Below are 56,947 nucleotides of genomic sequence, written 5' to 3'. Positions count from 1 at the left end.
GGAAGAGCTGTTCGAGGTGTGGACCTGGGCACAACTCGGCCACCACCAGAAGCCCTGCGCGCTGCTCAATATCAACGGCTACTACGACCGCCTCGCCGGATTTTTCGATCACATGGTCGACGAAGCCTTCGTCAAGGCGCCGCACCGCGAGATGCTGATCGTCGAGCAGGATATCGATGCCGTGCTGGCGGCGATCGAGGGCTACCAGGCGCCGACCGTAGGCAAGTGGATCGGCAGGCAGGGAACCTGATGCCCGCGCAACCGCGGCTGGGTTGTGGCGCCGCCATCGTGCAGGACGGGCGCCTGCTGCTGGTGCGCCGGCTGCGTGAGCCGGAGGCAGGCTGCTGGGGTTTGCCGGGTGGCAAGGTGGACTGGCTGGAACCGGTCGAGCAGGCCGTGCGCCGCGAGATCGAGGAAGAGCTCGCCATTCGCCTCACGGTGCTGAACCTGCTCTGTGTGGTCGATCAGATTGACCCCGCACGTGGCGAACACTGGTTGGCGCCGGTCTACCTGGCCGATGCTTTCGAGGGTGAAGTGCGCAACGTCGAACCCGAGAAACACGGTGATATCGGCTGGTTCCCAATGGATAACCTGCCCGAGCCGCTGACCGTGGCGACCCGACGCGCCGCGCTAGCCCTCAACGAACGGCGCTTGCAATCGACCGCTGCAATGAATTAACGTCGAGCCATTCAACGGAGCCGCGCATGTCCCCAACCCTGATCCTGAACGCCACTCGCCTCGATGCAGCCTGCATCGTGATCGCGCGTGCCCAGGTGTCTGCGGTCGCGGCGGCTTCCTATTATTTTGGGTATTGGTTTAGCCACAGGCGCGCCTGATACCCCACAGGCGCCCTAGTAACTCAGGGTCGCCACCAGACAGTTTCTCGAAACCCCCGGTCGGCCTCCCGACCGGGGGTTTTGTTTTTTCCGGCACACCGATTTTCCAACGAGGATTTCACCATGACCGCCCATATCAACTGCCTCACCTACCAAACCTATTACCGCTACAGCTGGCGATTTATCGGCGCTCACGCCGCTCAACCACTCAATCGAACATCCCATCGAGCCAGATAGTGCGCCGCGCGCGGTAACATCCGCGCCGGCCGAGGAAATCACCATGTCCGTAGCCGTCAATTCCCGCTCCACCGCCAAAGCCGCCGATCTGCACCTGGTCGCCCAGCCGAGCCGCCGCCACACCTCGCCACTGCCAACCGCCAGCCAGCTGCGCGAAGAACTGCCCCTCTCCGCTACCCTTGCCCGCCAGGTGCAGCAACAGCGCCACTCGATCCGCGCCATTCTCGATGGTCACGACCCGCGCCTGCTGGTGGTGGTCGGCCCCTGCTCCCTGCACGACGACGCCGCCGTACTCGAATACGCCGAGCGCCTGGCCGCCCTCAGCCAGCGAGTGGGTGATCGCTTGCTGCTGGTGATGCGCGCCTACGTCGAAAAGCCGCGTACCACGGTGGGCTGGAAGGGCCTGGTCTACGACCCTGCACTGGACGGCAGCGGCGACATGGCCGAAGGCCTGCGCCGCTCGCGCAAATTGATGCTGCGCATGCTCGAGCTCGGCCTGCCATTGGCCAGCGAGATCCTCCAGCCGCTGGTGGCCGACTACTTCGAAGACCTGCTCGGCTGGGCGGCGATTGGCGCACGCACCAGTGAATCCCAGGTGCACCGCGAGCTGGTCAGCGGTTTGGAGATGCCGGTGGGCTTCAAGAACGGCACCGACGGCAGCCTCGGCATCGCCTGTGACGCCATGCGCTCGGCAGCCCATGCCCACCAGCACTTCGGCGTCGATGGCCATGGCCGCCCGGCACTGGTACACACCCACGGAAACCCGGACACCCACTTGGTGCTACGCGGCGGCCACGCTGGGCCGAACTATGACGCCGCCAGCGTCGCCACGGCCCGCGCCGAGCTGGAGCGCCAGGGCATCGCGCCACGGATCATGGTCGACTGCAGCCACGCCAACAGCGGCAAGAACCCGCTGCGCCAGCCCGAGGTGCTGAGCAGCGTGCTCGACCAGCGCCTGGCTGGCGACGGCGCCCTGCGCGCGGTGATGATCGAAAGCCACCTGTTCGACGGCGCTCAAAGCCTCGGCGGCGAGTTGCGCTACGGCGTCTCGATCACCGACGGCTGCCTCGGCTGGACGGGTACCGAACGCATGCTGGTAGACGCTGCCATCCGCATGCGCCACTTGGTCTGACCGCCCGTAGCCTGGCGTTGAGCGCAGCGATACCCAGGGGCGCACTTCCCCGGGTGTCGCTGCGCTCGACCCAGGCTACAAGAGCCGTAAATGCTCGTTTCGTCGGCGCAGCGATACCCAGGGCGTCCTTACGGGTGTCGCTACCTCTGGTACTGCCAGCCCACCTCGGTCCACTGCAGGCGGTCGGTGATCGCCAAGGCCTCGATGAACGCCGCGTCATGGGAGACCACGATCAGCCCCCCACGATATTCACGCAGCATGGCTTCGACGGCCAGCAACGAGTCGAGGTCGATATGGTTGTCCGGCTCGTCGAGCAGCAGCAATGGCGCTGCCGGTTCGGTACCGACCACCCCGGCAAGCGCCAGCTTCAGGCGTTCACCGCCGCTGAGCCGTGCGCAGGGAAGCAGCGCGCGCTGGGTATCCAACCCCAGGTGCCTCAGGCGCGCACGGGCGACGGCTTCCGGCAACCCGGGATTGCAGTGACGCAGGTGATCCAGTGCTGAATGCGCGGCGTGCAGGCAGGACAGCCGCTGGTCCAGATAAGCCAGCGGCACCTCGACCCGGCATTCGCCCGCCGCCGCAGCGCGTTGGCCCGCGAGCATCGCCAATACGGTCGATTTCCCGCAGCCATTGGGCCCGGTGATCGCCAGCCGCCGCGGGCCGAACAACTCTATATCCGGCAGGCCGGCGCCCGAGAACGACAGGCGAACGCCCTGCAGGCTGAGAATTCGTTTAACGTCGGGCAGGTTGGGCAACGCACCGTGCAGGCTTATCACCTGCTGCTCGTCGACCCGGGCTGCGGCTTCTCGCACCGCGTCATCGAACCCGCTACGCGCCTCGCTGCGCCGATGCTGCAGCCGCCCGGCGCTGGCTTCGCTGCGGTTCTTCTGGCGATCCACCAGGATCTGCGCCTGGTTGCTATCCCGCGCGCTTCGCGCCCCGCTGGCGGCACGGCGCTGCTGGCGTTGCTGCTGCACTTGCAACTCCCGTTCGCCTCGTTTGCGCTCGGTGCGGGCGTGCTCCAGCGCATGCTGGGCGGCCTGCCGTTCACGCAACAGACAGTCTCGATAGACGCTGTAATTGCCGCCATAGGCGCGCAGCCCGCCTGGCGATAATTCGACGATACGCTGCATGCCATCGAGCAGTTCACGGTCATGGCTGATCACCAGCACCCCACCCGGCCACTGCTGCAGGCGCCGATAGAGGCGCTGGCGGCTGGCCTGGTCCAGGTGGTTACTGGGCTCATCGAGAATCAGCAGATCGGCACCGCTGAGAAACACCCCGAGCAGCGCCACACGCGTGCGCTCGCCGCCGCTGAGCAGGGCGGCCGGGGTTTGCGGGTTGAGGTGGCCAAGGCCCTCGTCGTGCAACGCCGCGTGCAGCCGTTCGGCGATATCCCACCGGCCTTCGAGCGTCTCGATATCGTCCTCGCCCATGCGCCCCTCGGTCACCCGACACAGCGCATCGAACGGCGCAGCGAAGCCCAGCAGGTCGACCACCCGAGCGCCTTCCGGCACCTCGATATCCTGGGGCAAATAGGCAACCTGTGCCTGCCGCACGATACGCCCCTCAGTAGGCGGCAACAGGCCAGCGAGCAGGCGGCCGAGCACGCTCTTGCCGGCACCGTTGCGCCCTACCAGGCCGGTATGCCGGGCATCGAAGGTTTCGCTCAGTTCATCGAACAGAGGCTGACCATTGGAGAAATGAAAGGACACGCGCTCGAGCGCGATAACAGGCGAGTTCGTCATGGATGACTCCAGGCAATGCCGTGAAAACGCGAGGCACAAGGCCACGGCGGACGATCACAGGTCGTGCGGACACGACGGCATTACTGGCGCATTGGACGAAACTCCAGAAGGGAATGATCGGCCAGGGTAAACCTGGGCAAGTCACGGGGCAACCCGCGAAGCCAATGGGCTGGGCGCAGCGGTCCCCGGAAGATCGCCCCTGGGTATCGCTTCGCTCAACGCCAGGCTACGGGCGTTTTCAGCTTTCTTCGCTGTCGATAAGCAGATTTTCCAGCGCTTCGCGGTATGCGCCAGGCTCCTGCCACATGCCGCGCTGCTGGGCTTCGAGCAGGCGCTCGATGATGTCCTGCAGGGCGCCGGGGTTGTGCTGCTGGATGAAATCGCGGGTGTCTCGGTCCATCAGGTAGGCGTCGGTGAGCAGCGCGTACTGATGGTCATCGACCAGCTCGCTGGTGGCGTCGAAGGCGAACAGGTAGTCGATGGTCGCAGCCAGTTCGAAGGCACCCTTGTAACCGTGGCGCTTCATGCCTTCGATCCACTTCGGGTTGGCCGCGCGGGCGCGCACCACGCGGCCGAGCTCCTGCTTGAGGGTGCGGATGCGCGGGGTGTCCGGTTGGCTGTTGTCGCCAAAGTAGCTGGCCGCCTTGGCGCCACGCAGGGTTTCCACCGCGGCCAGCATGCCGCCCTGAAACTGGTAGTAATCGTTGGAGTCGAGGATGTCGTGCTCGCGGTTGTCCTGGTTATGCAGCACCGCCTGCAGACGCTCCAGGCGCTCGGCGAACTGGCCCCGCGCGGGTGTGCCTTCGCTGCCTTTGCCATAGGCGTAGCCGCCCCAGTTCAGGTACACCTCGGCGAGATCCGCGCGGCTTTCCCAAAGGCGCTCCTCGATGGCGTTCTGCACGCCTGCACCATAGGCGCCGGGCTTGGAGCCGAAGATTCGCCAGCCGGCCTGACGCCGCGCCTCGCGTTCGTCCAGCCCGCCATCCTGCAGCGCCAGGGCTTCTTGCCAGACGCGGGCGGACAGCGGGTTCATGTCCGGCGACTCGTCCAGGTCGGCGACCGCCTGTACGGCGTCATCGAACAGGCGGATCAGGTTGGCGAAGGCGTCGCGGAAGAACCCGGACACCCGCAGGGTCACGTCGACCCGCGGGCGCCCCAGCTGCTCGAGTGGCAGCACTTCGAAGCGCTCGACCCGCTGGCTGCCCGCCTGCCACACCGGGCGCACACCCATCAGCGCCATGGCCTGGGCGATGTCGTCGCCGCCGGTGCGCATGGTCGCGGTGCCCCACACCGACAAACCGAGCTGGCGCAGGTGATCGCCTTCATCCTGCAAATGGCGTTCGAGCAGTCGATCCGCCGCCTGCACACCGAGGCGCCAGGCCGTGGGGGTGGGCAGGTTGCGCACGTCCACGGAATAGAAATTGCGCCCGGTGGGCAGCACATCGAGTCGCCCGCGGCTCGGCGCTCCACTGGGGCCGGAGGGCACGAAGCGGCCATCGAGGGCATCGAGCAGGCCGTGCATCTCGGCATCGCCACAGGCGTCCAGCAGCGGCGCGATCTGCTGGCGAAGGCTGTGCAGGACGGTCGCGCTGCTGGATCCAACGGATTCGAAATCCGTCCCCGAAATAAACTGCAATCCCAACAGCTCCAGGCGCTCACGTGTGTCACCAAAACTGCGCCAGGGCTCATCGCTCAGGCCCGCCAGAACCTCAGGACGCGGGCCGGCCCACGGTGCAGCCATGTCGCAATCGAGGGGATCGAAGTCGAGCGCCAGGTCATGGGCCAGCGCACGCAGCAGGCTGGCGTTGCCGCCTTGGCCGTCACCGCGAGGAATGCGCAGCAGCGCCAGCAAGGTGTCGCGGCGCAGCGTGCCGGTCGGCGATTCGCCGAACACATGCAGGCCGTCGCGAATCTGCGATTCCTTGAGGTCGCACAGGTAGGCGTCGAGCTGCGGCAGCCAACTGGCGGGGTCGTCGTTGAGCTGCAGGCCCAGTTCACGGTCCAGGCTGGCTTCGCGCACCTTGTGCAGGATCTCGCCGCGCAGCTCACTGGCGCGGCGCAGGTCGAGCTGGCTGGCGTCGTAGTACTCGTCGGCCAGCCGCTCCAGATCGCGCAGCGGGCCGTAGCTCTCGGCGCGGGTCAGCGGAGGCATAAGGTGGTCGATGATCACCGCCTGGGTGCGGCGCTTGGCCTGGGCGCCTTCGCCGGGGTCGTTGACGATGAACGGGTAGATGTTCGGCAGCGCACCGAGGATCAACGTTGGCCAGCAGCTCTCGGACAGGCCGACGCTCTTGCCCGGCAGCCACTCCAGGTTGCCGTGCTTGCCGACATGGATCACCGCCTGGGCCGCGAACACCTGGCGCATCCAGAAATAGAACGCCAGGTAGCCGTGCGGCGGTACCAGGTCGGGGTCGTGGTAAACCGCTGCCGCATCCACCTGATAACCCCGCGCCGGCTGGATGCCGACAAAGGTCAGGCCGAAGCGCAGGCCGGCGATCATCAGCCGGCCGTCGCGGAACATCGGGTCGTTTTCCGGTGCGCCCCAGCGCTCCAGCACCGCCTGACGATTGGCTTCGGGCAGGGCCGCGAAGAACCGCTGGTAGTCATCAACCGCCAGGCTTTGCGCGCAGGGCCGCAGGTCGAGGTTGTCGAGGTCGTTGGTCACGCCACCGAGCAACTGATGGATCAGTGCGGTGCCGCTGTCCGGCAAGGCGTCGACCGGGTAACCCTGCTGTTGCAGGGCCTGAAGAATGTTCAGCGCCGCCGCGGGCGTGTCCAGGCCCACACCATTGCCGATACGGCCGTCGCGGGTCGGGTAGTTGGCCAGCACCAGGGCGACACGTTTTTCGGCTGCCGGCGTGCGCTGCAGGGCACACCAGCGGCGCGCCAGCTCGGCGACGAGATCCATGCCGGGCAGGTGCGCGCGGTAACAGACCACGTCGCTCTGGCTGCGCTCGCTGCGAAAGGCCAGGCCCTTGAAGCTGATCGGCCGGGTGATCAGCCGGCCGTCCAGCTCCGGCAGCGCGATGTGCATGGCCAGGTCCCGGGGGCCAAGGCCCTGGGCGCTGCCTTGCCACTGCTCTTCGCTGTCCAGCGCACAAAGCGCCTGCAGCACCGGCACATCACGGCGGAACGGCCGCGCCTGGGGCGACTCGGGATTGGACTGCGCGAAGCCGGTGGTATTGAGGATCACGCTCGCGCTGGTTTCATCCAGCCAGTCCTCGACCTGCGCCAGACAGGCAGCCTCTTTGAGGCTGGCGACGGCGATGGGCAGCGGATTGAGGCCCTGGGCCTGCAGCCGCTGGCAGAAGGTGTCGACGAATGCGGTGTTCGCGGCCTGCACATGGGTGCGATAGAACAGCAGCGCCGCCACGGGCGCATCAGGCACCCAGTCGGCGCGCCAGTCCTGCAGCGAGGCGTTGCCGGTACGCGGGTGATAAAGGCCGACCCGGGGCAGCGCCTTTGGCTCGGCCCAGCTGTACTCACGGCCCAGGTAGCGAGTGGCGATGCAGTGAAAGAACTGCCGCGCATTGTCCACGCCGCCCTGGCGCAGGTACTGCCAGAGGCGCTCGGCGTCCTCGGCGGACACGTTGCCCAGAGCGGTCAGCTCGGGGTCGGGATTGTCGCAGCCAGGCACCAGGATCAGCGTTTTGCCCTGCCCCGCCAGCTCCACCAGGCGCTCGATGCCGTAGCGCCAGTAGCTCACGCCGCCGTGCACGGAAATCATGATGACCTTGGCGTGCTGCAGCACCTTGTCGACGTAGAAATCCACCGAGGCGTTGTTGCCCAGCTGTGCCGGGCTGGCCAGGCGCAGGCTGGGGTAATCGTCGGGCAGGTGACGGGCGACCTCGGCCAGCAGCGACAGGTGCGAATCGCCCGTGCACAGCACCACCAGCTCGGCGGGCGTCTGGCCGAGGTCGGCGATGCTATCGGCCGGCAGCGACTGGCCGGGCTGGGTGCGAAGCAGGTGCATGAGGGCGGCCTAGAACGTCGCCCGCACGCTGGCTTCTGCCACCGCGCGGGCGGGGGGTGTCATGCCAGCGAGGCTTTCAACTCGGTAGCGATGGCGGTGTGATCGAGCGCCTGGCCGATGACGATCAGGCGGGTAATCCGCGCTTCATCGGCCTGCCAGGCACGGTCGAAATGCTTGTCGAAGCGCAGGCCCACGCCCTGCAACAGCAGGCGCATGGGTTTGTTCGGCACGGCGACGAAGCCCTTGATGCGCAGAATACCGTGGCGAGCCACCACTTCCTTCAGTGCGGCTAACAGGCGCGCCTCATCGGTTTCCGGTAGTTCCACGTGGAACGAGTCGAACTCGTCGTGATCGTGGTCTTCATCTTCGTTGTCATGGTGGGTCTTGCGGCCGTCGATATGCAGCTCGGTCTCGCTGTTCAGCCCCAGCAGCACGTTGAGCGGCAACGAACCTCCATGGGCCTCCACTACCTTCACCGCTGGCGGCAGCTCCTCACCAACTTCCGCACGCACCGCCGCCAGCGCATCGGCATCGAGCAGGTCGGCCTTGTTGAGAATCACCAGGTCGGCGCTGGCCAGTTGGTCGGCGAACAGCTCATGCAGCGGTGATTCATGATCGAGGTTCGGGTCGAGCTTGCGCTGAGCATCGACCTGATCGGGGAAGGCTGCAAAGGTGCCGGCAGCCACGGCCGGGCTGTCGACCACGGTGATCACCGCATCGACGGTGCAGGCGTTGCGGATTTCCGGCCAGTTGAAGGCCTGAACCAGGGGTTTGGGCAGGGCCAGGCCGCTGGTTTCGATGAGGATGTGGTCGAGGTCGCCACGGCGCGCCACCAGTTCGCGCATCACCGGGAAGAATTCTTCCTGCACGGTGCAGCACAGGCAGCCGTTGGCCAGCTCGTAAACACGGCCAATGGCCTCTTCCTCGGTGCAGCCGATGGTGCACTGCTGGAGTATTTGACCATCGATACCCAGCTCGCCGAACTCGTTGACGATCACCGCGATCCGGCGGCCCTCGGCGTTCTCCAGAATGTGGCGCAGCAGGGTGGTCTTGCCGGCACCGAGAAAGCCGGTGACGATGGTGACGGGAAGTTTGGCGAGCGTTTTCATGAGAGCCCCTGGCGTCTGGAGAAACGGCGAACGGGCGATAGGATGGCAGGCACCAGCCAGAGCTGGCGCGAAGGCATCACCGGATCACCCCGCCCGGTTGTCGAAAGCGTTATCGAGGCAGGTCTCCTGGCTCACGACTGGCGCATCACGCGCCCCCTTCGCCTTCCCGCGGCATCGCAGTGGCTTTGTGAAGGGTTCAGTCGTTCACAGTTGCGGGGGCAGCCACGGCGTTACCGTGTTCCCTCTTAGCTCCATACAAGATGGAGAACCTCGGACAGCGCAAGGCTACGCAGAGGCTGCGGTACGGTCAACACGGGCTGACCTGCAACAGGTTGACGCGCGTGCTGCGCCATGGTGTTCTTGCGCGGTTGTTTCAGGTGTCTCACGCCGCCGTGCGTGAGGTGAAACGGGAAGCCGGTTCGAGTCCGGCGCTGCCCCCGCAACGGTAAGCGACAGCCAGGATCGTTTTGGCCACTGTGCGACAGCATGGGAAGGCCGATCCTCATCACTGCATGGTGATCATCGCGAGCCCGGAGACCGGCCTGAATCGTTCGTTTGGCAACCCGCGGTGGGCGGGCACGCGCCGATAGCTGCCTGCTATTGCGGGCCGTCTCGCTGCGTCCCTGTGCACCGTTCACCTCATCCAGAAGGTCACGATCATGCCCAGCAGCGTTCTGTCGTCCGCCACGCCGTCCTCCGTTTCCCTGTCCCAGCGCATCGTGCTGGCCATCGGCAGCTGCCTGCTTGGCAGCGTGTTGATCTTCTTTGCCGGGTTCTCCCACGTCGAAGCCCTGCACAATGCCGCCCATGACACCCGGCATAGCGCCGCGTTCCCGTGCCACTGAGGATGCCAGGATGATCACGCGTGTCGCCCAGACTGCGGGCTTCGCCGGCCTGCTCGCCGCCATCGTGCTGACCTTGTTGCAGAGCCTGTGGGTCACGCCGCTGATCCTGCAGGCGGAGACGTTCGAAGGCGCAGAGCCGGTAGCCGCCATCGAACACCACCACGACGCTGCCAGCGGCGCACATGAACATGGCAGCGCCGGCGGTCATGGCCACGATGGCGAAGCGTGGAGCCCGGAAGACGGCTGGCAGCGCCTGTTATCCACCGCCCTGAGCAACCTGGTGGTCGCTGTCGGCTTCGCCCTGATGCTGGCCGGCCTCTTCACCCTGCGTGCGCCCGAGAAAACCTGGCAGGGCCTGCTGTGGGGCCTGGCCGGTTTCGCGACCTTCGTACTCGCGCCCTCGGCCGGGCTACCGCCGGAACTGCCTGGCACCGCCGCCGCCGAACTGGTGCTGCGCCAGTACTGGTGGATCGGCACCGCGGCTTCGACCGCGGCTGGTCTGGCGCTGTTGGCATTTGGCAGCCACTGGCTGCTGCGCACCCTTGGCGTGCTGATCCTCGCCCTGCCCCACCTGGTCGGCGCGCCTCACCCGGCGGTTCATGAAAGCCTGGCTCCACAGGCGCTGGAGCAGCAGTTCATCCTCGCTTCACTGCTGACCAACGCCGCGTTCTGGGCTGTACTGGGCCTGGTTGCAGCCTGGTTCCACGGGCGCCAGCGACAGCCATGAGCGAAGCCGCGATCCTGGTGGCCGGGCTGGGTTGTCGGCGTGGCTGTTCGCTGGCCGAACTGCTCGCCCTGCTCGGCCACGCGCTGGCCGAGCACGGCCTCGACAGCAGCGAGCTGAGCGCCCTGGCCAGCAGCGCACACAAGGCCGATGAGCCGGGATTGCTGCAATTGGCCGAGCACCTGGGCCTGCCCATCAGCTTCCTGCCCGTCGATGTGCTGACGGGTTACCATGCGCGCCTGAGCCATCGTTCGCCCATCGCCCAGCGCGTCACCGGCAGCCCCAGTGTCGCCGAGGCCAGTGCCCTGGCGCTGGCCGAGCAACTGAGCGGCCAGCCCGCTCGCCTGTGGATAACCAAGCGCAAGAGCGCCGCGGCAACGGTAGCTGTCGCCAGCATCGAGTGCTAGAACCGCCCAGCTACAGGAGCCTCGACCTCGGCGCGAAGGATCGCAGCCGTGCCACGCCGTCGCGTAACGGCCGCCATTCGCCACGGGGTCGCGGCTCCTACAATGGATTGCGGCACACCACCACTCGCGTAGGGTCGACCTCGGCGCGAAAATGGCAGCCGTGCCACGCCGTCGCGTAACGGCCGCCATTCGCCACGGGGTCGCGGCTCCTACAATGGATTGCGGCACACCACCACTCGCGTAGGGTCGACCTCGGCGCGAAAATGGCAGCCGTGCCGCGCCGTCGCGTAACGGCCGCCATTCGCCGCGGGATCGCGGCTCCTACAATGGATTGCGGCACACCACCGCTCGCGTAGGAGCGTCGGCCTCGGCGCGAAAATGGCAGCCGTGCCGCGCCGTCGCGTAACGGCCGCCATTCGCCGCGGGGTCGCGGCTCCTACAATGGATTGCGGCACACCACCACTCGCGTAGGAGCGTCGACCTCGACGCGAAAAAATGGCAGCCTCGCCGCGCCGTCGCGTAACGGCCGCCATTCGCCACGGGGTCGCGGCTCCTACAATGGATTGCGGCACACCACCACTCGCGTAGGAGCGTCGGCCTCGGCGCGAAAATGGCAGCTCGCCGCGCCGTCGCGTAACGGCCGCCATTCGCCGCGGGGTCGCGGCTCCTACAATGGATTGCGGCACACCACCACTCGCGTAGGAGCGTCGACCTCGGCGCGAAAAAATGGCAGCCTCGCCGCAAAACGGCGTCGTTAAAACCATTAGCCGCGAGGGCGCGGCTACAGAAAGGAGATCGCCGAGTTATGCGCAGATTCGCCGAGATGCATCGCTCATATTCATCCCTGTCGCGTACGACCCCAGGAACCCCATGACCGTCTATTTCATCGGCGCCGGCCCCGGCGACCCCGAGCTGATCACCGTGAAGGGCCAGCGCCTGATCCATTCCTGCCCGGTGATCCTCTACGCCGGCTCCCTGGTGCCCGAGGCCGTGCTCGAAGGCCATCGTGCCGAGACGGTGGTCAATACCGCCGAACTGCACCTGAATGAGATCATCACCCTGCTGCGTGCCGCCCATGAGCAGGGTCAGGACGTGGCACGGGTGCACTCCGGCGACCCGTCGCTGTATGGCGCCATCGGTGAGCAGATTCGTCACCTGCGGGCCCTCGGCATCCCCTTCGAAATCATTCCCGGGGTTACCGCGACGGCCGCCTGCGCGGCGCTGCTGGAAAGCGAGCTGACCCTGCCCGATGTCTCGCAGACGGTGATTCTCACCCGCTACGGCAGCAAATCACCGATGCCCGCTGGCGAGCAGTTGCATGACCTGGCGCGTCACGGTGCAACGATGGCCATCCACCTGGGCGTGCCGCACCTGGCCGAGATCGTTGCCGAACTGCTGCCGCACTATGGCGCCGATTGCCCGATCGCGGTGGTGCACCGCGCCAGCTGGCCGGATCAGGACTGGGTGCTCGGCAGCCTGGGCGATATCGAAGCGAAAGTCAGCGCCAGGGGCTTCCGGCGTACCGCGCTGATCCTTGTCGGCCGGGTGCTGAATGCAGAGAATTTCGCCGATTCGGCGCTCTACCGCGAAAGCCATCGCCACCTGTTCAGGGCTCACGCTGCAGACGATACAGGCTCTCGCTGACCTTGCCGCGCTGCTCGGCAATGACGATCTGCGCGCCCAGCTGCGCCAGCCGGGCATTGAGATCACCGGCGTACAGCTGCTTGAGGAAGGTCGAGTAAGCCGCTGTTTCGGCCTGCCCGGCCAACCACCGGTGCAGGGCGGGCAGCCGGAAGCTCCACGCCGCTTCGTTGCAATCGAAGCCGGCGTCACGCAACTGCTTGATCGTTGATCGATCGCCCTTCAGCACCCCTGCACAGGCGCGGTGAAGCGCTTCGCTCCAGTCACTCATCGGCGCGCTCGGCCACCGGCAGTTCGATGCGGAAACAGGCGCCGCCGTCCTGGTTGCTGACGCTCAGCTTGCCGCCCATCTGGTTGACCAGCCCATAGCTGACCGACAGCCCCAGGCCCGTGCCCTTGCCCACCGGCTTGGTGGTGAAGAACGGATCGAAGACCCGATCCAGCAGCAGCGGATCGATGCCGCCGGCATTGTCCTGCACCCGCACCACCACCATGCCCTCGCTGACCTCGCTGTGCACGACCAGGCGCGGCTCCAACTGCGGGTTCTTCTCCAGCGCGCCGAGCGAGGCGTCCTTGGCGTTGACCAGCAGGTTGATGATCACCTGCTCGAGTTGGTCGGCATGCCCACGCACCTGTGGCGACCCGCAGAGCGCGAGGACCAGTTCGATGTTGCCCGCCAGCTCACCCTCGCGAATCAGCGTCAGTGCGCCCTCCACGGCCTCGTCGGGGCTGAACAGGTCACCTTCCACTTCAGACCGGCGACCGAAAATGCGCATGTGGTTGACGATCTTCGCCGCTCGGGTGATCTGCTGTTCGATGCGCCCCAGCTTGCTCTTCAGGTACTCGGGATTCGCCGAGCCGTTCTCCACGCCTTTCAAGGTATTGGTCAGGGCGATGCGCATGACGTTCAGCGGTTGGTTGATTTCGTGGGCAAGGCCGGTGGCCATCTCGCCGAGCACCGCCATCTTGGCGCTCTGATTGAGCATCTGCCGGGCCTTCTGCAGCTCCGTGTCGTCGCGCCCGAAGGCCTGAATTTCCAGCAGCTTGCCGCTCTCGTCAAACACGCCGCGCTCGGCCAGCACCCACCAGATGTGTTCGCGGCCTGGCAAATCCATACGCACCAGCGCCGTGGTGACCGGCTCGGCAGGCGTCAGCTGGCGATGGCGCTCGCGAAACTGGGTGAGCTCCTGGGGCGACAGGTAGCTCGCCAGGCTGGTGCCCGGCAGGTTTTCCTGGCGGATGCCCAGGTACTGGGCCAGCGGCCGGTTGGCGTACACCAGCGTCAGGTCGGGGCGGTACCGGCAGATGATGGCCGGTGAATCCTCCACCAGAATGCGGTAACGCTCTTCACTCTCGCGAACGCGCTCGGCGGCCTGGGCAGCGTCGGTCACGTCGAGGCACAGGCCCACGGCCTCGACCGGGATGCCACGTTCGTCACGCAGCAACTTGGCTTCGTCCTGCAGCCAGTGGTAACGCCCTTCCCGGTCGATCAGGCGATAGCGACAGCTGGCCGCGCCCTGGCTCAGCAGGCTGCGGGTGTGGGCGAAGTAGAGGTCGCGATCATCCGGGTGGATGAAATCGGCCATGCTGCGCTGCACGAAATCTTCCAGCGTCCAGCCCAGCAGCGCGCTACTGCTGTCGCTGCAGAACACCGGCACGAAGGCACCCTCTTCATAGCGATTCACGTAGATCAGCGCCGGGGCGCTGGCAACCAGGCTCTTCAGGCGTGTGGTCGCCGCGTCTGCCTCGACTTCCTTGAGCTTCATGTCGTTGATGTCGAGCACCGCGCCGACAATGCGCCGCTGGCCGTTGGCATTGAGAATGCGCGTGTGGATACGGAACCAGCACTGCGCATGCTCGGCATCACGCAGCCGCACCACCTGCTCGAAGGCCCGGCCACTCAGCTCGGCATCGCCGAGGCGAATACGAAACTCGTCGCGGTCGGCGGGGCTGAGCAGTTCCAGCCAGTCAGCCAGGGTCACGCCGGTGCGGGCATCGAAACCGAAGCGCTGCATCAGGCATGGCGCCAGCAGAAACGCGCCGCTGCGCGGCATGTATTCCCACCAGCCGGTACCCAGCAGGTTCTGCAGAATATCCAGGCGCTCGCCGCCCACCCTGCGCGCCTGCTCATCGAGGCGCTGCAACAGCGGCGCGGCGACATAAGCGAACAGGTCCAGCCAGTCTCGGGTGTTGAGTTCGGGCATGCTCTGGTGCGCGATGTACGGCGAGCACAGCAGCCAGGCGCGAATGCCCTGGTAGTCGGCGTAGGGCACCAGCCACACCGAATCGGCGGCGTGCCATTCGGTGCTGTCCGGGCCGCCACGCAGCCACTGCACGGGCTGGTCCCCGGGATACGGTTGCAATTCGCGGGGCAGATGCTGCCCGTCCTCCCAGAACACCGGGGTCAGCGCGTCGCGGTAATGGCCGACGACCTGCCAGCCGCCGCGCGACTCATCCGGCAGGGCCAGCGCCACACAGGCGAGCCGCAACGCCTGGGCCATCGCCCCCAGCCACTCATGGATATGCCGGGGCAACTCGACGCGCTCCGTGCCGCGCACCATCTGCGCCACGCTGCTGATTTGCGCGAACACCTGCAGGCGTTGCTCGCAGGCCTGCAGGCGAGCCAGGAAGTCGCCGATCTCGAAGGCCTGCAGCGACCAGCCCTGCACTTCGGCCTTCAACCAGCCACGGGTGTGCAGAATGCCGCCGTCACGGGTCACGAAGGAGAGATCGAGCATCTGCTGCACGAATGCCGCCAGGTCCGTCACCAGGTAGCGGCTCTGGCCGTGCAGCAACTGCTCCAGCGGCAGTACCTGAGACACCGCGATCGGCAGGCGATAGGAGAGGCTGCCGGAGACCTCGAAAACCCGCCCGAGGGCGTCGATGGAAAGATTCAGGCACGGGCTGTTGGCAGAAATCGGCGCGGCAGCAACGGGCGCTTCCGGCACCGCCTGCGCATCGGGGTCACGCTTGAACCAATCCTTGAACACTTGCATTGTCCGGCCCACCTACCATGATTAGTGCCGCGCCGGAGCAAAACGTCCGACGTCAGGAACGGGCTGCATCGCCCGCCTCGAAAATGACTGCGTGTGACATCCATGAACTACATCATAGTGCTGTGCTGGCTGGGCGCCTGCGCGCTGCAAGATGCCCAGCAGCGCAAGATCGCCAACCTGCTGACCCTGGGCGGCCTGGCTGCCGCCCTGCTACACCTGCTGTGCTCAGGCAGCAGCCTCACCGGCGCCAGCCCCGCCGCCGCAGCACTAGGTATGGCCGCAGCGGGCCTGCTGTCGCTGCCCGGCTACCTGACACGCAGCATGGGCGCCGCCGACGTGAAAATGCTGGTAGCGCTCGGTGCGGCCAGCGATGCCCTGCATGTACTACTCAGCGTGATCGGTGCGGCGCTGGTGTTGATCGCCTGGGTCATCCTGATACGCGCCTGCCCCGCCCTGCTGGAAGCCGTACCTCGGCGCCTGGTTTTTCTACGATCGGCGCAGGCACGGGATTATCCCTATGCACCTTTTTTATTTGCTGGCTTCGCAATGACCACACTGTGGCTTATCGCCAAATAAAAGCGGCGCGGTAAATAGGGCCTTAATTGTGATCGGGCGCGTTTGTGTCAAAGTATTTCCCTTCTTTTAATACACCGCCTCACGTTGTACAACTTTGACTACAACTTATGCCATGACTATGCTGAATTTTCAGCGGACGCTCACCAGAGAAGGGTGCATGAGTATTTCCAAGGGACTGCGGATATTGGTGGTAGATGATGAACCGGAAGTTGTCGAGGAACTCGCGGAGTTTCTCGAACACCTGGGTTACGGCGTGACCGCCTGCCACACTACCGACGACGCGTTGCGGGCCTTCCAGCAGGACGAGACGATCGCCATCGTGCTCAGCGACATGCACATGCCGGGGCTGACCGGCGTGCAGCTGGTTGGCGAGCTGGCCAGGCTGTCGCGCCCCGAGCGGCTTTATGAAACCGCCATATTCACCGGCAGCACCGACAAACAGGATGCCATCCTGGCCTTGCGCGCCGGGGTACGCGACTACCTCCAGAAACCGGTGAACCTCGACGAGCTGCATGCCGGCGTCAAGCGCCTGCAGGAGCGCGTCGAGCATCAGATGAAGGAGCAGCAGATCCGCCAGCGCATCCAGGATCTCGCCGCGTCACTGCACGACATGCACGGTGAGCAGGTACCTGCAGCACCCGTGCGCAGTGTCGCTGCCATGACCGTGGACGGTATTCCCGAACCCTTCGACAAACTGTCGCGGCGCCAATTGGCCGTTGCACAACTTATCGCCAAGGGAATGACCAATTATCAGATTTCCTGCGAACTGGGTATTACCGAAAACACCGTCAAACTTTACGTGTCCCAGATATTGAGACTGACGCGCGTGCACAACCGTACACAATTGGCATTGTCGTACCCTTCGCACGCCTGAAGTTCAATACTTCTTGCATACGCGGTAGTTAACAGCGCGGCATCTGCCGTTATATAGGACGTGTATATAACGGCCGACAAACAGCATGACGACGTTTACCGGCCAGTTTGACTCATTGGCTCAATTCTCCGCCGATCTCCTGATCGTAATATTCGGGAATCGGGTGAGTGTGACTGTCCAGCCAGCGCTTCAGCGCCAGCTCCCGCTCGGCAGGTGTCGATGACTGGGAATGGGGCGACGCCAGTTGCCCTTCACGCTGCACCCGCAACCAATAAGCGGTCTGGGTCTCGGCCTGGTGGCCAATCAGGCCGCGCTCGCCCGGCTCCGCTGCCAGAGCCGCCCAGGGTAGACACGCCACCAGCAGGCAGCTGGCAATCCTTATGTTCATGGTGCTCTCCTCGGCCAGGTTTGCCGTGACGCCTTGGCAGGCGCGTTATCAATTGGTGCTGAGCGGCTCGACGCGCACGAAACCGCCATCGTCCGGGACGATCAGACGCCCAGGGCGCATCTCGATCAGATTGTGGCGCGGGCTTGCTGCATTGGTCGCGACCATCGGCGCAGCTGGCGCCGGGGCCACCGAAGCAGCGGCGGGTGCTGGCGGCTGGGTGGCGACCGGCGCAACAGCCGCCACCTGGCGCGGCTGCGAAGGTGCCGGTGCAGCAGCTACCACCGGCGCGGCGCCGCTGACGGCCGGAGCCGTGGGCGCCGTGGCACTGATCACCCGGGCAGCGGCTGGAGCCGAGGCCACCGGAGCAGCGGCGGGTGCTGGCGGCTGGGTGGCGACCGGCGCAACAGCCGCCACCTGGCGTGGCTGCGAAGGTGCCGGTGCAGCAGCTGCCACCGGCGCGGCGCCGCTGACGGCCGCAACCGTCGGCGCCGTGGTACTGATCACCCGGGCAGCGGCTGGAGCCGAGGCCACCGAAGCAGCGGCGGGTACCGGGGCGGGCAGGGCCGAAGGTGCTGGTAGCCTGGCTGCAGCGCTGGCCACCGACAACGGCACCACCGGCGCCGGGCGGAAATTCGAGAGCTGCGGGGCCGGTACGCCCGGCACCTTTGGCGCCTGGGACACGGTTGGCGAAACGGCAGGTCGCAAGGCTCGGGCCGGCGCGGCCGCGAGCGCCGCGACCCTGGTTTCGGCAGTCGGCATGGACGCTACCCGCGCCTCGACCGGCCGGATCGGTGCGCGCTGCGCCGCCGGCGCCGCCGGCGCGGCTGGCGCGGCTGGCGCTGGCCGGGGCGCCACAGCAGGCGCACCCTGCCCCGCCGACCCGGTCTCGCCGCCCAGTTGCCCGCGCAACGCGTTGGCGCGCTCTTGTGCGGTGCGCAACTGGCTGGCGGAGAAGCCCATGCGCTCGGCCAGCGCGTCGGCCTGCGGCACACGGCCCTGGTAGATGAGCAGGGTCAGCAGGTTCAGCGCCGGTTGCCGCTCGGCCTCGTTCAACTCCAGCGCCGTCAGCAGCTCGAAACGAGCCTCGTCCATGCGGCCCAGGTTCATGTACACCACCCCCAGGTCATTGCGGATGGTGTCGCTGGTCGGATCGAGGCTGGCAGCCAGGCGCAAGTGACTCAGCGCTTCATCATTCCGGCCCTGGGCACTGGCCAGTTGGCCGAGGCCATGTTCGCCCTGGGCCTTCAGGCAGCTATCTACCAGGCTGGCGTATAGCTCCCCGGCTTCCGGGCGATTGAGTGAACGCAGGATGCGCGCCTTGCTCAAGCGTGCCTGGGGCAGGTCCGCGGGCAGCCGTTCGAGATTGGCCAGCGCCGCGTGCAAACGCCCTTCGTCAGCGGTTTTCTGCGCCAGGTTGAGGCTCAGCTCCTGCTCCTGGGACAAGGGTGCACAAGCCTGCGGATTGGTTTCGGCCCTGCCCACCAACGAAGAGGGAGCCTGGCTGCTCGCGCAGCCGCTCAACAGGCTCACCATCCCTACCAGGGTCACTACGCGCTTCATTTCATCTCCCCAAGGGCCCCGACGATCGCGATAAATCCGGGCCCTGCCAATACGATCAACAATGCCGGAAACAGGAACACCATCATGATGACGGACATCTTGCCGGACAATTTGGACACTCTTTCTTCGAGAGCCGTGTGGTGCCGATCATCGATCAGCTCTTTGAGCCGCAGCAGGGAGGCCATGGCCCCGCCGCCCTGGACGATAAGCTGTTCAAGGATGACCACGCAATCAGTCACCTCGTACACCTCCAGCAGCGCGGCCATGTCACGTAACTCACGGCCCAGTTCCAGGCCGGCATCGACACGCGCCAGGGCTTGGCGCAGCTCGCTGCTGAGGTTCGGCAGGATACGCTCCGACTCCTTGCTGAGCACGCGCAGGGCCTGTTCGACGGTCATGCCGACATCGAAGAGGATGCGCAGCAGCGGGATGAACGTCGTGACCTCCTCGGCCAGCCGCTCCTGGCGCTCCTTCGCCGCCCAGGCCAGCCAGCGCTTGGGCAGCAGATAACCGATGCCCAGCGCAAACACCGGCGCCAGCCACACCGGCTGCGGCGGCTTGCTCAGCAGCAGCTGCACGATCACCACCAACAGCAGCAGAGCCAGCGGCGTGCCCAGCTGAATCGCCGAGAACAGGGCCTGCTGGCTGCGCTTGCGCCAGCCCAGGCGATTGAGCAATTGCTGGGTTTCGGCATCCATACTCAGGGTTCGCTGGCCCAGCGAGCTGCCGCCGATACCACGCAACAGCCCGCCGCCGGAGACTCGCGGCGCCGTGCCCATGCGCTGGCTGAACTGGCGCCGGGCGCGCAGATCGGCGTAGGCCAGGTACAGGAACAACAGCGCCAGCAGCAATTGCAGCAGCGCGCTGAGCAGCAGCAAGCCGCCCATCACAGGCTCCTCAGCATGCGCCACAGCGAAACGCTGCCCAGCGCCTGCAACACGAACGCCAGCAGCAGGACGATGCGCCCGGTGGATTCCTGCCACATGCCGAGCATGAACTGCGGGTTGCTGACGAAGATGTAGCAGGCCAGGGCCAGCGGCAGCCCACCCATGACATAGGCGCTGATGCGCGTTTCGCCGGTCATTGCGCGCAGTTTTCGGCCACTCTGCTCGCGCTCGCGAATCAACCGGATGAGGTTGTTCAGCAACTCGGTGCTGTTGCCGCCGTAACGCTGGTTGACCCGCACGCCGAGGGCCAGCACCTGGAATTCGTCACGCTCGTAAAGGTCGGCGAAATCCTGCAGCGCGTCGCCCAGGCCCATGCCACGCTGCACGTTGCGGCGAGTCCTGGCCATTGCCCCGCGTAGCGGCTCGGGCGCATTTTCCATCCCCAGCATCAGTGCATCGCCCAGCGCGCGACCGGATTTCAGGCTGCGAATCACGTGATCGAGAAAGATCGGCAACCGCTCGATCATCCGCTGCACCCGGCGCCGGTAGCGCAGGGCGATGAACAGGTGGCCCAGCAACAGCGGCAGCAGCAACATGATCAGCAGGCCGAACCAGTGGCCGACAATCAGGCCCAGCAGAGCGCCGAGCAGCCAGATGCCCAGCCACAGGCCGAGCCCCTGGCGCGGCTTGCTGAAGCCGGCGCGCAGGAACACCTTGTCCACATAACCCATGGAGAGCGCCTGCTGGGGTTGCGGCTGGTCCATCAGCAGGCGCTGGATGACCTGCTCCGACGCCGCCTGCGCCCGGCCACGGCGCAGCATCAGCAGGCCCAGGCCGAGCAGGACCAGGCAGATCACTCCCAGCAGCAACGCAACGCTCATCCCTGCACTCCTTGGCACGTGGCCCTCTTCAATCCCGACGCATCTTGTGCCCGGCCGGGTTCGGCGCATCGCGGCAAAAGGTGCCGGTGCCGTTGCGGTCGAGGCGAAACAGGGTATTGGTCACGTACTGGTCCTCGCGCAGGCCCAGTACCTCGACGACCTCGCTGACGCAGCGCCGACCGTCAGGCATGCGCGTCAACTGCACCACCACGTCGAGCGCCGCGCAGATCATCTGCCGCAGCGTGCGCTCGGCAACCCGGGCACCGGAGAACCCCACCAGGGTCTCCAGGCGCAGCAGGGCATCCTGCGCATTGTTGGCATGCACGGTGCTCATCGAGCCGTCGTGGCCAGTGTTCATGGCGGTCAGCACGTCGAGCACCTCGGCGCCACGAATCTCGCCCAGTACGATGCGGTCCGGGCGCATGCGCAGGGCATTGCGCACCAGCTCGCGGGCACCGACTTCGCCATAGCCCTCGGCGTTCGGCGGGCGGGTTTCCAGGCGCACCACGTGATCGTGGTTGAGCCCCAGCTCGGCGGTATCCTCAATGGTGACGATACGCTCACGCGGGTCGATCATCTGGCTGAGCATGTTCAGCAGCGTGGTTTTACCGGTACCGGTACCGCCGCTGACCATGATGTTGCAGCGCCGCCTGACCATCAGCTCCAGGCAGCTCAGCATGGCCTGGTCCAGGGAGTTGCTGGCCAGCAGGTCGGCGCTGCGCAGCATGTCCTTGCGGAACTTGCGCACCGAGATGCACGGACCGTCCAGGGCCACCGGGGGGATGATCGCGTTGATACGGCTGCCATCGGGCATGCGCGCGTCGACCATCGGCGAAGACTCGTCGAGCCGCCGGCCCACGGGCGCCAGGATGCGCTGGATGACACGCAATACATGCTGGTCGTCGATGAAACGCAGGTCGCTGAGTTGCAGCACACCGCCGCGCTCGATGAACACACGGTGCGGGCCATTGACCAGAATCTCGGTCACGCCTTCATCCTTGAGCAGCATTTCCAGCGGGCCGAAACCGGTTAGCTCGTCCACCAGCTCCTCGGCCAGGCGATCCACTTCGTAGCGCGAGATGGCGATCTGTCGGCGGCTGACGTACTCGCTGACCTGCTCGGCGACGAACATCGCCAGCGAGCCGCGGGTGCCCTCCAGAAGGTTTTCGCCCTTCTCCTCCAGCGCGTCGATCAGGTAGCGGTGCAGCACCGGCTTGAGGTCATGAACCGCAACCCGGCCACCATCGCCGCCGAACACTCCGATGCTCATGGTGTAATCCTCAATATGCGCTGCCACCAACGCCGTGAACCGCCCTGCTTGTGCTCCACCACCCCGTTGGCAAGCGCCAACAGGCCCTGGGTGAGGCCGTCGCGGGGCGCGAACTTGTAAAGCGTAACGCCCTCGTTCTTGGCCCTGAGACGCGTAACCGGGCTCAACGGCAGGCCGGCCTCGAGCGGCAACGCGAAGGTCTTGCCGAGTTCCTCCAGGCCGGGTGCCACCCCTGCCTGATAGCGGTCGACCAGTAGCCGCGCATGGTCGAGCTTGATGCCCTTGCCGCGCCAGGTTGCCAGCAACGAGAGGTTGCGCCGGCAGTTAGGCACGCTCTGGTCGATGCACCAGAACAGCCGCTGGGCGTGGGTGGAAAAAGAGCGCAGGCCATCGCTGTCCGGCTGGCCGCAAAGGTTCACCACCACGTGCTGGAAATGCTGGCGCAGGCTGCCGAGCAGCAGAAACAGCTCGCCAAGGCTGAAGCGTTCGAGGGCGTCGTCATCCGGCCCATGAGGCAGCAAGCGCAACCCATCGGGGTGCCGGGAAAACGCACTCTCGATCAGGTTCGAATCGAGGCGGCGGATATTTCTCAGTGCGTCGCCGACGCAGAACGATGACTCCAGCCCGAACAGTTCGAGGCTCTCACCCCTTGGCACGCCAAGGTCGACGAACAGGCATCGCTGGCCCCGCGCCTGGATCTGCAGGGCAAGGTGCACCGCCAGCAGCGCCGCATCCGGGTCCGGCTGCAGGCCATAGAGCAGGGTCAGCTCACCCTGCTCGCGGGACGGTGGCAGTTGCGGCAGGCGCTGCGTCAGGCGGCGAACCAGGCCCAGCACTTCACTGCTGCGCGAGCCGTAGGCGATGAAATCCCGCGCTCCGGCGCGCATGGCGTTGAGCACCAACTGGTTGTCCAGGCCATCGCCCAGGGCGACCACCACGACCATCGGCCTTACATCGAGAAGCGCCTCGATCAGTGCGCATTGCGTGGTCTGCCCCTCACGGCTGAGGCCGATGAACACCAGGCAGCTGCCGGTCATGTCCATCAGACCGAGTACGTCATCGAGGGTCTCGCCGACGTTGAGCACCTGGCCCTGGCCGGCCAGGGCCGCCTGCAGCCATTCGAGGTCCTGTTTGCGGCGGGTCTGCGCGAGAAATATCTGCTCCATGCCCACTCCTAGCGCGACAGCCCGTCAGCCCGGTGGTAGTCACCGTTCTCGAGAAACAGCTGACGGAACACGCCCGGGTCGTAGTCGCGAAACTCCTCGCCCGGCAACTCGGGAAGCTGCGCATTGGCGGCCATTGGTTGCACCAGGCGCGGGGTGACGACCATCAGCAACTCGCGCTCCTCCCTGTCGATTCGCGATGAGCGGAAAAATGCCCCGAGCACCGGGATATCGCCGAGAAACGGCAACTTGTCCACAGACGAGGAACTGTTGGTGGAGATCAGCCCGCTGATCACGAAGCTTTCGCCGTCGGCCAGCGATACGCTGGTATCGGTACGCCGCACATTGAGGGCCGGGACTTGAGTACCGGCAATGGTTATACCGGCGGTAAAATCCAATTCGCTGACCTCCGGGGCCACCTTCAGGCTGATGCGGTTGCGCCCGACCACGGTTGGCGTCAGCGTCAGGCGTACGCCGAATTCCTTGTATTCGATGGAGATCGAATCACTGCCGCTGCTCGGCACCGGGATGGGAAACTCACCACCGGCCAAAAAGCTCGCGCTCTGCCCGTTCAATGCCACCAGGCTGGGCCGCGCCAGGGTGTAGGCGAAACCGCTGTTTTCCAGGGCATCGAGACCGAGCAGAAACTTGCTGCTGCCCCCGCCCCAAAGAATGTTGAAGCCGTCTCGGGAGAGCGGGAACGCAGCGCCCGAGCCCACGCCGCTCACGCCGCCCACCGGTACCGCGGCCGGACCGGTACCGGGCGCGCCGATCAGGAAGTTGTTGGAGGTCGTGCCAAACAGCCGTACCCCTACTTCACGCAACTTGCTGCGCCGCACTTCGACGAAGCGAATGTCGGTCTGCACCTGGCTGGGGACGACGTCCTCGTCGTAAGGCACCACCGGTTCGGCAACCGCGGCGGTGGCGGCGCCCTGGACCGAGACCATGCTCTGCCTGGGCTCACGGTCGCAGCGCGTCCATACCATCAGGCTGGTCGCGCCGCTCTTCTTGCCCAACAGCAGAAAGCTGTCGTTGCTGTTCAGGCTTACGTCGGCCACCTCAGGGTCGCCGATGGCCAGGCGTGTGATCGGCACCGGGAAACGCAGCTCGCGTTGCACGCCCTGGGTCACTTCCAGCACCGCCGGTACCGGTTCGAGGCCCGCGCACGAGGCGAACGCCAGGTGCGGCAGGCTGGCTGCCGCCACCACCAGGCATATCGCCAAACGCGATAGACGAGGACTACGGTTGGCATCGTTCATTGAGTGCATCCTTGCCGGTCAGGGAGTTTGCCGAGTGGCATCGTTACCGCGGTACACCTGGATGCTCGGCGGCGCTGCGGGCGCAGGCGAGGTCAGCGATGCCGGCCTCGGTGCAGCGCCACGCTGGGCAAGCTGCTCGAACTGAAACAGCTGGCGCTGCGCCTCGACGATATCGGCCTTCAGCTCGTCGCCAGCGTAGTAGCCGGCCAGCAGCTGCTCATCAGCGCTGCGCACCGCCAGACGCAGGCTGCCTATCTGGGTGGCCAGCATGAAGCGCGTCAGCAGCGGTTCGGGAATGGCCAGTACGGCGGTCGTCGGCGGGCGCCGCCGACGGTTGTCGTCGCCATCCAACGGCGGCTGTGCGGCCTCGCCCTGATTGGTCGCCCCCAGGTGTTCGCCGACACTCAGCAGGCGCAACGCCGGGATCAGCACCTGCGCGGTCTGGTCGCTGTTGCGCTGGTCCTGAGGCAGGTACAACAGCACGTCCACATAATCGCCGGGGCGCAGGTGCCCGCCGCCGCCAATCACCTCGTCCACCGCTACCGCGATGGCGCGCTCCTGGGGCCGGATCATGCGCGCCAGGGGGCCGCCCATGTCGAATGCCGCCTCGTTCAGCACGGTGCCGGCCGGGGTCTGCCGCCACAGCGTGCGGCCGAGCAGGTCATCGGGGCGGGAGAAACTGCCTGGCGGGGCGAGGCGCAGCCGCTCCACGGTGAGGTCATCACGGGTGATGGGGGCCAGCGGTTGCACGTCCCGCGCGAGCACCACGACGCTGGTACGCTGCTGCTCGTCGACCTGGGCCTGCACGTGAGCACCGACCTGCTCTGCGGGGGTTCCCGGGGCCGCTGCGGGCAGTGCTGGCGTTGCGGCGTCACGACTCAGGGTCAGGCCCCAGTAGCCCGTGATCACGGCACCGGCCAGCAGCACGCTGGCCAGCACCAATGTCATTCGACTATTCATGACAGCACGCTCCCTGTAGCCACAACACCGCACCTCTGCATAGATTGGACAGTCATGCAGATAACGATAGGCATAAAATTGATCCGCGTTGAATATCGGCCACCCGGCTGTGCACTTTAATAATTAAATGCCTTAAACTTTAAGGCACAGCCACTACTCGATAGTGTGTCTGCCATTCGTCGGCATTTCTTCGCCACTGCGCGTCAATTTCCATATCACTGTAGCCCAACCGACAACTTAAGCATTGAATTCATTAACGCTTATAGTTGTGACTAATACTTTATATATAATACCAAGGTGCGTTTGCTAACGGCCGCGCCGCATTTCTACACTTCTCCCTGCAAGCCCCATCTACAGGCGCCCTGCCTGTACGGCTACAGAGGAAGTACCCATCATGTCCGCACTCACCCTCCTTCGCAAAAAAGTTCGCGCATTCTTCTCCAGGGAAGATGGTGCGTCGGCGATTGAATATTCGATCATCGCCGGATTGATATCGGTGGTTTTCATTGCTGCCGCCTCGACTGTCGGCAAAGATGTAAACACCGTGTTCACCACCATCAGTACCGAATTGGTCAAAGCAAAGGCGCCAGCTACCACCCCCCCAGCGGGCGGCTAAACAACGCCTCAACTTGATAGGTGCAGAGCGGAAGTAACTATCACACCAGACTGGGTTTATCTATGCGCCAACATATCTTGCTGGTCGACGATGAAACCGATGCCCTCGAAGAACTGGGCGAGTTGCTCGAGGGTGAAGGTTTCCGCTGCCATTGCGCCAATAGCGTAGGCGCGGCGATGGCATGCCTGGCCACCTGGCCGGCCATCGCGCTGGTGATCACCGACCTGCGCATGCCTGAGGAAAGCGGGCTGCGCCTGATTCAGAACCTTCGGGCCAATCCGCAACACGCAACCCTGCCGATCATCGTGATGTCCGGCCATGCCGACATGAACGACGTGATTGGCCTGCTGCCCCTGCAGGTGGCGGATTTCCTGCCCAAACCCATCTATCAGGAACGCCTGATCGAGGTGCTCAACCAGCGCTTCCCGGTTGCCCAGGCCACGCCTTCGCAAGCCACTCTCTAGCGTTTGGCGCCCGCGCGGCGGTGCCCCTTGATGTACCGTTCGACCTTTGCGCTCAATCCACGGGCCTGCCTGGCTCGCCTGCGCTATTGCCCTGCGCCGGTGCCAGCCCCAGCGTCCGGTAGATCTCGACCCACCTCAGCGCCACCTCGGTAAACGCCCGTTGCTGCTCGAGTTGCGTATCGAACTGGGTGCGCTCGGCATCCAGCACTTCGATCAGCGATACCGTGCCGGCCTCGTACTGCCGTTGCGCCAGCGCCGTGGCATTGCCGGCCGAGCGGCTGGCGGTGTCCAGCAGGCGTTGACGATCGAGCCCCTGGACATAGGCGCTGATTGCACTTCGGGTTTCCCGCAGGGCCTGGATCAGGCTTGCCTGATAGGCAAGCCAGGCCTGCTCGCGCAGCGCATCACCGGCTTCGATGTTGGCGCGAATCCGCCCGAAGTCGAACAGCGGTTGCAGTGCCTGTCCGCTTAACGTCCAGGCCGGCACGCCAGCGCCTTGCTCGAAGCCTACCAGCGCGCCCAGGGTCAGCTGTGGATAACGCAGCGCCCTGGCCGCGTCCAGGCTGCTGTCGGCTGCCAGCAACCGCAACTCTGCGGCACGCACGTCAGCCCGCGCGCGCAGGCTGCTGGCAGGCAGCTCCAGCAGCGGCAGCAGGCGGTCGTCACGAGGCGCCAGCGGAGCTGCCTGCTCGGCCAGTACCGCGTCGATGCGTGGCTGCTCGGCGTTGAGCAGGTAGGCCAGCGTATAACGCGCCGCTTGCGCACGCTGGCGCGCTTCGGGAATGGCGGCCCGCGTGATCGCGAGCTGGGTATCGAAACGCTCTACATCGAAGCCACTGGCGGTGCCCTGTTCGAAACGGACCCGCGTGATGCGGGCGATCTGCGCCTGGCTGTCAGCGGCCCGGCCGGCGATCTCCATCTCACGCTGGGCCAGGCGGTATTGCAGGTAGGTGCCGGCCACGTCGGCGATCAGGCTGACGCGCAGCGCCTGGTAGTCGGCGCCCGCCGCCTGCAGGTTGGCCTCGGCGGCACGCTGCAGGGCACCCAGGCGCCCGAACAGGTCGGCCTCCCAGCTCAGGTCGAGACCGTAGAAGTAATCCTCGTCGTGGCCATCGCTGGCGCTGCGGCCCTGCTGGTGGCTGCCGGTGATGTTCAGCGTCGGATAACGGTTACCGGCCGCCTGGCGGCGCAGCGCCCGCTGCTCGCGAATGCGCTCGGTGGCGGCCGCCAGATCCAGGTTATCGCGCAGGGCCAACACCACCAGTTGGTCCAGGGCGGGATCCTCCAGGCTCTGCCACCAGGCCTGCGGCAGCACCGCTACCGCCTCCGCCGGCAGCGGCACGGGCGGTAACGGTGCACGGCTGCCGCAGGCCCACAGCGACACACAGGCGAGCACCAGCAGCAGTCGCTTCATGGCGCAGCCTCCCGGCGCCCGGCCATCGGCTTGCGGCGTCCGGCCAGGTGGCGGTCCATCATCAGGTACACCACCGGGGTGGTCAGCAGCGTCAGCACCTGGCTGAACAACAGGCCGCCCACCACCGCCACGCCCAGCGGCTCGCGCAGTTCGGCGCCGGTGCCGAAGGCGAGCATCAGCGGCACCGCGCCAAACATCGCCGCCAGGGTGGTCATGAGGATCGGCCGGAAGCGGGCCATGCACGCCTGGTGGATGGCGTCGCGAGGCGTCATGCCCTGGCGCTGGGCCTGCAGCGCGAAATCGACCAGCAGGATGCCGTTCTTCTTGACGATGCCGATCAGCAGAATCAGCCCGATCAGCGCCATGATGGAAAAATCCAGGCCCCACAGCCAGAGCAGCAGCAAGGCGCCGATCCCCGCCGAAGGGATGGTCGACAGGATGGTCAGCGGGTGCACCAGGCTCTCGTAGAGCACGCCAAGAATGATGTACACCGCCACCAGTGCCGCGAGAATCAACCAGGGTTGCGATGCCAGGGTTTCCTGAAAGGCCTGTGCCGCGCCGCTGAAGCGCCCGCTGATGCTGGCCGGCATGCCGATGTCCTGCTCGACCTGGCGCAGTACCGCCACGGCATCGCCGAGGGCCACGCCGGGAGCCAGGTTGAAGGACAGGTTGGCGGACGGCAGCATGCCGCTGTGGTTGATGCTCACCGGTGCCGGTTTGGCCGGCAGTACCTGCACGAAGGTGCTCAGCGGCACCAACTGCCCGCTGGCTGGCGAGCGCAGCTGGAACAGCTCCAGGCTCTGTACCTGCTGGCGCTGGCTGCTGCTCAGCTCCAACACCACCTGGTACTGGTTCGCCGCGGTCTGGATCTCGTTGATGCGCCGCTGGCCGAAGGCGTCATACAGCGCCTCGTCGACATCGGCCGCCGAGAAGCCGTAACGCGAGGCCGCTGCACGGTCGATCTGCACCGGGGTTACCGAGGCGTCGAACTGCAGGTCGTTGTTGACGTCACGAAACAGCGGGTGGCCCTGCAGCCGTTCGGTGAGGCGCGGCGTCCAGGTCGCCAGTTCCTCCAGCGAGCGGCTGCGCAGCACGTACTGGTACTGGGCGCGAGACGCCCGCGAGCCGAGGTTGATGTCCTGGCCCGCGCGCAGGGTCACGCGCAGGTCGGGGATCGCCGCGAACTGCGGGCGCAGGCGGTCGATGATCTGTTCTACCGTCGCCTCGCGGGCATCCGGGTCGCTCAGCACCACCGCCAGGCCACCCACGCTGTAGCTGCCGTCGTTGCCGATATCGGCATTGAAGGCAACGACATCCGGGTCGTTACGCAGAATGTCCACCACCTGGCGGCTCTTGGTGCGCATCGCCTGGTAGGAAATGTCCGCCGAGGCCTGCACCGTGCCATTCATGAAGCCGGTGTCCTGCAGCGGAAAGAAGCCCTTGGGCATCAGCGCGAAACCGCCCACGCTGATGGCGATACAGGTGAAGAACACGGCCAGGATGCTGCGCGGATGATCCAGCGACCACAGCAGCGCGCGCTCGTAACCGCCGAGCACCCGGCGCATGGTCGGGCCCGGGCCACCATGGTTGGCCAGCGGGCGCATGCACAGCGCTGCCAGGGCAGGTGCCAGGGTCAGGCAGACCACCACGGAAATCAGAATCGCCGAGGTGGCTGCCACTGCGAACTCGCGGAACAGGCGGCCGACATAACCGCTCATGAAGAACAGCGGAATGAACACCGCCACCAGCGACAGGCTGATGGACACCACGGTGAAGCCGATCTCGCGCACGCCGTCGAGCGCGGCCTGAACCCGACCGACACCGCGCTCCAGGTGCCGGTGGATGTTCTCGACGACGACGATGGCGTCATCGACGATGAACCCCACCGCCACGATGATCGCCACCAGCGTCAGGTTGTTCAGCGACAGCCCGAACGCCAGCATGGCCGCGCAGGCGCCGATCACCGAGGTGGCCAGCACCGCGAACACCACCAGGGTCGCCGACCACTGACGCAGGAACAGCGCCATGATGCCGATCACCAGCGCCACGGCGATCAGCAGGGTGAGCTCGGCCTCGTGCAGCGAGGCGCGGATGGTGCGCGTGCGGTCATTGAGCACCTTGACCTCGAGGTCGGCCGGCAGACCGGCGGTCAGTTCCGGCAGGGCCGCGGTCACCGCATCGGCGGTGGCGACGATGTTGGCGCCCGGCTGGCGGCGGATCACCACCGCCACCCCCGGCTTGCCGTCCGGCGTGGCCTGCGTATAGGCGTTCTCGGCACCGGGCACCACGCTTGCCACGTCGCCCAGACGCACCGCGGCGCCGTTGCGGTAGGCGACGATCAGCTCGGCGTAGTCGCCGGCCTCGAACAGTTGGCCGTTGCTGTCCAGGGTCGACAGGCGATGCTCGCCCACCAGCGCGCCGGTGGGCCGATTGCCGCTGGCGCGCTGCACTGCGGCGCGTATGTCGGCCAGGGTGACGCCGGCCGCGACCAGCCGCTCGGGGCGTGCCTGGATGCGGATCGCCGGGCGTTGCAGGCCGTTGAGGCGGATCATCCCGACGCCTTCGATCTGGCTCAGCTGACGGGCGATGGCCGACTCGGCGAGGTCGCTGACCTCATAGGGCGAGAGCGTGTCGGAGGTGACCGAGAGGATCAGGATCGGCGTGTCCGCCGGGTTGATCTTGCGCCACACCGGCAGCTCCGGGAGCTGGCTGGGCAGCCGCGACGAGGCCGCATTGATGGCTGCCTGGACTTCCTGGGCGGCGGCGTCGATGTCCTTGTCGAGGGTGAACTGCAGGATCAGCTCGACACGCCCCAGGGAGCTGGTCGAGGTCATGTCGTCGACACCGGGAATGGCACTGAGCTGCACTTCCAGCGGCGTGGCCACCGACGAGGCCATGGTCTGCGCACTCGCACCTGGCATTTGCGCGGAAATCTCGATGGTCGGCGCGTCCACTTCCGGCAACGGCGCCAGCGGCAGCCGCGCAAAGGCGATGACGCCGCCGAGAATCAGCGCCAGGGCCAGCAGAATCATGCCGATCGGGTGCCCGATGCACAGCGCGTAAAACCCGCGCGGCTGCATCAGCGCGGGTCCTCGGCCACGACCGGTACCGGCTCGCTGCGGCGCACGCTGACGCCCGGGCGCAACCGCGACTGACCATCGGTGACCACCTGATCCCCGGCGGCCAGGCCTTCGACCACGGCCCATTGCGGGTCTTCGTGCAGCACCCTGACCGCCACCGGCTGCGCCTCGCCGTTCTCGACCCGCCATACGAAGGTGCCTTCGCTGCGTTGGCGGATCGCCTCCAGCGGCACGGCCAGGGCCCCGATGAGCAGGTCGGTCTGGAGGGTGACCACCACCGACTGATCGGGCCACAGCTGTTCATCGGCGTTGCCGAAGCGCGCCTTGAAGCGCAGGGTGCCGGTATCCAGCGCCACGCGGTTGTCGATCAGCGCCAGCTGCCCGCTACCGAGCAGCGTGCCACCCTCCTCGCGAAAGGCCTGCACCGGGGGTTTATCAGCGGCGGCAAGCAGGCGCTGCAATTCCGGCAGGCGGCGCTGCGGCAGGGTCGCTTCGATATCGATGGGATTGGTCTGCACCACCGAGAACAGGCTGGCGGTGTCATTGGCGCGCAGCAGGCTGCCAACGTCGACATTGCGGATGCCCAGCCGGCCATCGATGGGCGACAGGATGCGGGTGTGGGACAGCTGCACCTGGGCCGCCACTACCGCGGCGTCGCGAGTCGCCAGGGTCGCCTGCAGGCGCGCCACCAGGGCCTTCTGCTGATCCAGGGTCTGCGCCGGCGAGGCCCGTTCGCGCACCAGGTTCTGGTAACGCTGCAGATCGAGGCGGGCAATCTCCAGCTCGGCGCGGGTCACTCCGCGTTCGGCTTCCGCCTGCTGCAGCGCGGCGCGCAGGCTACGGTCATCGAGGCGCGCCAGCAGTTGCCCCTTGCGCACCTGCTGGCCTTCGCCAACGGGCAGTTCGACCAGCGTGGCATCGACCTGGGCGCGGATCTCCACGCTGTTCAACGCCCGTACCCGGCCCAGGGTGCGCAGCAACACGGGAATGTCGGCGGGCACTACCTCATGGATGACCACCGGCACCGCGGTGGGCGCGGCGGTAACCGGCGCGTCGGGCGCGCGCAGCCAGAACACCAGCGCGCCCAGCAACAGCAGGGGAATAACGACCAGCAGGGTACGAGAGAGGGACATGCCGTTTCTTCATGAAAAGTGCGGCGCGGCCGCGAACCGCACCCGAAGCGACAGCAAGTGCCGCGAATGCAGGCTGTTGTAACGGATTTCCGTGTTGAATTCGTCCCTGATTTGCCGAATTTACACAACTATCCGTAACAGATCGCGTCCCTGCGCACGGTGGCGCGCATGCCGACGGTTGCGCCCCGTTAAAAACTGCGCCCCAGGTTCAGGTAAAGCGCCTTCTCGTTCTGGTCATTGAGCCCGTAGCTGAAGTTCAGCGGGCCCAACGGCGTTTCGTAACCCAGGAACACACTGCCCGCGTTGATGTAGCCGCTGTCGAACTGGTTGTCGTTGTTCCACACCCGGCCTCGCTCCAGCGAGGCGCCGAGGTACAACGGAAAATCCAGCGGCAGGAACGAGCGCGGCGTCATGCGCCGGTAATAGACCATCCGCGCCAGGCTGATGTTCTGCCCGGCCAGGGCGTCCTGGCGAAAGCCCGACAGTTGCCGCGCCCCACCGAGCTGGAAGCTGGAGGTGACCACCTCGGCGTCGTCCAGGGTGCGCCCGTAGCGACCGCCCACCACCAGGCTGTGCGGCCCGTGGCTGAAGGCCTTGTCGAGCTTCAGCTCCCACTGGCGGTAGCGGTCGTCGGCGCCCAGGCTGGCATCGTACTGGCGCAGGTGCAGGCCGATTTCCTCGCCCTCGTGGGGAAAGTCGACGTTGTCGAGGGTGTCGAACGAGTACTGCATCTCGTAGTAGCCCTCGGTAAAGCTGAACTCCGGCTGGTCACGCTCGCCAATGCGCACCTCGGCGTCGCCCACCGCCTGGCCAATGCCGAAGCGCAGCTCGCCATTGTTGGCGATCTGCCGGCCCACATTCAGCCCGTAGCCGTAGCGCTGTACGCGATACTCGGCGACCGGATCATTATCGAGCACGGCATCGACGTTCCAGGCTTCGGCAGACAGGTTGGGCGCCACGAACCAGCGCGAGCCGACGTCCAGCGGCTGGTAGAACTCGGTGTAGAGCTCCTGGCGGTCGCCGAGCTGAACACGGGTCAGCCACTCGGCGCCGAGTCGGTTGATGCCGTTCTTGCGAAAGCTCGCGCCCAGGTTGAAGACGCTGTCGCCGTGGAAGTCATCGGACAGGTTCAGCCCCAGGCGCAGGTAGTCGGTACCGGTGCGCTTCTCGCGCGCATCGATCACCAGGGTGTTTTCATCGTTGTGGCTGACCACCCGATACTGCACGCGCTCGAAGTAATCGAGGCCGTACAGGGTGCCCATGTCGCGCTGCAGGCGGGTCATGTCCAGCGGCTCGCCGATCGGCTGGCGGATGTAGTTGCGGATCACCTCGTCGCCGACCTTGGAGTCGTTGTCCACCTGGATGGCATGGATCACCGGCGTGCGCTGCTCGGCGCTGCGCGCCAGGGTCAGCGCCGGGTTGCCGCCACTGCGCCGGACCAGTTCGCTCAACCGTGGCTGCAGCGCCCTGGCAGCCTGGTAGCCCGCCTCGATCATTTCCTCGCCGCGGCCAAAATCGGTGACCGCGAACCGTGCCATATCCGGCTGCACCAGCACATCGGAGGCGCGCAGCGTCGCCAGTTGTTCCTCGGAATTGCGCCGGGTCATCATGGTGATCGACTGGTTGAGCACATCGACCACGGTAAGCAGCTCCTTGCGCGGTTTCAGCGGGGTGCCGATGTCGACCACGATGACCCGGTCGACGCCCATGTCGCGCGCCACGTCCACGGGGATATTGTCGACCATGCCGCCATCGACCAGCAGCCTGCCGTCCAGCTCGACCGGGGCGAATACCGCGGGGATCGACATGCTGGCGCGGATCACCTGCGGCAGGTGACCGCTGCGAAACACCACCTTCTGGTCGTTGGCGATGTCGGTGGCCACGGCGCGAAAGGGAATCGGCAGGCGGTCGAAGTCGCGTACGTCGCTACTGCGCACCAGCAGCCGCTCGAGCAGCAGCGCCAGGTTCTGGCCCTGGATCACGCCCAGCGGCAGGCCCAGGCTGCCGTCGTCGCGGAAACTCAGGCGCTGCTTGATGAGAAAGTCGCGGTCGTCCTGCTTGCGGCGAAACGGCATGTCGGTGCGCGGCGGATCATCGGAGAGCACCTGCCGCCAGTCCATGGTCAGCGCCACTTCCTCAAGCTCGGCGATGCTGTAGCCCGATGCGTACAGGCCGCCGATCACCGCGCCCATGCTGGTGCCGGCGATGGCGTCGATCTGCACGCCCTGCTCTTCCAGCGCCTTGAGCACGCCGATATGCGCCAGCCCCCGCGCGGCGCCACCGGACAGCACCAGGCCGATCTTCGGCTGCGCAGCCTGCGCGGCGGCGAATAGCGGAAAAAGCAGGAGCAGCAGAACGAGCAGACGACGACGCATGGCACATCCCTGGCGGTGGGCAAAGGCGCCATTATAGGAGCCTCGTCGCCTGGGATGCGCGGTGCACGGGTGTTGCCTGCAGATTACTCAGTGCAAGCGGTGGCGCTCGCCGGAGAACGGGTCATGAAAGCTGGAAATTTCCGACTGCAAACGACGGTTCTCGCCGTAGGCCTCGATGGCGCGGCGGTAGCGCATGCGTTGCTCGTCGAGCAGTTTGCGCCGGGCTTTGACCACACTCTGTTCGTGATGCGCTTCATCCACATGGCGAGCCATGGCAGGTCTCCAGGTTGAATAACGGGAGACCAGATTCAGCCAGCAGCGTGACAGTTTGAGGGCAACGCGGTGACGCTGAGGTGAACTCAGACGCCTTCTTCGTGGGTCTTGATCGACTTGGCCGATAACCGCAGGCTGCGCAGGCTGCGCTTGACGCTCTTGAGGTGGTTGACCAGGCTCGGGCCGCGCGCCATGGCCACGCCCATGGCCAGCACGTCGATCACCACGAGGTGGGCGATGCGCGACGCCAACGGCGTGTAGATCTCGGTGTCTTCCTGCACATCGATGGCCAGGTTCACCGTGGCCAGGTCGGCCAGTGGGGTCTGCCCCGGGCACAGGGCGATCAGCGAAGCACCCGCCTCGCGCACCACGTTGGCGGTGGTCAGCAGGTCCTTGGAGCGCCCGGACTGGGAAATGCACACCGCCACATCCGAGGGCTTGAGGGTAATCGCCGACATCGCCTGCATGTGCGGGTCGGAGTAAGCCGCGGCGTTGAGCAGCAGGCGGAAGAATTTGTGCTGGGCATCGGCGGCCACCGCGCCGGAGGCGCCAAAACCGTAGAACTCGATGCGTTGCGCCTGGGAACAGAGGCCAATGGCCTTTTCCAGCGCGACAGGGTCGAGCTTCTCGCGCACCTCGATCAGGGTGTGCAGGGTGGTGTCGAAGATCTTCATGCTGAAGTCGGCGACCGAATCGTCTTCATGAATGGCGAACTGGCCGAAGCTGGCCCCGGCGGCCAGGCTCTGCGCCAGCTTGAGCTTGAGGTCCTGGAAGCCGCTGCACCCGATGGCGCGGCAGAAACGCACGATGGTCGGTTCGCTGATGCCCACCGAGTGTGCCAGCTCGGCCATCGAACTGTGCATCACCGCCGCTGGATCGAGTAGCACATGATCGGCCACCTTGAGTTCCGACTTGCGCAGGAGGTGGCGTGACTGGGCAATGTGCTGCAACAAATTCACGGGCAGAGACTCGACTGATAAGTAATGAAAAAGCCGGCTGGACTTTGGCGGTGTCGCGACTCGGTTATAGTCCGAGTGCACCGGGCTGTAGCGTTCTTGTAGTTATACTACAAGCCTGCCGCCCCCGCACGGACAAACAGAGTCGGAGTTCCCATGCTGAGCAATTCCTGTGACATGCTGGTTTTCGGCGGCACTGGCGACCTCGCCCTGCGCAAGCTGCTGCCGGCGCTGTACTACCTGCATCGCGATGGCCGCCTGCACGGCGACACGCGCATTCTTGCCCTCGCCCGTAGCAACCACAGCCGCGCGGCCTACCAGGCGCTGGCCGAGCGGCACTGCCGCGTCCAGGTGGCACGCGCCGACTTCGACGACGACACCTGGCGCAGCTTCGCCGAGCGCCTCGACTACGTCGTCATGGACGCCTCGCAGAGTGCCGATTTCGGACGCCTGGCCAGGTACCTGGGCACCGACTCGCAGCGGGTCCGGGTGTACTACCTCGCCACCGCGCCCGATCTGTTCGAAGACATCGCCTCGCACCTCAAGGTCGCCGGCCTGGCCGGTGCCCGCGCGCGTATCGTGCTGGAAAAACCCATCGGCCACTCGCTGGAATCGGCGCAGGCGATCAATGCCGGCATTGGCGCGGTATTCGACGAATCCCAGGTGTTTCGCATCGACCATTACCTGGGCAAGGAAACCGTGCAGAACCTGATGGCGCTGCGCTTCGCCAACGCCCTGTTCGAACCGGTGTGGCGGGCCGGGCACATCGACCACGTGCAGATCAGCGTGTGCGAAACCCTCGGCGTAGAAAACCGCGGCGCCTACTACGATCAGGCCGGCGCCATGCGCGACATGATCCAGAACCACCTGCTGCAGCTGCTCTGCCTGGTGGCCATGGAAGCGCCGGTGCGCTTCGACGCCGAGTCGGTGCGCAACGAAAAGGTGAAGATCCTCGAAGCGCTCAAACCGATCAGCGGGTTCGACGTGCGTGACAAGACCGTGCGCGGCCAGTACGCCGCCGGCAAGATCGGTGGTCAGGAAGTACCGGCCTACTACTTCGAAAAGAACGTGGATAACGACAGCGACACCGAAACCTTCGTCGCCGTGCAGGCCGAGATCAACAACTGGCGCTGGGCCGGCGTGCCCTTCTACCTGCGCACCGGCAAGCGCCTGGCACGCAAGACGTCGGAAATCCTCATCCAGTTCAAACCGGTGCCGCACCAGCTGTTCGGCAACGGTGAAGCCAACCAGTTGCTCATCCGCCTGCAGCCGGAGGAACGCATCAGCCTGCAACTGATGGCCAAGAACCCTGGCAAGGGCATGCACCTCGAGCCGGTCGAGCTGGACCTGAACCTCGCCGATGCTTTCAACAAACAGCGCCGTTGGGATGCCTACGAACGCTTGCTGCTGGACGTCATCGAAGGCGATTCGACGCTGTTCATGCGTCGCGATGAAGTGGAAGCGGCCTGGCAGTGGATCGACCCGATCATCAAGGGCTGGCATCAGCATTACCAGCGCCCGCGACCCTATCCCGCCGGCAGCAACGGGCCGGAGCAACTTCAGCATTTGCTGGAGCGCCATGGCCGCCAGTGGATCGAGTAGCTGATCGGCGTGCACCGAGACGCGCTTTCTCTCGGCGCCGGGCGCACCTTGTACTGCGCCTGGCGCTGCCTGCGCTGACCTGAAACCCGGCCGCAGCCCTGGCAGCGGCCACGCGCCGCCGGCCACCGCCCGCGAACACCATGGGTGTTAGTCACAAAGTGCTATGGCGCAACCTCCACCGCCTTGCTATTACCTAGCTACTGGCCAGCCCTGCAGGCGCGTGGCGGCGTAGCGTTCTGCGCCAGCAGCTCGGGCACTACGGGCCGCCGTGCGCGGCCCAGGCGATTGCAACCTTACGAGGATCAGGGAAGTGCCTCACTCTTCAACAGTCTGCTCGCCTTACACGCAGCGCGGTGCGGTGGCCGTCGAGTTCTCCATCGCCTTCATCATTTTCTTCCTGATCTTCTATGGGCTGGTGGGTTACAGCATTCCCTTCCTGCTCGGCGCCACCTACCAGGAGCTGGCGGCCGAAGCCCTGCGTGACGCGATCCATTCACCCGACACGCGCTCACCCACGCCGCAACAGCTCGCGGTGCATCAACAGCGCGTGCTGCAGACGATGCGCAACTCCTGGTTACCGCAGGCCTGGACGCAGCCCTGTACCGGGTATGACGGCTTTCTGAAAACCGGTGCGGTGTGGAGCGTGTGCGTGCGCCATGCCAGCCCCGAGAGCATCATTGCGCCGTTCTCGATCTTCGGCTGGAAGGTTCCGCAGTTGCCCAGCGAGATCCGCGGTGAAGCGAAGATTCGCCTGCACAACGCGGCGGCAGGGGCTTGATGCATGGGCCGCCCTCGCTCGAACCGGCAGCGCCAGCGTGGCGCCTTCAGCATCATCAGCGCCGCGACGCTGGTCATGGCGATCCTGTTTCTCGCCCTGGTAGTCGATAGCGGCCGCCTGTACCTGGAGCAGCGCAAGCTGCAGAAGCTCGCCGATACCGCCGCCCTGGAATCCATCTCCCGGCTCGCGTCTGGCAACTGCGCTCTCGATACCGCCGCGGCCCACCTTTACGCCCAGGAAAACGCCGCGTCCTACGGTTTTGTCGATACCGCGCTGCAGTCGCTTGCCTCGTCCTGCGTGAGCATCTCGATCGCCGACGGCTTGCGCGTGCCGACCGCCGATGCCGCCAATGGCAGAGCCGTCAGGGTGGTCACCAACAATGAGGTGCCCGCCAGCATCATCGTGCGCACCGGGGGGCTGTTCGGCCTTCCCGGCAAGTCAACCGTGAACCTGCAAGCGGTGGCAGTGGCCGAGAAGGACAGTGACCCGCTGACCGTTTTCAGCGTTGGCGCGCAGCTGCTCGACCTCAACGGCAATGGCTTGCTGCCTAAGCTGCTAACAGCCGCCGGGGTGAATGTAGAGGACCTGACGCTACTCGACTCGCAAGGCCTGGCCAATGCCCAGGTCACGCCGGCTGGCTTGTTGCAGGCGCTTGGCGTGAACCTGGGAATCAACCAGTTGAAGGCGCTGACGCCTGACGGGCTGGCCGAGCTGGTGGACGCCCGAATCGGCGCGGTCGGCATTCAACGCCTGGTCGACATATCGGCGAATCTGGTCACTCATAACGATCTGCTGGCCGCAGACATCAGGGCGCTCGGCGACACCCTGGCCACCTCGCAATTGAGCGGCGCGACGCTCAACCTGCTGGCGACCGATGAACGCCCAGGTCTGTTGAAACTGGTCACCGGCGCGAATCAGCCCCTTGGGTCGGCCCTGGATGCCAGGCTCCCGCTCGGCGAGGTGTTATCCACAGGCCTCATGGCCGCCGTGCAGGGCCGCGGCCTACAAGTGGCTCAGTTGAACATTCTCGGCCTGGTGAAGGTGCAACTGGGTGTCGTCGAACCCCCAGCCATCGGCATCGGCCCGGTGGGCACAACGGCATTCAATGCGCAGACCCGCATGCAGATCGATATCGACAGCACGAGCGCTCCCCTGGCCAACACGCTGCTCAGCACGCTAGGCACCTCGATCAAGCTGCCCATCATTCTCGACCTGGTGAGCGCCAAGGGCGAGCTGACTGATATCAACTGCTCGCTGGCCGAGCCGCAGGCGACCATAGAGGTCGAGTCCACGGTCGGCAACATCTGCATTGGCAGCATGCCCAGCAGCACCCTATGGTCAACGCGCACCAGTTGCACCGAGGCAACCCTGCAAGACGCCAAAATCGTCACCTTGCTGAACCTCGACCTGATCCGCGGTAAAGTCGCGGTGCCACTGGTGGGCACTGGCGTAAACCCGGTCCGCGACGAGGTAACGCTGGCTGAGGACGACTCGCAGATCACCCAGATCAACCAACTGAAAATCGGCGACTCGATCACCAAGCTGCTTTCGCAAGTGACCACCCTGATAGGAAGCGGCGTGCCGAAGGGAACGGACGGCGCTCCGGGTTTCACACCGGACCAGGCCGCGAGAATTGCGGACAGGTACCTCGCTACCTACGTCAACAAGGACGCCATTCGAACGGCCTTGAAGGCGGATGGTCTTGCCTGGCCGCGGCCCGTGGCCCTGCTGGTGGACACGACGATGCCAGATGAATGGCACAGCAAATTGTTGCTTGTCAGCTGCACCACCAACAAGACGGCCTGTCGCAACGAGTTAATAACCTCGCTGCAGACGAAACCACAGAGCGGCTTGCTGAGCAGCGTGCTGACCGGCCTGGCCACGTCGCTTGGCCTGAGCACCAACTCACAGCCCCTGCTGCTCAGCGTGCTCAATCCGGTGCTCGAACTCATCAAGCCGGTATTCAACTCCGTAGGCAGTGCAATCAGCAGCCTGCTTAGCAGCCTCGGCCTGGATCTGGGCAAGAGTGAAATCAAAGTCCACACCATCAGCTGCGGCCTGCCGCGGCTGGTGCAGTGAGAATCCCATGCGCACGTTTTCGAGCAAGCGGCAGCAGGGCGCGGCGGCCATCGAATTCGCCATGCTGTTCGGGGTGTTCTTCGTGGTGGTGTACGCCATCATCGCCTACAGCATTCCCATGCTGCTGATGCTGACTTTCAAACAGGTCACGGCCGATGCCGCCCGCGCCACCCTGCAGGTGGATCCGGCCGACGCCGCCTATACACAGTTGCTGAGCCGCGAAATCACCAGGGTGGTGGAGCGCAGCTGGCTCCCGCAAAGCTGGCGCAGTGGCAATTGCCCGGCACCGCCGCAGGACGAGGCAGGTTTCAGCTGGGCAAGTCTGCCCGGCCATGACGGCCAGCCCTCCTATGGCCATATCGCCCTCGATGCACGAAACCCCAGTGCGCCCCGCTATGTGCTGCACGTGTGCGTGCAGCGCCTGTACAACCGCGAGGGCGCCAGCGATCAGCGGGCCATCGTGCCCACGCTGCGGCTACTGGGTATCAGCATTCCAAGCCTGCCGGCGGAAGGCGACAATGTGGTGATACGCGGCACCACGACAGTGACACTCTGAGCGGCGCCGCAGCGCCTTTCAGGCGCCGATCACACCGCCGTCGTCACGGCTGATGACCATCACCGAGGAACGCGGATAAACGCCTGGGCGATGATCCGGGAAACTCGAACCACCCTCCTCGCCCGGATGCTGAATGCCGACGAACATCGTCCTGTAGTCCGGCGAGAACGCCAGCCCGGTGACCTCGCAGCCCACCGGGCCGACCATGAACCGGCGGATCTCGCCGCTTTGCGGGTCGGCACAGAGCATCTGGTTGTTGCCCATGCCGGCGTAGTCACCCTTGTTGCTGTACTTGCCGTCGGTCTGGATCCACAGCCGCCCACCGCCGTCGAAGCCGACCCCGTCCGGGCTGTTGAACATGTTGTCGGCATTGATCGCGTGGCTGCCCGCCTGGGGCGTGCCGGCATGCACCACCGGGTTGCCGGCGACCACGAACAGGTCCCATTCGAAATCCATCGCGGCGGCATCGTCACCGTGCTCGCGCCAGCGCAAAATCTGCCCGTACAGGTTGTTGGCCCGCGGGTTCGGACCGCCGACCGGCTGACCTTCCTCGCCGCGCTTGCTGTTGTTGGTGAGGGTGCAATAGACCTGACCGTCCTTGGGGCTGACGGTGATCCACTCGGGGCGATCCATGCGCGTGGCGCCCACCTGCGTACCCGCCTGGCGGGCACGGATCACCACATCGCCCTGGCTGGCGAAACCCTGTTCTGCGGTCAGGCCATTCTTGCCGGCGGTCAGCTCGATCCAGCGGCCGCTACCCTTGGGATGATTGATGTTGCCGTCACCCTCGTCGAACCGCGCCACATAGAGCGTGCCATGGTCGAGCAGATGACGATTGGCCTTGGCATCACCGCGCTCGAGGCGGTCGCGGGTGACGAACTTGTAGATGAACTCGCCGCGCTCGTCGTCGCCCATGTACACCACCACGCGACCATCACGGGTGGTGGTCAGTGCCGCGTTCTCATGCTTGAAACGGCCCAGGGCGGTGCGCTTGATCGGCTTGGCGGTCGGGTCGAACGGGTCGATCTCGACGATCCAGCCATGGCGGTTCAGCTCGTTGGGATTCTTGGCGATATCGAAGCGCGGATCGAAACGGTGCCATTCATTCTCGGCACTGGCGTGCAGCACGCTGAAGCGCTTCTGGTCGGCCGTGAACGAAAGCGCTGCATCACTGCTGCCAAAGCAGTCGCTGAAGTTCTCTTCACAGGTCAGGTAGGTGCCCCAGGGGGTCTGGCCGCTGGAGCAGTTCTGGAAGGTGCCGAGCACTTCGATGCCAGCCGGGTCGGCGGTCGTCTTGAGCAGATCGTGGCCGCGTGCCGGGCCGCTGACCTCGATCGGCAGGTTGCCATGCACGCGGCGGTTGTAGGGCGAGCCCTGCACGAATGCCCAGCCAGCGCTGCCACGACGTACCTCGATAACGGTCACGCCCTCGGCATTCTGCGCCTTGCGTACGTCCTCGGCGGATTTCGGCAGGCCACCGTGGGCGAGCAGGTAGCGGTAATTCACGTATTCGTTGTTGATGGCCATCAACGCGCGCTGCGGGTCGCCCGGCCATGGGAAGAAGCTCATGCCGTCGGTGTTGTCGCCGAATTGCTGCAACTGCTCGGCGGCGGTGTTGCTGCCATCGCCCTTGAAGGCGGGGCCCCCGTCGTGCAGCGGCTGGCCCCAACTGATCAGGGTGCTGAACGAATAGCCGGGCGGCAGGGTGAGGGTGTCGGCGGTGGAAGCCGCAATGTTGTCGAAGCCGAGCAGCGGGCTGCCGACCGTTGCGCTGATCGAATCGGCGAGCACGCTGCGGCCCAACAGGCCACCGCCGAGAAACAAGGCCGCACCAGTCAGCGCACCGGCACCGATGAAGCGACGGCGGGAGAGGGTCAGGCGTTCGAGGTCGGTCAATTGATCATCATGCATCACGGCGCTCCGGCGTTCTTCTGATGCGCAGGAACGCTATGTCAATAACATGACCGTTGGATGACAGTTGGTTGCAGCGCGTGTCAGCCCGCAGGGAAGTTATCGACAGGCCGAGCGATGTTCACAAATACGGTGATCTAACCTGTGGATAACCTGGTAACTCTCTGCTACAAGCCATACAGCACAGGCGCTTCGTGAACATGTACAAAATCTGATCAGTACTCATACGTTATTCACAGGGTCTCTGGATAAATCTCGTGGGTACCTGTGCATAAGTATGAAAAGCCCTTATATTCAAATGCCTGCGCGGTATTGGATCTTTTTTGAACAGCCTGCATCGTCACTCAAGCAGCCATATCCAGGATCAAAACCGCCGTGTGCTGATCAACTCGTTCAGCACCTGAGAAGTCACACGAAACACCACCGACGTATGATCCTCGCCCGGCTCGATCTGGAAATCGCTACGCAGCCCGTACTGCGACAGATCTTGCAGGCGCTGCTGCAGGGCGCGGGCATCCTGAACCCCCTGAGGAGCCTCACGATCACCTATCAACAGCGTCAGGCTGCTGTGGGTAAGATTCAGCCGACCTTCTCGGGCATGTTTGAAGAATGCCCGTTCATGTTCCAGCAGGTAGCGATCACGCCACCACAGACTCGGGCTGATCGCCACCACGTGCTGGAACAAGTCAGGCCGAGTGAACAGCGCATAGATGCCGAACATCCCGCCGAAGGAATGACCGACCAGGCTGCGCTGATCCTGATCGACCTCGAAGCGCTCTGTGACCTTGGGCATCAGCCGTTCCTCGATGAAGGCGAGAAACAGATCCTGACCACCCTGAGGCGGCGTGTTGCGCTCGGCAGGTTGTGGCGGCGATAGGTCGAACGCCCGGCGCTCGAAGTCCAGCGGCGTATCGCTCGGATAACCGATGGCCACCAGAATAGAACCGCGCAGCCGTTTCTGGGCACGCTTTGCAGCATGGAAGGCTGGAAAATAGGCATTGCCGTCGAGCAGGTAGATCACCCGGTAGCCGCCGGTGTGCGGCGCATTGCCCTCCGGCGGGCTGATCATGACGCGGTACTCACGCCCTTCGGCGCTTTTCATCGTCCATTGCTCGGTGCCGTCCAGCACCACCGGTGCAGCCTGGGCGACCGCCAGGCTGCCCAGCAGCAGCGCGCCCAGCAGCGCACGCCAACGGCCTACGGCGATCACCAGGCGTAGCTCAGGCTGGTGACCATGCTGCGCGCTTCGCCGCGGTAGCAGAAGCCGTCCTGACAATTGACGTACTGTTTGTCGGTCAGGTTGCGCGCATTGAGGGCCAGGCGCACACCGTCGAGGCCGCCGCTGAAATCGTAGTGCACACCCGCATCGACGAGGGTGTAGGCCTCGTTCTTGACCCTATTCAGGTCGTCACCGTAGACACGGCCGGTATAACGGGCGCCAGCGCCGAAGCCCAGGCCGAAGGGCAGCTTGTAGTCCAGCCACAGGGAAGCCAGGTGGCGCGGTACGTCTTTCGGATCTTTACCTTCGTTACCGTCGTTGCTCTTGGTCACCTCGGGGTCGTTGTAGCTGTAGCTGGCGGTCAGGTGCAGACGGTCGCTGAGGTCAGTGACGGCCTCCAGTTCCAGGCCGCGAGAAACCTGCTCGCCAGTCTGCACGCTGTTGAGCGGGTCGAGCAGATCACGGGTCACGACGTTCTGCTGCGTCAAGTGGTAGAGCGAGGCGGTAAGCAGGGTACTGGTGCCCGGCGGCTGGTACTTGAGGCCCACCTCGTACTGTTTGCCTTCAGTCGGCTTTAGCGGGCCGCTGGCATTGCTTGCGCCTTGCGGCTGGAAGGACTCGGCGTAGCTGGCATAAGGCGCCACGCCATTATCGAACAGATACAGAGCCCCAAGCTGGAAAGTCGTGGCAGCATCGGTACGCGTGCTGTTGATGCCCGAGAGATTGTCGCTAGCGCGCATAGTCGCTCGGTCACGGCGTACGCCGGCCGACAGGCGCCAGTGATCGACCTCCAGTTGGTCCTGCAGGTAAAGGCCGGTGCGCTGGCTGATGTTGTCCTGATCGGTGAGTGCATTTTCAGGTCTGCTGACGGGCTGGTGGTAATCAGGCGCATTCATATCGATGGAAGGCCCGGGGCCGCTGGCATACAGCACCGAACTGTCGAACCAGCCGTAATCCACCCCGCTCAGCAGGGTGTGCTGCACGGGCCCGGTGGCGAAGCGGCTGACCAGGCGGGTATCGGTGGTCACCGACTGCATGTCTTCGTATACCCCTACCGCGCCACGTTCCATTACACCGTTGGTGATCGTACCGGTGGGCTGCAGGTACTGATTGGTGGTAGCCAGTTCGCCGTAACGCAAGTTCTGCTGCAGGCTGAAGGTGTCGTTGAAGGCATGTTCGAATTCATAGCCAAGCGTCCATTGCCGTTGCTGGAGCTTGTCGAAGTACTCGTCGCCCTGCCAGAAGTCGGTCAGGCGACCACCGTCCAGGTAGAGCATCGGCGACGCTGCGGTTTCGCGCTCCTGATACTGGGCCAGGAGGGTAAGGTTGGTATCCGGATCGATTTGCCAGCTCAGCGATGGCGCCAACAGGCGCACGTCGTTGTTCAACTGTTCGATGTAGGTTTGCGCATCCCGATAGATGCCGACGGTTCGAAACAGCAGGTCGCCTTCTTCGTCCAGTTGGCCGCCCACGTCGAATTGCGCCTGCTGGTGATCGTGATTACCGGCCTGCACCTCCACTTCGTTCTTGGCCAGCAGGCTTGGGCGCTTGCTCACCCGATTGACCATGCCGCCCGGGCTGATCTGCCCGTAGAGCACCGAAGCCGGGCCCTTGAGCACCTCGATGCGCTCCAGGGCATAAGCCTCGGTGCCATAGATGGACAGCCAGCTGTTGTAGGGCTGGCGCAGGCCGTCGAGGAAGTCTGCGGTCATGGTGGTATCGAAGCCGCGCACGCTGATGGTGTCGAAACGTGGATCCAGGCCCGAAGCGCCAGTGCGAACACCGGCGGTGTAAGCGACCGCATCTTCGATCGCGTTGACCTTGCGATCGGCCATTTGCTCGGCCGTTACCACGCTGATGCTCTGGGCGGTTTCCAGGATCGGCCGGTCGCTCTTGGTCGCACTGCTGGCATTGCTGGCGAAGTAACCACCCGCCGGTTCGAAGGCCCCCGGCGTTGCCGACGCTTCGATGCTAGTGGCATCGAGTTGCAGGCTGGCCTCGGCCTTGCCCGGCAGCACCACATAACCGGCTGGTGTTTTCCGGGCGATCAGGCCGCTGCCGCCGAGCAGCTTGGCCAGGCCATCCTCGAGCGAGCCGCCACCGGTCAGGCCGGGGCTGCTCAATCCGCGGACCAGATCAGGGGAGTACGACAGCGTAATACCCGCGCGTTCGGCAAATGCACTCAACGCCTGCTCCAGCGGCCCGGCCGAGATGCTCGGCGCACCAGCGGTAACGACCGCCGAATCCGCCTGCACCGCCAGGCTCGTGGTACCGCCCAGCAAGGCCAACGTCAGGCAGATGGCACCTGACAATGTACGGGGCTGAGGCTGAAACGGCAGGAGGCTGGCAGAACGCATGACGGTATCCAATGAGAGAGTGGTTTCCTCTAACCGGACGAGTCGAAAAAGTCCGACAGGTTATTTCACATGGCGCTCGCTGCATCGGCGCCTATAAGGCAAAAGCAGACGTAGGGTGGATGACGCTCTTTTCATCCACCATTGCGATCGGTGGACGGGTCGGGCCGCGTAAGTGAGGCGTCGTCCACTCTACGACTGTGGGAACGGGCCGTGCCCGTGAATAATCACGGGCATGGCCCGTTCCGACAATGAATCACCGAAAGGCCGCTCTCGCCTTCAAGCAGCCATCGATTTCGTGCAGGCTTACGCCACCGGCATCACCCGTACCCACCAGCGCGTACGCTCGACGATCCTCACCGGCAGCAAGTGGGTGATGTTGCGCAACATCACCTCCGGCTCGTCCAGGCGGAAAACACCGGAAAGAGGCAGGTCGGCAACGGCGGCATCACAGCCCAGCCAACCCTGCCGGTAGCGCCCCGCTTCGGCGAGGAAATCGCCCAGGCGAATATCGCTGACCACCAGCAGGCCACGTGCCCAGGCGAAGGGGTCGATAGCTCCTTTGCCGAGGGCGGTGGTGCCGGTCGCGGACACTCCAACCCCGTCGCCGCCCTCCATTCGCCTTTGGCCGCTCGCGGTGGACACCAGCACCTCGCCGCGCTGTACGCGAATTTCGCTGTGATCGTCATGCTCGCGCAGCAGTACGTCGGCATCGCGCCCCTGACACGTAGCGAAACGGCAACGTGCCTGCCAGTCAGCGCCCTCGATCAGTGCTTCGCCACCGCGCAGGATCAACGTATGCCCCGCTACGTCCAGGGCACTGCCGGTGTTGAGCACCACCTCGACAGACGCACCCAGGCTGACGCGGCGGCGTTCCCCCGTCGCAGTGGCGAAGTCGGCCCGCCACGTGGGCGAGGTCTGCGTCAGCAACACCGTCGCGCCCCCCGCCACCAGGCCGGAACCGAGCAGCTTCAGGGTGCGCCGCCGGCCCAGGTCGGCTTCGGCGCGCTTGAGCAGCGGAATGGTCTGCGCGGCATCCGGCAACTGGCTGGCCTGGAACATCCCGCCCATCTGCTGCAGGCGCTGCCAGGCCAACTGATGACGTGCGTCGCGGCGCAGCCAGTCCTGCAGTTGGCGATCCACTTCGGCATTTCCGGCATTGGCGCGCAGGCGCATCTGCCATTCGATGGCCGCGCAGACGATGGCCTTGGGTACTCGCTCGGCTGCACTCACGATCCACCCTCGAAGCACAGTCGGTAGCAGTGCAGCATGGCGCTCGCCACATGGCGCTCCACCGTACGACTGGAGACGCCCAGTTGCTGGGCCACGTGCGCGTGGCTCAAGCCAGCCAGTTGATAGAGCAGAAACGCTTCGCGTACCGCAGGCTTGAGGCCGTCGAGCAATTGCGCGATACGCTCCAGGCACTGCAGCGCTTCGTGGCGCACTTCGGGCGAAGGGTGAAGGGCTTCGGGCACCTGCGCCAATGCCTCGAGGTAGGCACGCTCCAGCGCATCGCGGCGCCAGTGATCAATCACCAGGCCGCGAGCGATGCGCGCCAGAAGTGCCCGTGGCGCGCGGTCCGTGACCGGCTTGCCGCGCACCAGCAGGCGCACGAAGGTGTCCTGAGCCAGATCCGCCGCCTGCTGGGAACAGCCAAGCGAACGTCGCAACCAGCCCTGCAGCCAGCCGCTGTGCGCGCCATACAGCACGTCGAGGGGAACGACAGCATCCGTTTCGGGGAGCGACATGGCACGCCTCAGCCGACAAGCGTGAAAAACGCCACGCATGAGCACGGCAACCGCGCGCACCATAATCGCGAATCGTTCCCATTACAATATTCATCCGACAGGCGCTGCGGTAAATCATCCTCAATTACTATATGATTCATATACGTTTCATATAAGGAACTCGACAATGGGCATCGTCAACATCGATGACGAACTGCATGACCAGATCCGCCGAGCGAGCAATGTGGCGTGTCGCTCGATCAATGCGCAGGCTGGTTTCTGGATACGCATCGGCATGCTTTGCGAAATGAACCCGACCCTCAGTTTCCAGCAGGTAATGGCCGCCGAGTTGCAGGCGGCCGGAGTCGTCGTACCGTCCAAACTGGCGAATGCATCGTGATCAAGACTGCTCGTGAAATCGAGTTGATGGCCGAATCCGGTCGTTTGCTGGCAGCCGTCTTCAGCCATCTGGACAGCCTCGACCTGCTCGGCATGTCGACGATGCAGGTCAACGACCTTGTGGATAACTTCATCGTCCATGACCTCAAGGCACGCCCGGCCAGCAAGGGGCAGTACGGCTATGCCTACGCCCTCAATTCGTCGCGCAATCAGGTGGTGTGCCATGGCGTACCCAGCGCTGGGGACATTTTGCAAAATGGCGATCTGGTCAACTTCGACATCACCCTGGAGAAGAATGGCTACATCGCCGACTCCAGCAAAACCTACCTGATCGGCGACGTTTCTCCACAGGCCCGGCAGCTGGCCGCTGTCACCTACCAAGCGCTGTGGAAAGGCATCAGAGCCGTGCGCCCTGGGGGTCGCCTTGGCGACATCGGCTACGCCATCGAGCAGCACGCCCGCGCCCATGGCTACTCGGTGGTGCGCGAATACTGCGGCCACGGCATCGGCAAGGAAATGCACGAGGCACCGGAAGTGCTGCATTGGGGTAAGGCGAAAACCGGCCTGACGCTGCGCGAAGGGATGACCTTTACCATCGAACCGATGATTAACCAAGGCCAGCCTGGGGTGCGTACCGAACGCGATGGCTGGACCGTCGTAACCCGTGATGGCCAGCTGTCGGCGCAGTTCGAACACACCGTAGCGGTCACCGGGGACGGCGTAAGGGTGCTCACGCTACGGCCAGACGAGTTGCCGCCCCCCTGATGCGCGGCGAGCACGGCCTGCTGGTGTTATCCATCCGTTTCGAGCGTGATCATCGCCCAGGGCAGCATCAACTGGGTCAGCGGTCCGATACCCAGGGCGAATAACAGGGTGCCTACGCCCAGGACAGCCGAACCGGCGAGCAGGAGTCCGATCAGTAGCACGCTCAGCTCTATGGCGGTGCGCATGGAGCGCAGCGAATAGCCGGTCACCCGGTGCAAGCCGGTCATCAGCCCGTCCCGCGGGCCACGCCCGAGCTGGGCACCGATGTACAGGGCGGAACCCAGCCCGCACAACAGCACCCCGCCAAGGGTGAACAGCAGGCGCCAGACGAAAGCATCCGGCGCAACCAATACCTGCAAGCTGAGGTCAGCCACAGCGCCAATGATCAATGCGTTGGCAATGGTGCCGATACCGGGCATTTCCCGCAGCGGAATCCACAGCAGCAGCACCAGAAATGAAACGCCGACCACGATCCAGCCAAAACTGACAGGCAGCAGTTTGGCCAGGCCCACATGCAGCGAGTCCCATGGCGACAGGCCGAGATTGCCGCGAATCATCAGCGCCGTGGAAACGCCGAAGAAGGCCAGGCCGACCACCAGTTGCACGAGGCGGTGCATCAGCTTGCCTGCGCGCAACTGCTCAATCGGCCCGAGTTGAGCGAGCGTAGCCCGTTTACCCATTACTCGACCGTTACGCTTTTAGCCAGGTTACGCGGCTGGTCGACGTCGGTGCCGCGCAGCACGGCCACGTGGTACGACAGCAGCTGCAGCGGCAGGGTGTAGAGGATCGGTGCCAGGGCGTCGTGGATGTGCGGCATGTTCACCACGTGAGTGCCCTCGCCGTTACTCATCGCCGCCTGCTCGTCAGCGAATACCAGCAGCTCCCCGCCACGGGCACGCACCACCTGCAGGTTGGACTTGAGCTTGTCGAGCAGCTCGTTGTTCGGCGCAATGGTGACCACCGGCATGTCGGCGTCCACCAGGGCCAACGGGCCGTGCTTCAGCTCACCGGCGGGGTAGGCTTCAGCGTGGATATAGGAGATTTCCTTGAGCTTGAGCGCGCCTTCCATCGCCACCGGGTACTGAGCGCCACGGCCCAGGAACAGGGTGTGGTGCTTCTCGGCGAACAGCTCGGAGACCTTCTCGACGATCTTGTCCATGGCCAGCGCTTCGTCCAGGCGAGCTGGCAGACGACGCAGCTCCTCGACCAACTCGGCCGCGACGCCATCCTCCAGGGTGCCTTTGACCTGGCCAAGAGCCAGGGTCAGGAGCATCAGGCCGACCAGTTGAGTGGTGAAGGCCTTGGTGGACGCCACACCGATCTCGGGGCCGGCGTGGGTCAGCAGGGTCAGGTCGGATTCGCGCACCAAGGAGCTGATGCCGACGTTGCAGATCGCCAGGCTGGCCAGGTAGCCGCCGTCGGCTTTGGCATTGCGCAGCGCGGCCAGGGTATCGGCCGTTTCGCCGGACTGGGAGATGCTGACGAACAGGGTATCCGGCTGCACCGCCACGCGGCGATAGCGGAACTCGCTGGCCACTTCGACCTGGCAGGGAATGCCCGCCAGACCTTCGAGCCAGTAACGGGCGACCATGCCGGCGTGGTAGCTGGTGCCGCAGGCGACGATCTGCACGTTGCGCACCTTGGCGAACAGATCGGCAGCCTGAGGGCCGAACGCCTGCACCAGCACATGATCGCTACCCAGACGGCCTTCCAGGGTGCGCTGCACGACGGTGGGCTGTTCGTGGATTTCCTTGAGCATGAAATGGCGGAACGCGCCCTTGTCGGCAGCATCGGCGCCTTCGTGGTATTGCACCACTTCACGCTGCACCTCGTTGCCGCTGGCATCCCAGATCTGCACGCTGTCGCGCCCGATCTCGGCGATGTCGCCTTCTTCCAGGTACATGAAGCGATCGGTGACCTGGCGCAGGGCCAGCTGGTCGGAAGCAAGGAAGTTCTCGCCCAGGCCGAGCCCCACCACCAGCGGACTGCCACTGCGGGCGGCGAGCAGGCGATCAGGATTGGCAGCGCTGATCACCGCCAGGCCATAGGCGCCCTGCAACTGCTTGGCCACCGCCTTTAGCGCGTCAGCGAGGTCGCTTTGGGTTTTCAGGGTGTGATCGAGCAGGTGCACGATGACTTCGGTGTCGGTATCGGAGCTGAAGTGGTAACCCAGCCCCTGCAGACGCTCGCGCAACGGGCCGTGGTTTTCGATGATGCCGTTGTGCACGACAGCCAATTGGTCAGCGGAGAAATGCGGGTGGGCGTTGTTTTCGGTCGGCACGCCGTGGGTGGCCCAGCGGGTGTGCGCGATGCCCAACCGGCCTGGAAGGGGCTCGCTGTTCAGCGCGCTTTCCAGCTCACTGACCTTGCCGACGCGACGGCGCCGCTGCAACGTGCCCAGGTCGTCGACCAGCGCTACGCCGGCACTGTCGTAGCCGCGGTACTCGAGGCGCTTGAGGCCCTCTACCAGCACAGCGGTGATATTACGTTCGGCAATGGCGCCTACGATGCCACACATAGCGTTTTCCTCAGGTAGCGTCAGCAACCGCGCAGATCAACTGAATCCCGCGGGCCAAGAGTTGTTCACGCGCCTCGTCAGCGAGGCGCTCGTCGGTAATCAGGGTATGCACGCTGCTCCAGGGCAGCTCCAGGTTGGGGATGCGCCGTCCGATCTTGTCGCTCTCGACCATGACGATCACCTCACGGGCCACTTCGGCCATCACCCGCGACAGGCCCAGCAATTCATTGAAGGTGGTTGTGCCGCGCTGCAGGTCGATGCCGTCGGCGCCGATGAACAGCTGGTCGAAATCATAGGAGCGCAGCACCTGCTCGGCGACCTGGCCCTGGAAGGAATCGGAATGCGGGTCCCAGGTGCCGCCGGTCATCAGCAGCACCGGCTCGTGCTCGATGTCGCGCAGGGCGTTGGCCACGTTCAACGAGTTGGTCATCACCACCAGCCCAGGCTTGTGGCCCAGCTCGGGAATCATTGCGGCGGTGGTGGTGCCGCTGTCGATGATGATTCGCGCGTGCTCGCGAATCCGCGCGACACCGGCGCGGGCGATGGCCTGCTTGTAGCGGGAGATCGGCTGCACGCTGTCGACGATCAGCTCCTGCGGCAGCGGCACCGCGCCGCCATAACGGCGCAGCAACAAGCCGTTGGTCTCCAGCGCGGCCAGGTCTTTGCGAATGGTCACCTCCGACGTGGCGAAACGCCTGGCCAACGCATCCACACTCACCTCGCCCTGCTCGGCGAGCAGGGCAAGAATGGTGTGGCGGCGTTGCGGTGTGTTGCGTTTCGACATACCTAAGTTTCGATTCGAAAGATAATGGCGCGAATCAAAACCTAATGAAGCGTTTGCGTCAAGCTGCAATACGGCCAAAACTTATCCACAACGTGCTGTGATGTGCTCGACAGCTGTGAATACTGGCTTATTTCTGCTTCTTGGTCGGGCGCTGCCAACCTTCGATATTGCGCTGACGACCGCGGGCGACGGCGAGATTCTGGGCTGGCACATCGCTGGTGATAACCGAGCCGGCGGCCGTGGTGACACCGTCCGCCAGGGTAACCGGGGCCACCAATGCACTGTTGGAACCTACGAAGACGTCTTCTCCCATCACCGTACGGTGCTTGTTGGCACCGTCGTAGTTACAGGTGATGGTGCCGGCACCGATATTGGTGCGCGCGCCAATTTCGGCATCGCCCAGGTAGCTCAGGTGGCCGGCCTTGGCACCCTCACCCAGCACGGCATTCTTCAACTCCACGAAGTTACCCACATGAGCCTTGGTGCCCAGCACGCTGCCGGGGCGCAGACGGGCGAACGGACCGCAATCGGCCCCCTCACCCATTTCGGCGCCTTCCAGGTGGCTGTTGGCCTTGACGATCGTACCCTTGCGCAGGGTGCTGTCCTTGATCACGCAGTTGGGGCCGATCTGCACGTCATCTTCGATGACCACGCGGCCTTCGAGGATCACATTGACGTCGATGGTCACGTCGCGGCCCACGCTGACCTCACCCCTCACATCGAAGCGCGCCGGGTCGATCAGGGTCACGCCCTGCGCCATCAAGCGGCGCGCGGCACGGTACTGATAGTGGCGCTCGAGCTGCGCCAGCTGGATGCGGTCATTGGCGCCCAGCACTTCCATCTCGTCAGCCGCGCGTTCGGTGGCCACCACCAGGCCGTCGGCCACCGCCATGGCGATCACGTCGGTAAGGTAGTACTCACCCTGGGCATTGCTGTTGGACAGCCGCCCCAGCCAGTCGGCCAGGCGCTTGCCCGGTACGGCGAGAATGCCGGTATTGCCTTCACGGATCTGCCGCTGGGCGTCGCTGGCGTCCTTGTGCTCGACGATGGCCTGGACCACGCCCTGCTGGTCACGAACGATGCGCCCATAGCCGGTCGGGTCGGCCAGCTCGACGGTGAGCAGGCCCAGCTGGCCTACGTTGACCAGGGCCAGCAGGCGCTGCAGGGTCGCGGCCTCGATCAGCGGCACGTCGCCATAGAGGATCAGCACGGTATCGGCGCTGAGCTGCGGCAGCGCCTGAGCCACCGCGTGGCCGGTGCCGAGCTGCTCGGCCTGGATGACGAAATTCAGGTCGTCGGCCGCCAGTCGCTCGCGTACCTTTTCGGCGCCATGGCCGATCACTACCTGAACGCTCTGTGGCTGCAGCGTGCGGGCGGTGTCGATGACGTGACCGAGCATGGATTTCCCGGCTACCGGGTGCAGTACCTTTGGCAGCGCGGAGCGCATGCGGGTGCCTTGGCCGGCGGCGAGGATGACGATATCGAGGGACATGGCGGGCGATTCCTTGGCAATCCCGACGCACGAGTCGTACGGGAAATAAAACGGCAGAAAAGCAAAAGGGTAGCCAAGGCTACCCTTTTACCAAGCAACGATGAAGCCCAGTGGTATCAGCTACCGCCGAACTTCTTGCGCATTTGCTGGACGGTGCGCAGCTGAGCTGCAGCCTCGGCCAGACGAGCAGCGGCAGAACCGTAGTCGAACTCGGAACCTTGCTCGCTCAGTGCTTTCTCGGCAGCCTTGACGGCTTCCTGAGCAGAGGCTTCGTCGAGGTCGGCAGCACGTTGCACGGTATCGGCAAGTACCTTGACCATGCTCGGCTGCACTTCGAGGAAGCCACCAGAGATGTAGAACACCTCGGTGTCGCCACCCTGCTTGACCAGACGAATCGGGCCCGGCTTGAGGTCGGTGATCAGCGGCGCGTGGCCTGGGGAAATCCCCAGATCGCCCAGGTTGCCGTGGGCGATCACCATTTCGACCAGACCGGAGAAGATCTCGCCTTCTGCGCTGACGATGTCGCAATGGACTGTCATAGCCATATCTAGCCTCACGTAAGCGCCCGTTGCCGGGCGCACGGGTGATTACAGTTTCTTCGCTTTCTCGATGGCTTCTTCGATGCCGCCGACCATGTAGAACGCCTGCTCCGGCAGGTGATCGTACTCACCTTTGAGGATGCCGCTGAAACCAGCGATGGTGTCCTTCAGGGAAACGTACTTGCCTGGCGAACCGGTGAAGACTTCGGCCACGAAGAACGGCTGGGACAGGAAGCGCTGGATCTTACGAGCACGGGATACCAGCTGCTTGTCTTCTTCCGACAGTTCGTCCATGCCGAGGATCGCGATGATGTCCTTCAGCTCTTTGTAGCGCTGCAGCACGTACTGAACGCCGCGAGCGGTGTCGTAGTGCTCCTGGCCGATCACGTTCGGGTCCAGCTGGCGCGAGGTCGAGTCCAGTGGATCGACCGCCGGGTAGATACCCAGGGAGGCGATGTCACGGGACAGTACGACGGTGGCGTCCAAGTGGGCGAAGGTGGTCGCCGGGCTCGGGTCGGTCAGGTCGTCCGCAGGTACGTAGACGGCCTGGATCGAGGTGATCGAACCGGTCTTGGTCGAAGTGATACGCTCTTGCAGAACGCCCATTTCTTCGGCCAGGGTCGGCTGATAACCCACGGCGGACGGCATACGGCCGAGCAGTGCGGATACTTCGGTACCGGCCAGGGTGTAGCGGTAGATGTTGTCCACGAAGAACAGAACATCACGGCCTTCGTCACGGAACTTCTCGGCCATCGTCAGGCCGGTCAGTGCTACGCGCAGACGGTTGCCTGGTGGCTCGTTCATCTGACCGTAGACCAGCGCTACCTTGTCGAGAACGTTGGAATCCTTCATCTCGTGGTAGAAGTCGTTACCCTCACGAGTACGCTCACCCACACCGGCGAACACGGAATAACCGCTGTGCTCGATGGCGATGTTACGGATCAGTTCCATCATGTTTACGGTCTTGCCTACACCGGCACCACCGAACAGACCGACTTTACCGCCCTTGGCGAACGGGCAGACCAGGTCGATGACCTTGATGCCGGTTTCCAGCAGCTCGTTGGAGCCAGCCTGTTCGGCATAGGTCGGCGCAGGACGGTGAATGCCCCAACGCTCTTCTTCGCCAATCGGGCCCGCTTCGTCGATCGGGTTGCCCAGTACGTCCATGATGCGGCCCAGGGTTTTCACCCCGACCGGTACCTGGATGCCTGCGCCAGTGCTGTCGACGTCCAGACCACGTTTCAGGCCTTCGGTCGAACCCATCGCAATGGTACGTACCACGCCGTCGCCCAGCTGCTGCTGGACTTCCAGAGTGGTTTCGGCGCCGACTACTTTCAGCGCTTCATAAACACTCGGCACCTTGTCACGCGGGAATTCCACGTCGATGACGGCGCCGATGATTTGAACGATACGTCCGCTACTCATCTTTGATTCCTCTGACTTGTTCAACCGTTCTAGACGGTTGAACCGTTAAACCGCGGCAGCGCCGCCGACGATTTCCGAAATTTCCTGGGTGATCGCTGCCTGACGAGCCTTGTTGTAAACCAACTGCAGGTCTTTGATGATGTCGCCAGCGTTGTCGGTGGCATTCTTCATCGCGATCATCCGCGCGGCCTGTTCGGCTGCGTTGTTCTCGACCACTGCCTGGTACACCTGCGACTCCACGTAGCGCACCATCAGCCCGTCAAGCAGCTGCTTGGCGTCGGGTTCGTACAGGTAATCCCAGTGGTGCTTCAGCTCCTGATCCGAGTCGGCAACCAGTGGAATCAACTGCTCCACGGTCGGCTTCTGGGTCATGGTGTTGATGAACTTGTTGGAAACCACGGACAATCGGTCGATGCGCCCTTCCAGGTAAGCATCGAGCATCACCTTGACGCTACCGATCAGATCATTGATCGACGGTTCTTCGCCGAGGTGGCTGATCGCAGCGACGACGTTGCCACCAAAGTTGCGGAAGAATGCCGCGCCCTTGCTGCCAACCACGCAGAGATCGATCTCCACGCCGCGCTCGCGGTTTGCCGACATGTCCTTGACCAAAGCCTTGAACAGGTTGGTATTCAAGCCACCGCACAGACCACGGTCCGAACTCACCACCACATAACCGACGCGCTTGACTTCGCGTTCGATCATGAAGGGATGATGGTATTCCGGGTTGGCGTTGGCCAAATGACCAATTACCTGGCGGATACGCTCCGCGTAGGGACGGCTAGCTGACATGCGCTGTTGTGCCTTGCGCATCTTGCTGACCGCCACCTTTTCCATGGCGCTGGTGATCTTCTGCGTGCTTTTGATGCTCGCAATCTTGCTGCGAATCTCTTTTGCGCCTGCCATTTCACACCTATCGGGTTAGCAGGCGGGCGCCGATGGGCGCCCGCTGCGGCTTACCAGGTTTGGGTGGCTTTGAACTTCTCGATACCGGCTTTCAGCTGGCCATCGATGTCGTCATT

General features: G+C 64.8%; 50 protein-coding genes and 2 riboswitches (2 of these 52 cut by a window edge). Of the genes, 18 read left to right on the top strand and 32 right to left on the bottom strand.

The genetic code is table 11. The features are described 5' to 3' along the window. The 4 genes from ACZ0AV_RS14550 to ACZ0AV_RS14535 form a co-directional block, all read left to right on the top strand. Nucleotides 1-250 carry the end of an LOG family protein gene (locus tag ACZ0AV_RS14550; RefSeq protein ID WP_499151688.1) on the top strand. 329 nt of this gene lie to the left of the window's left edge, so only the last 250 of its 579 coding nucleotides appear in the window; the start codon falls outside the window, past its left edge; the stop codon is at nt 248-250. Continuing rightward, nucleotides 250-678: an NUDIX domain-containing protein gene (locus ACZ0AV_RS14545; protein WP_499151687.1), complete on the top strand. Its 429-nt coding sequence runs from the start codon at nt 250-252 to the stop codon at nt 676-678. Before ACZ0AV_RS14550 ends, ACZ0AV_RS14545 begins: the two co-directional genes overlap by 1 nt. 26 nt (nt 679-704) lie before the next feature. Further along, nucleotides 705-836, top strand: a complete 132-nt coding sequence (locus ACZ0AV_RS14540; RefSeq protein WP_256605040.1) for a hypothetical protein — start codon at nt 705-707, stop codon at nt 834-836. A 280-nt stretch (nt 837-1,116) separates the two neighbouring features. Then, nucleotides 1,117-2,205, top strand: coding sequence for a 3-deoxy-7-phosphoheptulonate synthase (locus ACZ0AV_RS14535; RefSeq protein ID WP_499151686.1), 1,089 nt, complete (start codon nt 1,117-1,119; stop codon nt 2,203-2,205). A gap of 140 nt (nt 2,206-2,345) precedes the next feature. On the opposite strand, the gene ACZ0AV_RS14530 is transcribed toward ACZ0AV_RS14535, so the two are convergent. From ACZ0AV_RS14530 to cobW, 3 genes are all read right to left on the bottom strand, one after another. Then, nucleotides 2,346-3,953 carry an ABC-F family ATP-binding cassette domain-containing protein gene (locus ACZ0AV_RS14530; protein ID WP_499151685.1) on the bottom strand — a complete coding sequence of 536 codons (1,608 nt, stop codon included), beginning with the start codon at nt 3,951-3,953 and terminating at the stop codon, nt 2,346-2,348. Nucleotides 3,954-4,191: 238 nt separating this feature from the next. Continuing rightward, nucleotides 4,192-7,926 carry a cobaltochelatase subunit CobN gene (cobN, locus tag ACZ0AV_RS14525; RefSeq protein ID WP_499151684.1) on the bottom strand — a complete coding sequence of 1,245 codons (3,735 nt, stop codon included), beginning with the start codon at nt 7,924-7,926 and terminating at the stop codon, nt 4,192-4,194. A 59-nt stretch (nt 7,927-7,985) separates the two neighbouring features. Beyond that, nucleotides 7,986-9,035, bottom strand: a complete 1,050-nt coding sequence (gene cobW, locus ACZ0AV_RS14520) for a cobalamin biosynthesis protein CobW (RefSeq protein ID WP_499151683.1) — start codon at nt 9,033-9,035, stop codon at nt 7,986-7,988. Nucleotides 9,036-9,134: 99 nt separating this feature from the next. Beyond that, nucleotides 9,135-9,323, bottom strand: a riboswitch (cobalamin riboswitch). Between the two features lie 70 nt (nt 9,324-9,393). After that, nucleotides 9,394-9,595, top strand: a riboswitch (cobalamin riboswitch). Between the two features lie 99 nt (nt 9,596-9,694). On the opposite strand from cobW, the gene ACZ0AV_RS14515 reads away from it, so the two are divergent. The 4 genes from ACZ0AV_RS14515 (at nt 9,695) to cobM (ending at nt 12,655) form a co-directional block, all read left to right on the top strand. Next, a complete protein-coding gene (locus tag ACZ0AV_RS14515; RefSeq protein WP_499151682.1) occupies nt 9,695-9,880 on the top strand; it encodes a CbtB domain-containing protein in 186 nt (61 codons plus the stop codon). Between the two features lie 10 nt (nt 9,881-9,890). Continuing rightward, nucleotides 9,891-10,607 (top strand): CbtA family protein, encoded by a 717-nt coding sequence (locus tag ACZ0AV_RS14510; protein WP_499151681.1) that lies wholly within the window; start codon nt 9,891-9,893, stop codon nt 10,605-10,607. Next, nucleotides 10,604-11,011 (top strand): cobalamin biosynthesis protein, encoded by a 408-nt coding sequence (locus tag ACZ0AV_RS14505; RefSeq protein WP_499151680.1) that lies wholly within the window; start codon nt 10,604-10,606, stop codon nt 11,009-11,011. The genes ACZ0AV_RS14510 and ACZ0AV_RS14505 overlap by 4 nt, the downstream gene beginning before the upstream one ends. Before the next feature lie 870 nt (nt 11,012-11,881). Further along, a complete protein-coding gene (gene cobM / locus ACZ0AV_RS14500) occupies nt 11,882-12,655 on the top strand; it encodes a precorrin-4 C(11)-methyltransferase (RefSeq protein ID WP_499151679.1) in 774 nt (257 codons plus the stop codon). On the opposite strand, the gene ACZ0AV_RS14495 is transcribed toward cobM, so the two are convergent. Both ACZ0AV_RS14495 and ACZ0AV_RS14490 read right to left on the bottom strand, forming a co-directional pair. After that, nucleotides 12,618-12,923: a hypothetical protein gene (locus ACZ0AV_RS14495; RefSeq protein ID WP_499151678.1), complete on the bottom strand. Its 306-nt coding sequence runs from the start codon at nt 12,921-12,923 to the stop codon at nt 12,618-12,620. The genes cobM and ACZ0AV_RS14495 overlap by 38 nt on opposite strands. After that, nucleotides 12,916-15,648: a PAS domain-containing sensor histidine kinase gene (locus ACZ0AV_RS14490; RefSeq protein ID WP_499151677.1), complete on the bottom strand. Its 2,733-nt coding sequence runs from the start codon at nt 15,646-15,648 to the stop codon at nt 12,916-12,918. The genes ACZ0AV_RS14495 and ACZ0AV_RS14490 overlap by 8 nt, the downstream gene beginning before the upstream one ends. A 102-nt stretch (nt 15,649-15,750) precedes the next feature. Between ACZ0AV_RS14490 and ACZ0AV_RS14485 the strand changes: the two genes are divergently transcribed. Further along, nucleotides 15,751-16,224: a prepilin peptidase gene (locus ACZ0AV_RS14485; protein WP_499151676.1), complete on the top strand. Its 474-nt coding sequence runs from the start codon at nt 15,751-15,753 to the stop codon at nt 16,222-16,224. A gap of 157 nt (nt 16,225-16,381) precedes the next feature. Beyond that, nucleotides 16,382-17,098, top strand: coding sequence for a response regulator (locus tag ACZ0AV_RS14480; protein ID WP_499151675.1), 717 nt, complete (start codon nt 16,382-16,384; stop codon nt 17,096-17,098). Between the two features lie 112 nt (nt 17,099-17,210). Here the strand turns inward: ACZ0AV_RS14480 and ACZ0AV_RS14475 are convergent, their stop codons facing one another. The 8 genes from ACZ0AV_RS14475 to cpaB are packed head-to-tail and all read right to left on the bottom strand — an operon-like array spanning nt 17,211 to nt 25,466. Continuing rightward, the gene (locus tag ACZ0AV_RS14475; protein WP_499151674.1) at nt 17,211-17,486 is read right to left on the bottom strand and encodes a DUF3613 domain-containing protein; all 276 of its coding nucleotides are present in this window, start codon (nt 17,484-17,486) and stop codon (nt 17,211-17,213) included. A 48-nt stretch (nt 17,487-17,534) separates the two neighbouring features. Continuing rightward, the gene (locus ACZ0AV_RS14470) at nt 17,535-19,046 is read right to left on the bottom strand and encodes a tetratricopeptide repeat protein (protein WP_499151673.1); all 1,512 of its coding nucleotides are present in this window, start codon (nt 19,044-19,046) and stop codon (nt 17,535-17,537) included. Then, the gene (locus tag ACZ0AV_RS14465) at nt 19,043-19,933 is read right to left on the bottom strand and encodes a type II secretion system F family protein (protein ID WP_499151672.1); all 891 of its coding nucleotides are present in this window, start codon (nt 19,931-19,933) and stop codon (nt 19,043-19,045) included. Before ACZ0AV_RS14465 ends, ACZ0AV_RS14470 begins: the two co-directional genes overlap by 4 nt. Then, a complete protein-coding gene (locus ACZ0AV_RS14460) occupies nt 19,933-20,814 on the bottom strand; it encodes a type II secretion system F family protein (RefSeq protein ID WP_499151671.1) in 882 nt (293 codons plus the stop codon). Before ACZ0AV_RS14460 ends, ACZ0AV_RS14465 begins: the two co-directional genes overlap by 1 nt. 28 nt (nt 20,815-20,842) lie before the next feature. Beyond that, nucleotides 20,843-22,084 carry a TadA family conjugal transfer-associated ATPase gene (locus tag ACZ0AV_RS14455; protein ID WP_499151670.1) on the bottom strand — a complete coding sequence of 414 codons (1,242 nt, stop codon included), beginning with the start codon at nt 22,082-22,084 and terminating at the stop codon, nt 20,843-20,845. Further along, nucleotides 22,081-23,250 (bottom strand): CpaE/TadZ family protein, encoded by a 1,170-nt coding sequence (locus ACZ0AV_RS14450; RefSeq protein ID WP_499151669.1) that lies wholly within the window; start codon nt 23,248-23,250, stop codon nt 22,081-22,083. Before ACZ0AV_RS14450 ends, ACZ0AV_RS14455 begins: the two co-directional genes overlap by 4 nt. Nucleotides 23,251-23,258: 8 nt before the next feature. Further along, nucleotides 23,259-24,506 carry a type II and III secretion system protein family protein gene (locus tag ACZ0AV_RS14445; protein WP_499151668.1) on the bottom strand — a complete coding sequence of 416 codons (1,248 nt, stop codon included), beginning with the start codon at nt 24,504-24,506 and terminating at the stop codon, nt 23,259-23,261. 18 nt (nt 24,507-24,524) lie between these two features. Continuing rightward, nucleotides 24,525-25,466, bottom strand: a complete 942-nt coding sequence (gene cpaB / locus ACZ0AV_RS14440; RefSeq protein WP_499151667.1) for a Flp pilus assembly protein CpaB — start codon at nt 25,464-25,466, stop codon at nt 24,525-24,527. A gap of 394 nt (nt 25,467-25,860) precedes the next feature. On the opposite strand from cpaB, the gene ACZ0AV_RS14435 reads away from it, so the two are divergent. Together ACZ0AV_RS14435 and ACZ0AV_RS14430 are read left to right on the top strand one after the other, a co-directional pair. Beyond that, entirely contained in the window at nt 25,861-26,082 is a 222-nt protein-coding gene (locus ACZ0AV_RS14435) for a Flp family type IVb pilin (RefSeq protein ID WP_499151666.1), read from the top strand. Nucleotides 26,083-26,144: 62 nt separating this feature from the next. Beyond that, a complete protein-coding gene (locus ACZ0AV_RS14430) occupies nt 26,145-26,546 on the top strand; it encodes a response regulator (RefSeq protein WP_499151665.1) in 402 nt (133 codons plus the stop codon). A 52-nt stretch (nt 26,547-26,598) separates the two neighbouring features. Here the strand turns inward: ACZ0AV_RS14430 and ACZ0AV_RS14425 are convergent, their stop codons facing one another. From ACZ0AV_RS14425 to hexR, 6 genes are all read right to left on the bottom strand, one after another. Further along, nucleotides 26,599-27,960 carry a TolC family protein gene (locus ACZ0AV_RS14425; protein ID WP_499151664.1) on the bottom strand — a complete coding sequence of 454 codons (1,362 nt, stop codon included), beginning with the start codon at nt 27,958-27,960 and terminating at the stop codon, nt 26,599-26,601. Then, nucleotides 27,957-31,040, bottom strand: a complete 3,084-nt coding sequence (locus tag ACZ0AV_RS14420; RefSeq protein WP_499151663.1) for an efflux RND transporter permease subunit — start codon at nt 31,038-31,040, stop codon at nt 27,957-27,959. Before ACZ0AV_RS14420 ends, ACZ0AV_RS14425 begins: the two co-directional genes overlap by 4 nt. Continuing rightward, complete coding sequence (locus ACZ0AV_RS14415; protein ID WP_499151662.1) at nt 31,040-32,173, bottom strand: efflux RND transporter periplasmic adaptor subunit; 1,134 nt, start codon at nt 32,171-32,173, stop codon at nt 31,040-31,042. The genes ACZ0AV_RS14420 and ACZ0AV_RS14415 overlap by 1 nt, the downstream gene beginning before the upstream one ends. Before the next feature lie 188 nt (nt 32,174-32,361). Then, a complete protein-coding gene (locus tag ACZ0AV_RS14410) occupies nt 32,362-34,548 on the bottom strand; it encodes a patatin-like phospholipase family protein (protein ID WP_499151661.1) in 2,187 nt (728 codons plus the stop codon). An 87-nt stretch (nt 34,549-34,635) separates the two neighbouring features. Then, nucleotides 34,636-34,821 carry a PA3496 family putative envelope integrity protein gene (locus ACZ0AV_RS14405; RefSeq protein ID WP_499151660.1) on the bottom strand — a complete coding sequence of 62 codons (186 nt, stop codon included), beginning with the start codon at nt 34,819-34,821 and terminating at the stop codon, nt 34,636-34,638. Nucleotides 34,822-34,907: 86 nt separating this feature from the next. After that, complete coding sequence (gene hexR, locus ACZ0AV_RS14400) at nt 34,908-35,780, bottom strand: transcriptional regulator HexR (protein WP_499151659.1); 873 nt, start codon at nt 35,778-35,780, stop codon at nt 34,908-34,910. Nucleotides 35,781-35,933: 153 nt separating this feature from the next. Here hexR and zwf point away from each other — a divergent pair, with 153 nt between their 5' ends. From zwf to ACZ0AV_RS14380, 4 genes are all read left to right on the top strand, one after another. Continuing rightward, nucleotides 35,934-37,379 (top strand): glucose-6-phosphate dehydrogenase, encoded by a 1,446-nt coding sequence (zwf, locus tag ACZ0AV_RS14395; protein ID WP_499151658.1) that lies wholly within the window; start codon nt 35,934-35,936, stop codon nt 37,377-37,379. A 310-nt stretch (nt 37,380-37,689) separates the two neighbouring features. After that, nucleotides 37,690-38,157 (top strand): TadE/TadG family type IV pilus assembly protein, encoded by a 468-nt coding sequence (locus ACZ0AV_RS14390; protein WP_499151657.1) that lies wholly within the window; start codon nt 37,690-37,692, stop codon nt 38,155-38,157. Between the two features lie 3 nt (nt 38,158-38,160). Further along, entirely contained in the window at nt 38,161-40,236 is a 2,076-nt protein-coding gene (locus ACZ0AV_RS14385; RefSeq protein ID WP_499151656.1) for a pilus assembly protein TadG-related protein, read from the top strand. 7 nt (nt 40,237-40,243) lie between these two features. Beyond that, complete coding sequence (locus ACZ0AV_RS14380; RefSeq protein WP_499151655.1) at nt 40,244-40,792, top strand: TadE/TadG family type IV pilus assembly protein; 549 nt, start codon at nt 40,244-40,246, stop codon at nt 40,790-40,792. A gap of 18 nt (nt 40,793-40,810) precedes the next feature. Here the strand turns inward: ACZ0AV_RS14380 and ACZ0AV_RS14375 are convergent, their stop codons facing one another. The 5 genes from ACZ0AV_RS14375 to ACZ0AV_RS14355 all read right to left on the bottom strand — a co-directional run bounded on the left by ACZ0AV_RS14375 (nt 40,811) and on the right by ACZ0AV_RS14355 (nt 48,024). Continuing rightward, entirely contained in the window at nt 40,811-42,703 is a 1,893-nt protein-coding gene (locus ACZ0AV_RS14375) for a PhoX family protein (RefSeq protein WP_499151654.1), read from the bottom strand. Nucleotides 42,704-43,067: 364 nt separating this feature from the next. Next, a complete protein-coding gene (locus tag ACZ0AV_RS14370; protein ID WP_499151653.1) occupies nt 43,068-43,913 on the bottom strand; it encodes an alpha/beta hydrolase in 846 nt (281 codons plus the stop codon). Then, nucleotides 43,910-46,279 carry a TonB-dependent siderophore receptor gene (locus ACZ0AV_RS14365; protein WP_499151652.1) on the bottom strand — a complete coding sequence of 790 codons (2,370 nt, stop codon included), beginning with the start codon at nt 46,277-46,279 and terminating at the stop codon, nt 43,910-43,912. Before ACZ0AV_RS14365 ends, ACZ0AV_RS14370 begins: the two co-directional genes overlap by 4 nt. Nucleotides 46,280-46,582: 303 nt before the next feature. Beyond that, a complete protein-coding gene (locus ACZ0AV_RS14360; protein WP_499151651.1) occupies nt 46,583-47,509 on the bottom strand; it encodes a DUF4880 domain-containing protein in 927 nt (308 codons plus the stop codon). Then, the gene (locus ACZ0AV_RS14355) at nt 47,506-48,024 is read right to left on the bottom strand and encodes a sigma-70 family RNA polymerase sigma factor (RefSeq protein WP_499151650.1); all 519 of its coding nucleotides are present in this window, start codon (nt 48,022-48,024) and stop codon (nt 47,506-47,508) included. The genes ACZ0AV_RS14360 and ACZ0AV_RS14355 overlap by 4 nt, the downstream gene beginning before the upstream one ends. A gap of 166 nt (nt 48,025-48,190) precedes the next feature. On the opposite strand from ACZ0AV_RS14355, the gene ACZ0AV_RS14350 reads away from it, so the two are divergent. Continuing rightward, nucleotides 48,191-48,403 (top strand): ParD-like family protein, encoded by a 213-nt coding sequence (locus ACZ0AV_RS14350; RefSeq protein ID WP_499151649.1) that lies wholly within the window; start codon nt 48,191-48,193, stop codon nt 48,401-48,403. 26 nt (nt 48,404-48,429) lie between these two features. Further along, nucleotides 48,430-49,167 (top strand): type I methionyl aminopeptidase, encoded by a 738-nt coding sequence (gene map / locus ACZ0AV_RS14345; RefSeq protein WP_499153368.1) that lies wholly within the window; start codon nt 48,430-48,432, stop codon nt 49,165-49,167. A gap of 26 nt (nt 49,168-49,193) precedes the next feature. Here map and yczE read toward each other — a convergent pair whose 3' ends face one another. The 8 genes from yczE to atpA form a co-directional block, all read right to left on the bottom strand. Continuing rightward, nucleotides 49,194-49,784 carry a membrane protein YczE gene (gene yczE, locus ACZ0AV_RS14340; protein ID WP_499151648.1) on the bottom strand — a complete coding sequence of 197 codons (591 nt, stop codon included), beginning with the start codon at nt 49,782-49,784 and terminating at the stop codon, nt 49,194-49,196. 62 nt (nt 49,785-49,846) lie between these two features. After that, the gene (gene glmS, locus ACZ0AV_RS14335; protein WP_499151647.1) at nt 49,847-51,685 is read right to left on the bottom strand and encodes a glutamine--fructose-6-phosphate transaminase (isomerizing); all 1,839 of its coding nucleotides are present in this window, start codon (nt 51,683-51,685) and stop codon (nt 49,847-49,849) included. A gap of 10 nt (nt 51,686-51,695) precedes the next feature. Next, a complete protein-coding gene (locus ACZ0AV_RS14330) occupies nt 51,696-52,469 on the bottom strand; it encodes a DeoR/GlpR family DNA-binding transcription regulator (RefSeq protein WP_499151646.1) in 774 nt (257 codons plus the stop codon). Between the two features lie 127 nt (nt 52,470-52,596). After that, complete coding sequence (glmU, locus tag ACZ0AV_RS14325) at nt 52,597-53,961, bottom strand: bifunctional UDP-N-acetylglucosamine diphosphorylase/glucosamine-1-phosphate N-acetyltransferase GlmU (RefSeq protein WP_499151645.1); 1,365 nt, start codon at nt 53,959-53,961, stop codon at nt 52,597-52,599. A 116-nt stretch (nt 53,962-54,077) separates the two neighbouring features. Then, entirely contained in the window at nt 54,078-54,506 is a 429-nt protein-coding gene (locus ACZ0AV_RS14320) for a F0F1 ATP synthase subunit epsilon (protein WP_070882398.1), read from the bottom strand. Between the two features lie 42 nt (nt 54,507-54,548). After that, nucleotides 54,549-55,925: a F0F1 ATP synthase subunit beta gene (gene atpD / locus ACZ0AV_RS14315; RefSeq protein WP_073263617.1), complete on the bottom strand. Its 1,377-nt coding sequence runs from the start codon at nt 55,923-55,925 to the stop codon at nt 54,549-54,551. Nucleotides 55,926-55,970: 45 nt separating this feature from the next. Beyond that, nucleotides 55,971-56,831: a F0F1 ATP synthase subunit gamma gene (atpG, locus tag ACZ0AV_RS14310; RefSeq protein ID WP_499151644.1), complete on the bottom strand. Its 861-nt coding sequence runs from the start codon at nt 56,829-56,831 to the stop codon at nt 55,971-55,973. A gap of 50 nt (nt 56,832-56,881) precedes the next feature. Next, nucleotides 56,882-56,947, bottom strand: the final stretch of a protein-coding gene (gene atpA / locus ACZ0AV_RS14305) for a F0F1 ATP synthase subunit alpha (protein ID WP_465911686.1). Its footprint extends 1,479 nt past the window's final position; the window shows 66 of its 1,545 coding nt (coding positions 1,480-1,545); its start codon lies beyond the right edge, outside the window; its stop codon occupies nt 56,882-56,884.

The organism is Pseudomonas sp. AC532 (genome assembly GCF_979258965.1).
The sequence above is the reverse complement of the archived record's forward strand: the minus strand, read 5'-3'. Positions and strand labels throughout refer to the sequence as shown.

Coding starts and splice junctions, on each gene's coding strand:
- ACZ0AV_RS14545 (WP_499151687.1), top strand. CDS start 250: ATGCCCGCGCAACCGCGGCTGGGTTGTGGCGCCGCCATCGTGCAGGAC.
- ACZ0AV_RS14540 (WP_256605040.1), top strand. CDS start 705: ATGTCCCCAACCCTGATCCTGAACGCCACTCGCCTCGATGCAGCCTGC.
- ACZ0AV_RS14535 (WP_499151686.1), top strand. CDS start 1,117: ATGTCCGTAGCCGTCAATTCCCGCTCCACCGCCAAAGCCGCCGATCTG.
- ACZ0AV_RS14530 (WP_499151685.1), bottom strand. CDS start 3,953: ATGACGAACTCGCCTGTTATCGCGCTCGAGCGCGTGTCCTTTCATTTC.
- cobN (WP_499151684.1), bottom strand. CDS start 7,926: ATGCACCTGCTTCGCACCCAGCCCGGCCAGTCGCTGCCGGCCGATAGC.
- cobW (WP_499151683.1), bottom strand. CDS start 9,035: ATGAAAACGCTCGCCAAACTTCCCGTCACCATCGTCACCGGCTTTCTC.
- ACZ0AV_RS14515 (WP_499151682.1), top strand. CDS start 9,695: ATGCCCAGCAGCGTTCTGTCGTCCGCCACGCCGTCCTCCGTTTCCCTG.
- ACZ0AV_RS14510 (WP_499151681.1), top strand. CDS start 9,891: ATGATCACGCGTGTCGCCCAGACTGCGGGCTTCGCCGGCCTGCTCGCC.
- ACZ0AV_RS14505 (WP_499151680.1), top strand. CDS start 10,604: ATGAGCGAAGCCGCGATCCTGGTGGCCGGGCTGGGTTGTCGGCGTGGC.
- cobM (WP_499151679.1), top strand. CDS start 11,882: ATGACCGTCTATTTCATCGGCGCCGGCCCCGGCGACCCCGAGCTGATC.
- ACZ0AV_RS14495 (WP_499151678.1), bottom strand. CDS start 12,923: ATGAGTGACTGGAGCGAAGCGCTTCACCGCGCCTGTGCAGGGGTGCTG.
- ACZ0AV_RS14490 (WP_499151677.1), bottom strand. CDS start 15,648: ATGCAAGTGTTCAAGGATTGGTTCAAGCGTGACCCCGATGCGCAGGCG.
- ACZ0AV_RS14485 (WP_499151676.1), top strand. CDS start 15,751: ATGAACTACATCATAGTGCTGTGCTGGCTGGGCGCCTGCGCGCTGCAA.
- ACZ0AV_RS14480 (WP_499151675.1), top strand. CDS start 16,382: ATGAGTATTTCCAAGGGACTGCGGATATTGGTGGTAGATGATGAACCG.
- ACZ0AV_RS14475 (WP_499151674.1), bottom strand. CDS start 17,486: ATGAACATAAGGATTGCCAGCTGCCTGCTGGTGGCGTGTCTACCCTGG.
- ACZ0AV_RS14470 (WP_499151673.1), bottom strand. CDS start 19,046: ATGAAGCGCGTAGTGACCCTGGTAGGGATGGTGAGCCTGTTGAGCGGC.
- ACZ0AV_RS14465 (WP_499151672.1), bottom strand. CDS start 19,933: ATGGGCGGCTTGCTGCTGCTCAGCGCGCTGCTGCAATTGCTGCTGGCG.
- ACZ0AV_RS14460 (WP_499151671.1), bottom strand. CDS start 20,814: ATGAGCGTTGCGTTGCTGCTGGGAGTGATCTGCCTGGTCCTGCTCGGC.
- ACZ0AV_RS14455 (WP_499151670.1), bottom strand. CDS start 22,084: ATGAGCATCGGAGTGTTCGGCGGCGATGGTGGCCGGGTTGCGGTTCAT.
- ACZ0AV_RS14450 (WP_499151669.1), bottom strand. CDS start 23,250: ATGGAGCAGATATTTCTCGCGCAGACCCGCCGCAAACAGGACCTCGAA.
- ACZ0AV_RS14445 (WP_499151668.1), bottom strand. CDS start 24,506: ATGAACGATGCCAACCGTAGTCCTCGTCTATCGCGTTTGGCGATATGC.
- cpaB (WP_499151667.1), bottom strand. CDS start 25,466: ATGAATAGTCGAATGACATTGGTGCTGGCCAGCGTGCTGCTGGCCGGT.
- ACZ0AV_RS14435 (WP_499151666.1), top strand. CDS start 25,861: ATGTCCGCACTCACCCTCCTTCGCAAAAAAGTTCGCGCATTCTTCTCC.
- ACZ0AV_RS14430 (WP_499151665.1), top strand. CDS start 26,145: ATGCGCCAACATATCTTGCTGGTCGACGATGAAACCGATGCCCTCGAA.
- ACZ0AV_RS14425 (WP_499151664.1), bottom strand. CDS start 27,960: ATGAAGCGACTGCTGCTGGTGCTCGCCTGTGTGTCGCTGTGGGCCTGC.
- ACZ0AV_RS14420 (WP_499151663.1), bottom strand. CDS start 31,040: ATGCAGCCGCGCGGGTTTTACGCGCTGTGCATCGGGCACCCGATCGGC.
- ACZ0AV_RS14415 (WP_499151662.1), bottom strand. CDS start 32,173: ATGTCCCTCTCTCGTACCCTGCTGGTCGTTATTCCCCTGCTGTTGCTG.
- ACZ0AV_RS14410 (WP_499151661.1), bottom strand. CDS start 34,548: ATGCGTCGTCGTCTGCTCGTTCTGCTGCTCCTGCTTTTTCCGCTATTC.
- ACZ0AV_RS14405 (WP_499151660.1), bottom strand. CDS start 34,821: ATGGCTCGCCATGTGGATGAAGCGCATCACGAACAGAGTGTGGTCAAA.
- zwf (WP_499151658.1), top strand. CDS start 35,934: ATGCTGAGCAATTCCTGTGACATGCTGGTTTTCGGCGGCACTGGCGAC.
- ACZ0AV_RS14385 (WP_499151656.1), top strand. CDS start 38,161: ATGGGCCGCCCTCGCTCGAACCGGCAGCGCCAGCGTGGCGCCTTCAGC.
- ACZ0AV_RS14380 (WP_499151655.1), top strand. CDS start 40,244: ATGCGCACGTTTTCGAGCAAGCGGCAGCAGGGCGCGGCGGCCATCGAA.
- ACZ0AV_RS14375 (WP_499151654.1), bottom strand. CDS start 42,703: ATGCATGATGATCAATTGACCGACCTCGAACGCCTGACCCTCTCCCGC.
- ACZ0AV_RS14365 (WP_499151652.1), bottom strand. CDS start 46,279: ATGCGTTCTGCCAGCCTCCTGCCGTTTCAGCCTCAGCCCCGTACATTG.
- ACZ0AV_RS14355 (WP_499151650.1), bottom strand. CDS start 48,024: ATGTCGCTCCCCGAAACGGATGCTGTCGTTCCCCTCGACGTGCTGTAT.
- ACZ0AV_RS14350 (WP_499151649.1), top strand. CDS start 48,191: ATGGGCATCGTCAACATCGATGACGAACTGCATGACCAGATCCGCCGA.
- map (WP_499153368.1), top strand. CDS start 48,430: ATGGCCGAATCCGGTCGTTTGCTGGCAGCCGTCTTCAGCCATCTGGAC.
- yczE (WP_499151648.1), bottom strand. CDS start 49,784: ATGCACCGCCTCGTGCAACTGGTGGTCGGCCTGGCCTTCTTCGGCGTT.
- glmS (WP_499151647.1), bottom strand. CDS start 51,685: ATGTGTGGCATCGTAGGCGCCATTGCCGAACGTAATATCACCGCTGTG.
- ACZ0AV_RS14330 (WP_499151646.1), bottom strand. CDS start 52,469: ATGTCGAAACGCAACACACCGCAACGCCGCCACACCATTCTTGCCCTG.
- glmU (WP_499151645.1), bottom strand. CDS start 53,961: ATGTCCCTCGATATCGTCATCCTCGCCGCCGGCCAAGGCACCCGCATG.
- ACZ0AV_RS14320 (WP_070882398.1), bottom strand. CDS start 54,506: ATGGCTATGACAGTCCATTGCGACATCGTCAGCGCAGAAGGCGAGATC.
- atpD (WP_073263617.1), bottom strand. CDS start 55,925: ATGAGTAGCGGACGTATCGTTCAAATCATCGGCGCCGTCATCGACGTG.
- atpG (WP_499151644.1), bottom strand. CDS start 56,831: ATGGCAGGCGCAAAAGAGATTCGCAGCAAGATTGCGAGCATCAAAAGC.